Origin of the sequence: Collimonas fungivorans Ter331 (assembly GCF_000221045.1) — a bacterium.
GTDB classification, from domain to species: domain Bacteria; phylum Pseudomonadota; class Gammaproteobacteria; order Burkholderiales; family Burkholderiaceae_D; genus Collimonas; species Collimonas fungivorans_A.
Map to the genome: position 1 here is coordinate 398,999 of NC_015856.1, position 57,671 is coordinate 456,669.

Consider the following 57,671-nt stretch of genomic DNA (forward strand, 5'->3'; position numbering starts at 1 on the left):
GTCTGGCAGTTCGCTGCGATAGGGATAGGGCGAGGGAATGTAATGCTGGGTCGGCAGCGGCAGGTCGAAGTTGAAATGGAAGTTGGGCAGCGCCGTCAGGCCGGCGCCTACCGACGAGGAACCGTGGTAGCCGCGTTGAAGGGAGATGAAATGTTTCTTGGCCGGTTTGCCGATGGAATTGTGGTAGTGCGTGATGTAGCGGATGGCGGCATCGACCGCGTCCGACCCGCCCAGCGTGAAATAGACATGCTGGAGCGAAGCGGGGCTAATGTCCACCAGCTTCTTGGCCAGCAGGATGGCCGGTTCGGAGGCGAAGTGGAAATAGCCGGTGGCATAGGGCAGGCGCTGCATCTGCTCGGTCGCGGCACGGACCACGCTTTCCTGGCCGTAGCCGGTGTTGACACACCACAGGCCCGAGAAGGCGTCCAGCAATTCCTTGTCATGATGGTCGGTCAAATAGGCGCCGCGACCGGACTTGAGGATGATCGGGCCGAGCTCTTCGTGCTCGCGGAAGCTGGCGACGGGATGGATCAGGTGGCTGCGGTCAAGGGCAGCCAGGGTCGATGTTTGCATAGAGGAGGACTCGCTGACGATGGCGTTGAACAAGGTCGCCCGCGCGGGCGGGACAACCGGCATGGACTCAATGCTATCCCTCGTTGATCGCGGCATTTGCGCAAGATGGGGGTCCCAAAAAGCATCTTGATGCGATTTGCGGGCGGCCGTAGCATTTTCTGCGGCGCCCGCGGCGGGATCCGCATGCACCCTCACCCTTAGCCCAGCGCCTGGTTAACGATGGAAAACAGCTGCATGCCTGGATCCTTTTGTGGCGGCGGTCCCTTGCGCATGAGGGTGACGCGGTCCACGCAGGTCATTCCCAGTTTGTCGAACCAGTGCGGCAATCCGGAGGAGGCGAAGACATCGATGCGGATGAAGGAATCCGAATAGGTATTGATCCAGTGTGCGATCAATCCCTTGGCGCGCTCGGCGTCGGGCGCGACCACCGGACCGATCACGCGGCCATGGCCGAAGCGCCTCACCAGCGCAAAACCCAGCATCTCGCCATCGCGATCCAGCGCTACCGCATCGGACATCTCCAGCAGCGCCGCCAGCAACTTGCTGCGATCCATGCCTGTGGCTTGCGCATCCAGCGCCAGGAGGGTCGGCACATCGCTCTTGCCCATCGGCCGCACGCGCTCACCGGGCGGCAGCGCCACCAGCTCCGGTTTCGCCGAGGCCCCCTGGAACTGATACAAAACATCCTCCTGCACAAAGCCCAATTGTTTGTACAAGGGCATGCCGGCCGCGGTGGCGTTGACCATCAGGCTGCGACCGTTGACTTGGCGGGCGACATGTTGCATGAGCCGTCGTCCCAGACCGCGCCGCTGCAATTCGGCCTGCACCAGCAGCATGCCGATGACCGCGTGAGCCTTGCCGAAGCAGGTGCAAACGACCGACCCGACCACCCGCAGCGCTGCATCCGGCTCCGGGTTTTCCAGCAAATAGCCCTGGCCCATCTGCAGCAGGAAGTGCCAATCTTCCGGCCGGTGCGGCCACTTGAACAGCAGCGAGAGCCGGTGGCAAGCGCCCAGGTCATCCTGTTCCATGGGCCTGAGAGTCAGCGCCGGCGTCGGCGTTGGTGCAGATGATGAGGAGGAGGGCGACGGCGCTGGCATGATGGTTCCTGTTCAATTCGTTCCGTGTTGTGTCGGACTGCGTCAGAGCTGGCCCTGGCAGACATACTTGGTGTGCAGATAGTCGTCCAGGCCATGTACCGAGCCTTCGCGGCCATAGCCCGATTCCTTGACGCCGCCGAAGGGAGCGGCCTCGGCCGCCAGCGCGCCTTCGTTGATGCCGACGATGCCGCTTTCCAGCGCGTCGGTGACGCGGTGGACGCGGCGCATATCGGTTGAATAAAAATACGCCGCCAGTCCGAACGGTGTGGCATTTGCCGCCGCGATCGCTTCTTCTTCGGTGGCGAAGCGGGTTACCGCTGCTATCGGTCCGAAGGTTTCCTCGCCGCTGCACAACATGTCCGGGCCGACATTGGACAATACGGTAGGCGCATAGTAATTGTCGCTGGCATAACCCTCGCCCTGCAGGCGCTGGCCGCCGGTGATGATCTTCGCACCGCGCTCGACTGCATCGCGCACGTGCCGGTCAATTTTGGCGATGGCGCGCGCATTGATCATCGGACCAATCTGCGAGGATGGGTCGGTGGCCGGACCGACTTTGAGGGCCGCTACGCGCGCCCCCAGCTTGGCGACGAAGGCGTCATGCACGCCGTCTTGCACATAGACGCGATTGGGACTGACGCAGGTTTGGCCGCCATTGCGGAACTTGGCCGCCATCACGCCCTCGATGGCAGCATCCAGGTCGGCGTCGTCGAAGACGATGAAGGGCGCGTTGCCTCCCAGTTCCAGCGAGAGCTTCTTGAGCGTGTCGGCGGAGCGGCGCGCCAGATGCTTGCCTACGGCGGTCGAGCCGGTGAAGCTGATCTTGCGCACGCGGCTATCCGCGAGCCAGACATCGACCACCTCCGGCGTGCGTTCACGCGAGGCGGTGACTATGTTGATGACGCCCGCCGGCACGCCCGCCTGCTGCGCCAGGAGCACCAGCGCCAGCGAGGTCAGCGGGGTGTCTTCGGCCGGCTTGCACACCACGGTGCAGCCGGCGGCCAGCGCCGGCGCGATCTTGCGCGCGATCATCGCCGCCGGGAAATTCCACGGCGTGATGGCGGCCACCACACCGACCGGTTCCTTTAGCGCCATCATGCGGCGGCCGGTGACCGGGGCCGGGATGATGTCGCCGTTGGCGCGCGTGGCTTCCTCGGCAAACCATTCGACATAGCTGGCGGCATAGGCGACTTCGCCCTTGCCCTCGGCCAGCGGCTTGCCCTGTTCGCGCGAGATCAGCCGCCCCAGGTCATCCTGGTGCGCGATGAGCAGGTCGTTCCAGCGCTTGAGGATGGCGGCGCGCTGCTTGGCTGGCGTCGCGCGCCAGGCCGGGAAGGCGGCGGCAGCGGCGTCGACGGCGGCACGGGCGTCGGCGGCGTTGCCGTCGGGCACCGTGGCGAACACCTGGCCAGTGGCAGGATCGCTGACCTCCAGGCGGCGGAGATCGCTGGCTTCGGTCCATGCGGCGCCGATCAGTTGCGCGCCGGGCATCAGGTGGGGATGTTGCAGTTCCAGGATGGTCATGGCAAAAGTAGATGTCAAAGTGAGAAGTGGTTTGCGCCTTTGGCGACATGGAAGGCAATAGCTTCACCCAGCTCGGTGGTCGAGGCGTCGCCGCCAAGGTCGGGCGTGCGCGGACCGCTCTTGAGAACGTCCTCGATCGCCGCGACGATGGCGTCATGGGCGGCGCGGCCGGCTCCCTGGCCTGCCGTGAGGAAGTCCAGCATGAGAGCGCCGGACCAGATCATGGCGATGGGGTTGGCGATGTTCTTGCCATAGATGTCAGGCGCCGATCCGTGCACCGGTTCGAACAGGGACGGGAAGCGGCGATCCGGGTTGAGGTTGGCCGAGGGCGCCAAGCCGATGGTGCCGGTGGTGGCCGGTCCCAGGTCGGACAGGATGTCGCCGAACAGATTGGAGGCGACCACCACATCGAAGCGCGTCGGTTGCAGCACGAAGCGCGCCGACAGGATGTCGATATGCTGCTTGTCCATCGTCACTTCAGGATAGCCTGCGGACATGGCGTCGGCGCGGCCATCCCACCACGGCATGCTGATGGCAATGCCGTTGGACTTGGTGGCCACCGTCAGGTGCTTGCGCGGCCGGTTGTTGGCCAGCTCGAATGCATATTTCAATACCCGGTCGGCGCCGAAGCGGGAGAACACCGATTCCTGGATCACGATTTCGCGCTCGGTGCCAGCGTACATGGTGCCGCCCAGTGAGGTGTATTCGCCTTCGGTGTTTTCGCGCACCACGTAGTAGTCGATGTCGCCCGGCTTGCGATTGGCCAGCGGACAAGGCACGCCTTCGAACAGGCGCACCGGGCGCAGGTTGATGTACTGGTCGAATTCGCGGCGGAACTTCAACAGCGAGCCCCACAGCGAGACATGGTCAGGTACTGTGGCGGGCCAGCCTACCGCGCCGAAGTAAATGGCGTCGCAGCCGGCGAGCTGATCTTTCCAGTCATCCGGCATCATCTGGCCATGGGCGGCGTAATAGTCGCAGCTGGCCCAGTCGATTACCTTCAATTCCAGCTGGATATCGAAGCGCTTCGCGGCGGCCTGCACTACTCTCAGGCCCTCCGGCATGACTTCCTTACCGATGCCGTCGCCGGCGATCAATGCGATGGAAAAACTGTTTTTCATGGCAGGGTCTCGAATTCAATTAACTAAAAGATAATTTCAGGCCAGCTTGTCCTTGAGCTGGTAGTACATGCCGATCAGGGGCAGGAACCATGGCGGTCCAACGTGGCCTGGGATGGCCGGCCAGTCGCGTTCGCGCCAGGGATTGGCGCTGGCGTCGCCGCTCATCGCCGCTGCCATGCATTGGCCCATGTGCACCGACATCTGGGTGCCGTGTCCGCTATAGCCCATCGAATAATACAGACCGTCGCGCTCGCCGGCTTGCGGCAGGCGGTCGCGCGTCATGTCGACCAGACCGCCCCAGCAGTAGTCCAGGTCCACCTTGCCCAGCTGCGGGAAGGTCTGCATCAGGCCCGCACGCAGGATCTCGCCGCTGGCGGCATCGGACTGCGGGCTGGAAATGGCGAAGCGGGCTCGTCCGCCGAAGATCAGGCGATGGTCGGGCGTCATGCGGAAGTAATGGTGGATATTGGCCACCGTCGTGTAGGTACGCTGCTGCGCAAGCAGTGCGGCGGCGCGCTCGGCGCCCAGCGGTGCCGTGGCGACGATGAAGCTGCCGATGGGCACGATACGGCGGCGCAGCCAGCCGAATGTGCTGTAGCTGCCGTGAAGGCTGGCACCGGTGGCCAGCAGCACCTGCTTGGCCAGAATCGTGCCTCTTGCCGTATGGACGCGATGCGCGCGGGTGTCGCCGATGCGCTCCAGCCGGCGCACTTCGGTGCCGGTGTGGATGACCGCGCCATGCTTCTCGGCAGCCAGCGCCAGGCCGTAAGCGAAGCGGCCCATGTGCATCTGCGCGCTGCGTTTGTAGAGCAGGCCGCCATGGAAACGCTCGCTCTGCACCTCGGCGCGCACCTGCGCGGCGTCCAGGACGGCGACGTCGAGATCCACGCCGTCGGCGATGAGGCGCTCGGCGCTGCGCTGCAGGGCCTCCATCTGGCTCGGCCGGGTGGCCAGTTTGAGTTTGCCGTGGCGCCGGAAGTCGCAGGCGATCTGTTCCTGCTCCACCAGCTGCGCAACCGTGTCGACGGCGTCATCATAAGCGTGATACCAGGCACGGGCGCGCTCCACGCCGACCTTGGCCGCGACTTCGGCATAGTCCACCGCCAGGCCGTTGTTGACGTGGCCGCCGTTGCGCCCGGAGGCTTCGGCCGCCACATGCGGACCGGCTTCCAGCACGACCACGCTGGCGCCGCGCTTGGCCAGGGACAATGCGGCTGACAGGCCGGTAAAGCCGCCGCCGACGATGGCCACGTCAACCTGGGCCGGCAATTCACGTGCCGGGGAGATATATACGGGTGCCGAATCGGTCCAGTAGGATTCCAACTTCATGGTGTGAATAACTCGATAAAGTGGGTTAATGAAACCAGGAGTGCCATCGCCGGCATGCTGAAGGCGCATCGACGCAATGCATCATGGGATCCAGCATAAGCTTACGCCGATATGCGTGTGACGCGAACTGCGATGGCGCGGCGGCATGATGTACCGTTGTCAGGCAGGGAATCGGCAGAATGTTTGCCCACCGGCTCCTTCGTACATCTCAGTAGCCTCGCCGGCGGTCGATCAGTCCCAGAAGCGGCATGCCGGCACGATGGCGCCGCAGGTTTTCCAGCACCGCATCGACCGCACCGTCGGGCTGGGTCATGCTGGCGACATGCGGTGTGATGACGATGTCGGGACGGCGCCAGAACGGGTGGCCGGCCGGCAACGGCTCGGTATTGCAGACGTCCAGCACGGCGGCGCTCAGTTGGCCGTCCTGCAGGGCTGCCAGCAGATCGTCCTCGACCAGGTGGCCACCGCGTCCTACATTGATCAGCGTCGCGCCGCGCGGCAATTGCGCGAACAATGCGCGGCACAGGATGCCGCGCGTGTCATCAGTGAGCGGCAGCAGGCAGATCAGCACATCGCTGCGCGCCAGGAAATGATCCAGGCCATCGCAACCGCTATGGCACTCGACGCCATCGATCTGATGCGGTGATCGGCTCCAGCCGGCGCAGGGGAAGCCAAGGCCATGCAATTGCTGCAGCACGGCCCGCCCCAGCATCCCCAGGCCCAGTACGCCGATCCGGCAGGCGCTGGCAGGGCGTACGCGGCGCGCTTGCCATATCTGCTGCTGTTGCTGGCGGGCATAGTGGCGACTGTCACGGTGCAGCCCCAGCACCGCGTGGGTTACATATTGCACCATGCCGGCGGCGATGCCTGGCTCGGTCATGCGCACCACCGCCAGCTCCGGCGGCAGGCCGGACATATCGAACTGGTCGATGCCGGCGCCCACCGAAAACAGGATCTCCAGATTAGGGAAACGCCGGGCGATGTCTTCGGGCGGCGTCCATGCGGCCAGATAACGCACGCTGGCGGGATCGCCTTCATACGGCCACAGGTGGAAGGGCAGTTCCGGCGCCTTCTGGGCGAAGAGCCGGCCCCATTCGGCGCCGCGTTCCAGGTCGGCCTTGTAGAGAAAAGTCATGATGTCGTTTGCGCCGGCGTCAGCCCAGCGCCTGGTTGATGATGGAATAGATTCGCCATTGCGCATCGCCATGGGGCGCGCTGCCACGGCACATGGTCACGACGTTGTCCACGCAGGCGAGGCCGATGTCCTGCAGCCATGGTTTCAGGCCGCTCTTGCCCGGCACGTCGATGCGCAGGAAGGCGCCAGGGCAGGCGTTGACCCAGTGACTGATCAGCGTTTTCGCATCCTCAAGGTCGGCCGCGATCACCGGCCCGATCACGTGGCCGCGCCCGAATGCGCGCAGCATCGCCACGCCCTTGACGCGACCATCCCGTTCCAGTACCGCTACCTCGGCGAACTTGAGCAGCGCCGTCAGCACGGCGCTACGGTCCATGCCGCTGGCGTGACGGTCGAATGCCAGCAAGGCCGGCGCTTCGTCTGCTTGCAGCGGGCGGATGCGGCTGCCTGGCGGCAATGCCGTGCGCGGCGCCTGCGCCGTGGCGCTCTGGTGTTGACTCAGGGTATCGATGGCCTGGAAGCCCAGCTTTTCATATAGAGGCCGGCCGGCCGCCGTGGCATTGAGGATCACGCTACGCCCACCGGCGTCGGCCAGCAGTTGCTGCATCATGGCGCGCCCCAGGCCGCGGCCTTGCAGGGCATCGCTGATGATGACCAGGCCCAGCGTAGCGTGCTCTGGGCCGCAATAACACAGCATGCCGCTGCCCGATGTCTCGGGGGCGGCCCCGGTACGCGTCAGCGTCACTACCCAGCCACGACTGACCGCATGATGGAATTGCCAGTCGGCCAGGCGGTGCGGCCATTTCAGATGCTGACTCAGGCCGTGGCAGGCCTGCAGGTCGGTCTCACGCATGGCGCGCAGTTTGGCCTGGCCGGCCGGCAGTGTCCTTGCAGCTTGCATTGAACGCTTCCTTATATGTCTGTTTACGGGGCCACGGCGCAGCATGGCCGGTTACTAGCAATGATGATGCCTCTTTGGCGCCGCGCAGCGTTTGTTTTCGATGGCGCGAATTCGCAATTTTATGGCGATCTGCCCCCTGTTCTCGGCACAAAATTGGGCAGCTTCGGCATAGCATGAGGTAGACAGGCGCGCTTCTCTCTTTTGTGTGGCGCTCATTTCATATTTCATCCGTAACCGCCATGCCAGATTTTCTATTAGTCAATGCACCTGTCGAGAGGGAAAAATTAAGCAGGCAACTCTGCGCGCAGGCGGGCTCGACCCGCACCGCCACGGTGAATTCGCCCCAAAGGGGTGCGCCCGGCTCGCATTGCTGCACTGCTCGGCAAGCTATGCTGATTGCGCCATCGAAAACACATATTTCTGTTTCGTGACCCGGTCAAAAAGGAGTAAATCACAAGTTTCGATATGTTGTAATCATTCCCGTGGATTGAACCCGCAAGTAAAAGGATTAGCACCATGTCATTCGCAAGACCATTCCGGTGACGCGAACACTTTTTTGATAGGACGATTTTCAATGAGCACTTTCAAGCCCAAATTCATCACCTTCGATTGCTATGGCACGCTGACCCGTTTCCAGATGGCGGAAACGGCCAAGAAGCTCTACGCCGATCGCGTCGCCGAGGCCGACATGCCATTCTTCCTGCGCCAGTTCGCGGCTTACCGCCTGGATGAAGTGCTGGACCAGTGGAAGCCCTACGAGCAAGTGTGCAAGAACGCGATTCGGCGCACCTGCGAGCGCTGGGGTGTCAAGACCACCGACGAAGAGATGGGCACCTTCTACAAGGCCGTACCGACCTGGGGGCCGCATCCCGACGTGCCGGCCGCGCTGGCCAAGGTGGCAAAGGAAATCCCGCTGGTGATCTTCTCCAATGCCGACGACAGCCAGATCATGCACAACGTCGAACAGCTCGGTGCGCCTTTCCACAAGGTCTTTACCGCCCAGCAGGCACAAGCTTACAAGCCGCGCCTGCGCGCCTTCGAATATATGCTCGACAATCTGAACTGCAATCCGGAAGAGGTGCTGCACGTGTCCTCCAGTCTGCGCTACGACTTGATGCCAGCCTCCGACATGGGTATCAAGAACAAGGTATTCGTCGCCCGCGGCCATGAACCGTCCACTCCATATTACGGTTATACCGAAATCTCCGACCTGTCCGGCCTGCCGGGGGTGGTTGGTCTGTAGCAACCGGCGGCAGCCGGGTCGTCGTTGGCAAAATCCGTGGTCCGGGCGTCGCGGCAGTTAGTATCAAAGTTGCGACAGGTGAGCGGACACATCAGGTGACAGGCCCCCGCGTGGAGTAATCTGCGTGAGCAGGAGGGCGGGGCAGGTCGGTGGTCTTCGTGGTTGAATTTTTATTGTGAGGCTTTTCATGAGCAAGCAGGAAAACGGACGATACCCCACAGAGGGAAACATCATTACCGGCGATTCGCTGGAAAACGAGCGGGGCGGCTTCACCCGCCGCGACATGATGCGCACCCTGCTGGCCGGCAGTCTTATGACGATGGGCTCCGCGGGCCTGCTCAGCGCCAGCGGCAGCGCCATGGCGTTGCCGCCAAAGCGCGGCGGCAAGATGCGCATTGCGACCCAGACCAGCTCCACCGCCGATACCCTCGACCCGGCCAAGACCGCGCACTCCACCGATTACACGCGCGTTCACATGTTCTACAACGGCCTGACCAAGCTGGATGGCAAGCTCGGCCCGCAAATGGTGCTGGCCGAGGAAATGCTGACCACCGACGCCACGCTGTGGACCGTCAAGCTGCGCAAGGGCGTGCTGTTTCACGACGGCAAGCCGTTCGCGCCGGCCGACGTGGTTTATTCGCTGATGCGCCACAAGGACCCGGCCACGGCCTCCAAGGTCAAGGTGCTGGCCGATCAGATCGAATCGGTCAAGACCACCGGCCCAAATGAAGTCCAGATCAAGCTGACCAGCGCCAACGCCGACCTGCCGGTGATCCTGGCCACTGCCCAGTTCCTCATCGTCCGCGACGGCACCACCAGCTTCACCACGCCCAACGGCACCGGCGCCTTCAAGTGCAAGGAATTCACGCCGGGCGTGCGTACCATCGCCGTGCGCAACGAGAATTACTGGAAGTCTGGTCTGCCTTACCTGGACGAGGTCGAGCTCTTTGGCATCCCCGACGAGGCCGCACGCGTCAATGCGCTGCTTTCGGGCGACGTGCATTGGATCAACGACGTCAATGCGCGCTCCACCGGTCGCATCAAGTCCACGGCCGGCTACACGGTAATGGAGACCAAGTCCGGTCTTTACACGGATCTGGTGATCCGCCAGGACGCGGCGCCCGGCAACAGCCAGGATTTCACGCTGGGCATGAAGTACCTGATGGACCGCGAGCAGATCAAGACCGCCGCCTTCCGCGGTTTTGCCGTGACCGCCAACGACCAGCCGATCGATCCGACCAACCGCTTCTACTTCGCCGGCCTGCCGCAGCGTCCCTACGATCCGGACAAGGCCAAATTCCACCTGCAGAAGGCGGGCGTGCTGGGCAGCAGCATCCCGCTGGTAGCCTCGGTGGCCGCGACCGGATCGGTGGACATAGGCGTGCTGATGCAGCAAAGCGCGCAGAAGATTGGCTTGAAGCTGGATCTGAAGCGGGTTCCGGCCGACGGCTACTGGGCCAACCAGTGGATGAAGGTACCGTTGGGCTTTGGCAATATCAATCCGCGTCCCAGCGCCGACATTCTGTTCACACAGTTCTTCAAGTCCGATGCACAGTGGAACGAATCAGGCTGGAAGAACGCGCAGTTCGACCAACTGGTGGTGGCCGCGCGCGGCGAGACCGATTTCAGCAAGCGCAAGCAGATGTACGCCGACCTGCAGATGCTGGTGCACGAGAAGGGCGGCATCGGCATTCCGGTCTTCATCACCAACCTCGAAGGCATTAGCAGCAGGGTCAAGGGCATTGATGCAATCCCTCTGGGTGCGTTCATGAACTACACCTGTGCCGAGTATGTCTGGATGGACGCCTGAGCACAGGCAATAGAAGTAAAGGCCAGGCGGGGCAACCCCGTCGTGGCCCGTGACCTGCTTATCGAGGATAGCTATGAATGGAATGGTCCTGCGTCTGATACTGCGCCGCCTGGCACTGGCGGCGCTGACGCTGTTGCTGGTGTCGGCCGGCGTGTTCTTCATCACCAACCTGTTGCCGGGCGACGCGGCCCAAGCGGCGCTGGGCCAGGCCGCCACGCCCGAGACGGTGGCGGCGCTGCGCCTGCAGTACGGGCTGGACCTGCCGGCGCCATTGCGTTATGCCCGGTGGCTGGGAGACCTGCTCTCGGGCAACCCCGGCCTATCGTTGGTCAATAATGTGCCGGTAGCGCAGATGATCGGTGGCCGCTTGCCTGCATCACTGATGCTGGCGGCAGTCACGGCAGCGGTGTCAGTACCGCTGGCGTTGTTGCTGGGCATCGCCTCGGCCATGTATCGCGGCTCGACCTTCGATCGCGTGGTCAATGTCAGCGCAGTGTCGCTGGTCTCGGTGCCGGAATTCCTGATCGCCACCATCGCGGTGATGATCTTCGCGGTCAAGCTGCGCTGGCTGTCGGCGTTGTCGCATTCGGCCGATGCCGCCACCGTGGGGGCCTTTATCAAGTCCTATGCGATGCCGGTGATGACGCTCTGCTGTGTGATCGTGGCGCAGATGACGCGCATGACGCGCGCGGCGGTGATCGACCAGTTGCGTTCCTCCTATGCCGAGATGGCCTTGCTCAAAGGCGTCAGGCGCACCCGCATCGTGCTGCGCCACGCCTTGCCCAACGCCATCGGTCCGATCGCCAATGCGGTGGCGCTGAGCCTGTCTTACCTGTTGGGGGGCGTGATCATCGTCGAGAGCATCTTCAACTATCCCGGCATCGCCACCCTGATGATCGATGCCGTCACCACCCGCGACATGCCGCTGGTGCAAGCCTGTTCGATGATCTTCTGTGCCGGCTACCTGCTGCTGGTGCTGACCGCCGATGTACTGGCCATTGTTTCCAATCCGAGGTTGAAGACACGATGAAAGCCCTCCACGATTCCGCGCGCGCCGAGGCCTCGACCGCCAGCGCCGCCGCCAAGAAGCCGCACCGCCATTCCGCCATGGCCTGGATCGGCATGGGCATCGTCGGCTTCTGGCTGCTGATGGCCATCATAGGCCCGACCATCTCGCCCTACGACGCCACCGCCATCGTCGATGTCGATGTATTTTCCGGCATGAGCCGCAAGTTCCTGCTGGGCAGTGATTACCTGGGGCGCGACATGCTGAGCCGCATTCTCTTCGGCACCCGGGCCACCATCGGCCTGGCGCTGGCGGCGACACTGCTGGCCAGCAGCATCGGCACGGCCGTTGCGTTGTACGCCGCCTTCACCGGAGGCTGGCGCGACGCCGTCATCAGCCGCGCGCTCGATGCGCTGATCTCGATTCCCAGCAAGATGTTCGCATTGATGATGGTGGCGACCTTCGGTTCCTCCATGTGGCTCCTGGTGACGACCGCCGCCATCACCTACATGCCGGGCGCCTACCGTATCGCCCGCTCGGTGGCGGTCAATGTGCAGGCCATGGAATACGTGCAGGCTGCGCGGGCGCGCGGCGAGGGCGTGTGGTACATCATGACGATGGAGATGCTGCCCAACATGATCCGCCCGGTGCTGGCCGATTTCGGGCTGCGCTTTGTGTACGTGGTGCTGCTGTTGAGCGGGCTGAGTTTTCTGAGCCTGGGTGTGCAGCCGCCAGACGCCGACTGGGGCTCGCTGGTGCGGGAAAACATTTCCGGACTGGGCGAGGGCGCGCTGGCGGTGATCATGCCGGCGCTGGCCATTGCCTCGCTGACCATCGGCGTGAACCTGCTGATCGATAACCTGCGCGGCAAACGCGCTGCCAAGGAGTAAGCCTGTGATGCAGTTCGACCAATTCCTCGGCAAGACGACGGCGCCCGGGACTCCCCCTGGCGAGCCGCTGGTGAGCGTCAGCGGCCTGCGCGTCAACGCCCGCAAGGACGACGGCTCCTCGGTGGAGATCGTCAAGGACGTCGATTTCACCGTGGCGCGCGGCGAAGTGCTGGCGCTGATCGGAGAATCCGGTTCCGGCAAGACTACCATTGCGCTGTCGTTGTTGGGCTATGCGCGCGCCGGCTGCCACATCGCCGGCGGCCGCATCCGCATCGGCCAGCGCCAGATCGACCAGATGGATGAGAAGGCGCTGCTGGCCATGCGCGGTCACCACGTCGCCTACATCGCGCAGAGCGCAGCGGCCGCCTTCAACCCGGCGCGTACTCTCATGGACCAGGTCATCGAAAGCGCCCTGCAACACCGCGTGATGGACAAGGCCAGCGCCATGCGCAAGGCGGTCGAGCTGTTTCGCGCGCTGGCCTTGCCGGACCCCGAGCATATTGGCCGGCGCTATCCGCATCAGGTCTCCGGCGGGCAGTTACAGCGCGTGATGGCGGCCATGGCCCTGATCACCGATCCTGAGCTGGTGATCCTGGATGAACCGACTACCGCGCTGGATGTGACTACCCAGATCGAGGTGCTGCGCGCCTTCAAGAAGGTGGTCAGGGAATTGGGTACCACGGCTGTCTATGTCTCGCACGACCTGGCGGTGGTGGCGCAGATGGCTGATCGCATCGTTGTGCTGCGCGATGGCGCCGTGCGCGAGATGGGCCAGACCGGCCAGGTGCTGCAGGCGCCGGCCGACAGCTATACGCAAAGCCTGATCGCCGCCGCTACGCCAGCCTCGCGCGTGGCGCAGGTGCGGGAGATATTGCCGGATCCGGCGCTGGCTGCACAGGCCAAGGCGCCGCTGCTGCGCATCAGCGGCCTGATCGCCGGCTATGGCAGCCCGGATCGCCTGGGCCTGCCGGGGGTGCGGATCCTGGACGATATCAACCTGACGATACAGCGCGGCAGCACGGTCGGCATCATCGGCGAATCCGGATCGGGCAAGACCACGCTGGCACGTGCGGTGGCCGGCATGATCGCGCCGGCGCGCGGCAGCATCCAGCTCGATGGCGAAAATCTCTCGCCTACGCTGCAGGGACGCAGCCGGGAACAGTTCCGCCGGGTACAGATCGTGTTCCAGAACGCCGATACGGCGCTCAATCCAGCCCATACCATCGGCCGTATCCTGAACCGGCCGCTGAGCTTCTATCACGGTCTGAGCGGCGATGCCATGCGCCGTCGCACGGCCGAGCTGCTGGACCTGGTGCGTCTGCCGTCGAGCGTGATCGACCGCCTGCCGAGCGAGCTCTCAGGCGGCCAGAAGCAGCGCGTGAACCTGGCGCGGGCGCTGGCGGCCAAGCCTGATCTGATCCTGTGCGACGAGGTGACCTCGGCGCTGGATACCGTGGTGGCCGCCGCCATCCTGGAATTGCTGGCCGAGCTGCGGCGCGAGCTGCAGGTGTCCTATATGTTCATCAGCCATGACATCAGCACGGTGCGCGCCATCTGCGATGACATCGTGGTGCTGTATGCCGGGCGCATGGTGGCCAACCGCCCGCGCCAGGCGATGATGGCGCCGCCTTACCACCCGTATTCGCATCTGCTGCTGTCGTCGGTGCCGGCCATGCAGCAGGGTTGGCTGGAGCAGGCATCTGGCGCTGGCCAGCACAAGCTGCCGCCGATCGGGCCGGTGCAGGCATCGCCCGATATCTGCGCCTTCCTGCCGCGTTGCACGATGCGCCTGGACGGCGTGTGCAACATGGTAGCGCCGCGCCGGCGCCACATGGAGCATGGCGGCGAGATCCTTTGCCATCGCTCCGATGCCGAGCTGAAGCAATATCAATCGCCGCTGCTGCCGGTGGATGGCGTGACGGTTTGACGATCGGTTGACGACAGGCCTGCGCAAGAGTGCAGGCGACACATCCGGGCCGTCGCAGGCGAAGCTGTCGAGTCTGCCGCCGGCCCTCATTCAGGAGAAGAAATGACCGCAACGCTGGTGCTGTATCGTGCTTCAGGCGCGCCCGTTTCCACCGTATTCCGCCGCGCAGGACTGGGCGGCAACGATCCCTTTGCGCCCTGGCGCGAAATCGCCTGGGAAGGCAGCGGCGCGATGAGCGCCGGTCGCCTGCGCTTCGATGGCACGCTGGACGTTGCCAGCTTCCCGCATGTGGAAACCTTGGTCGTTGTCGAAGGCGAATTGACCGTGGAAACCACAGGCGCCGCGCCGCTGGTGGTACAGGCCAGCAGTGGTGTGGTGATCGGTGCGGGCACGGCCCTGCGTCTAGCCACCAGCTCGTCGGCGCTGGTGGTGTTCTGCGCGGCCGCATGCCCGCAAGCGGCGCAAACCGGGGTGTTCCCGTTACAGGCCAAGGCCAATTTCAAGCCTTCGGCCAACTCGTTGCCCAAGGAAATCCTGCTGGGACCGGTGCCGCAATGCCGCAGTGACAATGTCTTCAATGAAGAGTCCATCAAGTATCTGGCCGGCACCTGGGATTCCACGCCTTATCACCGTATCGTGCGGGCGCATCCGGTGAATGAGTTCATGCATATCCTGGACGGCGGCGTGCGCTTTGCCGAGCCGGATGGCAGCGTGGTGTCGGTGGCTGCCGGCGACGCGGTTTTCGTGCCGCAGGGCGCGGCGATCGGCTGGGAGAGCAGTGAACGGGTAGCCAAGTTCTACGTGGTGCAAACCGCCTCGGCCGCAATCGAAGGGAAATGACCATGTCGCCTCCGTTAAACCTGGTCCAGACCCCTTCCATCCCTCCGGCCACAGCCGACGTGGTCGTGATCGGCGGCGGCATCATCGGCATCTTCACCGCCTATTACCTGGCCCGGCGCGGCGTGTCCGTGGTCGTGGTGGAAAAGGGGCGGGTCGGCGCTGAGCAATCCAGCCGCAACTGGGGCTGGTGCCGCCAGCAGAACCGCGATGCGCGCGAATTGCCGATGGCCACCAAGAGCATCGACCTGTGGGAACAGTTCAGCGCCGAGTCCGGCGAGGATGCCGGCTTTACGCGCTGTGGCTTGCTGTATCTCAGCAATGACGACGAAGAATTGGCGCGCTGGGCCAGTTGGGGCAAGTTTGCCAAGACCGCCGGCGTGACCACCCATATGCTCGACAGTCGGCAAGCCGCCGAGCGCGGCCATGCAACCGGCCGCGCCTGGAAGGGCGGCGTGTTCTCGCCCACCGATGGCACCGCCGATCCGGTCAAGGCCGCGCCGGCCGTGGCGCGCGCCGTGATGAAGCTGGGCGGCAGCGTGATCCAGCAATGCGCGGCGCGCGGCATCGAGATGGAAGCCGGGCGCGTGGCCGGCGTGGTCACCGAAGCCGGCGTCATCAAGACCAGGACCGTAGTGCTGGCCGGCGGCGCCTGGGCGTCGTCGTTCTGCCGTCAGTTGGACATCCGCTTCCCGCAAGCCTCGGTACGCCAATCGATCATGAGCGTGGCGCCCATCGACCAGCCGCTGCCCGGGGCGCTGTTCACCTCGGGCGTGGCGGCCACGCGGCGCAGCGACGGTTCCTATGCGCTGGCTATCAGCGGTCGCGCCCGGGTGGATCCGACCGGGCAGTTCCTGCGTTTTTCGCCGCAATTCCTGCCGATGTTCGCCAAGCGCTGGCGCAGCCTGTCGCCGGGCGGCCTGGAAGCGCTACGCAGCGGCCATGAGACGATGTCGCGCTGGCGCCTGGATGCGCCTACGCCGATGGAGCGCATGCGCATCCTCGATCCCAAAGCCGATCCGATGGCCATCCGCGCCACCCATCGGCGAGCCATCGAGCTGCTGCCCGAATTGCGCAACGCCAGGGTCACGCACACCTGGGCCGGTTATGTCGACAGCACACCCGATGGGGTGCCTGGCATCGGCGAGACGCCGCAGGTGCCTGGACTGATCCTGGCCGCAGGCTTCTCCGGCCATGGCTTCGGTATCGGCCCCGGGGCGGGCCACCTGATCGCCGACCTGGCGACCGGCGCCGAGCCTCTGGTCGATCCCCGCCCATATCACCCGGGCCGCTTTGCCGGTTCCGCGTGGGGCAAGGTCGCCGATTTCTAGACATCGCCGGCGCTCCCGCCGCGGAGAGCCGGCATCGCCGTAAGGACATACTGAATGACATCACCTTTGCATCACCTGCAACGTGCCGGCCGGCTGGAGCGCCTCTTCATCAACGGCCATTGGATACTGCCGGAGGGCCGGGAACGGGTCTCCGTGATCTGTCCTTCGACCGAACAAAGTCTGTGCGAGATCGCACTGGGCGATGCGCGCGATGCCGAACGTGCGGTGCTGGCTGCGCGCGGGGCTTTCCCGGTCTGGTCGGCAACTCCTCCCCAGCAACGCGCAGCGTTGCTGGGGCGCATCCATGCGCTGCTGCTGGAGCGCAGCGATCTGTTCGCCGCGGCGCTCACGCTGGAGATGGGCGCGCCGATCGGCTATGCACGCAGCGCGCACGTGCCGCTGGCGGCCGAACACCTGCGGGTGGCGCGCGACAACCTGGCGAGTTATCCCTTTATCCGGCCGCGCGGCACGACGGCGATCCTGCGCGAACCCATCGGCGTATGCGCGCTGATCACTCCCTGGAATTGGCCGATTTACCAGATCACCGCCAAGGTCGGGCCGGCGCTGGCGGCAGGCTGCACGGTAGTGTTGAAACCGAGCGAACTGTCGCCGTTGTCGGCCTTGCTGTTCGCCGAGATCGTCGCCGAGGCCGGGGCGCCGCCCGGTGTCTTCAACCTGGTCAGCGGCACCGGCGCCGAAGTCGGTGCGACGCTGGCGGCGCATCCCCAAGTGGACATGGTGTCGATCACCGGCTCCACCCGCGCGGGTGTGCTGGTGGCCCAGGCGGCGGCGCCGGGCGTAAAGCGCGTGGCCCAGGAACTGGGCGGCAAGTCGCCCAACATCGTGCTGCCGGACGCCGATCTGGCGCAGGCCATTCCGCCCGGCGTGGTCGCGGCGTTCCGCAACATGGGCCAGTCGTGCAGTGCGCCCACGCGCCTGATCGTGCCGCGCAACCAGCTTGATCGCGTCCATCAACTGGCCTTGGCGGCGCTGGGACAGATGAAGGTCGGCGATCCCATGGATGCAGCGACCACCCACGGCCCCCTGGCCAATCGCGCGCAGTTCGAGCGGGTGCAGCAGATGATCGAGGCAGGATTGCGGGATGGCGCCCGTCTGCTGGCGGGCGGGCCGGGGCGGCCCGAGGGATTGGCGCGCGGCTTCTATGCGCGGCCGACCATCTTTTCCGACGTGCATGCGAATATGGTGATCGCACAGCAGGAAATCTTCGGCCCGGTGCTGGCGATCCTGCCCTACGACACGGTGGAGGAAGCCATCGCTATTGCCAACGATACGGTCTATGGCCTGGGCGCCCATGTGCAGGGAACGGACAAGGAACAGCTGCGCGCGGTGGCTGCGCGCATCCAGTCAGGCCAAGTCCACTTGAACTACCCGGCCTGGGATCCGCAAGCGCCGTTCGGCGGCTACAAGCAGTCCGGCAACGGGCGCGAGTACGGCATCGAGGGGATGGAGGAGTACATGGAGGTGAAATCCGTCCTCGGGTACTACGGTTGAAAGCTGGCCCGACATGTCAGTCCGGGCGCTGCAACGTGAGCGGCTGCCTGGCAGTCTTTAAAGGTATCGCGCATGGAAATTCCCGTCATTCCCGACCCAATGCTGAGCACCCATCGTTCGCACTGGGCAAGCCTGCGCCGCGATTTGCATGCGCATCCCGAGCTGCGGTTCGAAGAACATCGCACGGCGCAGGTCGTTGCCAGCGAACTCCAGGCGCTGGGTTACCAGGTGCTGCGCGGCCTGGGCGGAACCGGCGTGGTCGCCAGCTTGCCCGGCGCCGACCGGCGGCGCGGCATCGTCCTGCGGGCCGACATGGATGCCTTGCCGATCCAGGAAGCCAACGATTTCGCCCACACCTCCTGCGCGAACGGGATCATGCATGCCTGCGGGCATGACGGCCATACCGTGATGCTGCTGGGCGCCGCGTGCGTGTTGAAGCAGATGCCGCAGCTGCCGGGAACCGTGCATTTCGTGTTCCAGCCGGGAGAGGAGGGCGGCGCGGGCGCGCGTAAGATGATCGATGACGGCTTGTTCGAGCAATGTCCGACCGAGGCGGTGTTCGGCATGCACAATTGGCCCGGCTTGCCGGCCGGGCATTTCGGTTTGCGCAGCGGCCCGATCATGGCGGCAGGTTCACGCTTCAGGATCAAGATCACCGGCAAGGGCGCTCATGCGGCGCAACCGCATCTGGGCCTGGACCCGATACCGCTGGCTTGTTCGATGGTCCTGCAATGCCAGACGATTGCGGCGCGTCACAAGGATCCGGTCGATCCCGCCGTCATTTCGGTGTGCATGTTCCATGCAGGCGATACCGACAATGTCATTCCGGACCGAGCCGAACTGCGCGGGACGATTCGCACGCTATCGTCCACCTTGCAACAGAAGTTGCAGCGCGATATCCAACTGATGTGCGAAGGGCTGTCCTTGGCTTATGGCGCGCAAGCGGAGGTTGAGTATTTTCAATACTATCCTGCGACCGTCAATACGCCGGCCGAGACGACGTTTTGCGCAACCGTCATTCGCGAGACCTTCGGTAATGCACGCATCAAGGCGGACATCCCGGCCAACATGACTTCGGAAGATTTCGGCTTCATGCTGGAAGAGCGGCCCGGCGCTTATGTGCTAATCGGAAATGCGCCGACGGGAACGGCCGCGTCGGCGCTGCATCACCCGCAGTACGATTTCAACGACGACATCATCGAAGATGGCGTGCGGTATTGGGTGGCGTTGGCGCAGCGTTATTTCACAACCAATTAAGCCATCTCACGGCTCGCGCTCTTTAGGCCGTTCATGCGAACGACCAATGCTTGCAGTACAGACGTGCAGTCAATCATGGGAAACCAAATGCAAACCTTATTGCTCAAGAAAGAGGAAGTGCGCAAGTTGATCTCTATGAAGGAGGTTATCGGCACGGTGGAGGAGGCCTATAAGGCATTCAGCAGCAAGCGAGTGATGCAGCCCGGGTACATAGGCATGCATCTGCCTCCGCCTAGGGGAGAGATCGATTTCAAGCTGGGTTACTACATGAACAACGAGGTTATCTCGATGAAAGCCTCCTCCGGAGGGTTTCCCGATAATCCGCGCCTCTATGGCGTTCCTAGCGGCATGGGTACAGTCCTCCTGTTTGACGCGCGGACATGTGCATTGATCTGCGTTATGGATGGAAGCTTGCTCACAGGCCTAAGAACCGGCGCCTCCGGCGCGGTGTCCGTCAAGGTGCTGGCAAGAAAGAATGCGAAGACGATTGCCTCGATCGGGACGGGACAGCAGGCCAGGATGCAGATCCGGGCTATCAGGGAAGTCATGGACATCGGGAGCATCCATGCGTGGAGCAGGACCGCGGACACGCTCGTCAGCTACAAGGCCGATATCGAACGTGAGTTTGGCATTCCTGTGATCCTCGCCAATTCCGCAAAGGAAGCGGTGGAACAGGCCGACATCCTGATCACCACCACACGCGGGAAAGGGCCGGTGGTGCAGTCCGACTGGGTGAGGCCGGGCACGCACATCATCGCCATTGGCACAGACCAGCAGGGCAAACAGGAACTGCAGCCGGACATCTTCAGAAATGCCAAGATCGTCAATGACTCCCTGGAACAGTGCTGCGAAAAAGGCGAGACCTGGCATCCGCTGAATGAGCAAATCATTACCAGGAATGATATCCACGGTGAGATCGGCGAAATCTTGCTGAGCAAGAAACCAGGCAGGGAGAATGATGAGGAAATCACCATTTTCGATTCCACCGGCATGGCAATACAGGACAACACTGCATCCGCGAAGATCTACCAGAATGCGCTGGACAACAAGGTGGGTACCTTCTTTGAATTCATTGAATAAGCATTAGGCATACGCAGCAGTATTGACGCGCTACCCACGCAGGCTCAAAGCCTGTCACTTCTGATAGCACAGTGATCGAAAGGCATCGACTCCATGAAAAACTACCCAACCCTTGACGACATCCACCAGGCTCGCGAACGGCTCCGGCCTCATATCAAACATACTCCCCTGCTGCGAGCCGAAAAGATGGAGAAGCAACTGGGTTGCCAGTTCTACCTGAAACTCGAAACGTTGCAGATCACGGGGGCCTTCAAAATCCGCGGAGCCCTGAACAAGTCTTTATCCTTGCCAAAGGAAGCCATCACCAACGGCATCATTGCGACCTCCTCCGGTAACCATGCTCAGGGACTGGCATATGCGGCCAGGATGCTGGGTGTTAAAGCGATCCTGGTGTTGCCGGTGACGACACCCAAAATCAAGATCGCCAACACGCAGGCACTGGGAGCTGAGGTCATTCTGTTCGACGGTGATACGGCGGCCAGATGGAGTCGGGTGTATGAGATTGCCAGAGAAAATCACTATGCCGTGGTGCATGCGTTCGAAGATCCTTTGGTGATGGCAGGACAGGGCACCATCGGTTGCGAAATCCTGGAAGATCTGGAGGATGTGGATACGGTAATCATTCCGATGGGCGGAGGCGGATTGATTTCGGGAATCGCTACCGCCATCAAGGAAACCAGGCCCTCTGTCCGGATCGTCGGTGCGGAGCCTGCGCTGACGCCAAAGTACTACCATAGCAGGATCAACAAGCAACGTACCTCGCTGCCTCTGAAAAATACCATTGCTGATGGTTTGAGGATCAGTGTCCCAGGGCAGAATCCGTATCCCATCATCGAGAAGTATGTCGACGAGATCGTCCTAGTGGAAGACGAGTACATCGTCGAGGGGATGCGAATGCTGGCTAAGGATGCAAAGCTGATCGTCGAACCGGCGGCATCCATTGGTGTTGGCGCGTTGCTGGCTGGTGTCCTCAAGGTCCGGCCGGGCGAGAAGGTCTGTACCGTCTTGACCGGTGGTAATTGGGACCTCTCCGATCTTGCTGAGGTCTACAAGCCGGCAGCGTAAGCAGGAAAACTACACGGGATTGTTCTTTGCGTCCCCTACGCGCAGGTACGCTCAATCGAACTTAAACTTGCCGACGGGATGGTGCCATCATCGCGATGAGCTTGACTTGTCGGCGTAGTGGCGTTTATTGCCGGGAGCGTCGCCCTAACCACTCTGAGAATGTTAGCGATAACAAACTTTGTCAGTTTTTTTGTTTTCCGGTCAAATTTTGTCGGTATCCGAATGGTGCAACTGCGGACCATTTTTTCGGTTTGAGCGTCTGGATTCGCCCGACTGCGGGTTCGACATTCAATGTGGCACGGATCGTGCCTATGCTGTCGTCTGAAGATAACTACATGCGTACTCGGTCAGTATTGTTTCTGCACATTATCGCGGTCCGAAATCCCCCTGTGAAAAATAATTTTTCCCTTTTTTGCAAGATGGAAAAATTATTCTTGCGGGTACTTTTATTTTTTGAGAAACATGATCAACCCTTTGAAAAAACAATTTATAACGATCTCAGCCTGCCTGGTACTCGGCGCGTGCGGTGGCGGTTCAAGCAATGATGCAGGCACAGGCTCCGCCTCAACCGGCACAGGCTCCACTTCAACCGGCACAGGCTCCACTTCAACCGGCACAGGCTCCACTTCAACCGGCACAGGCTCCACTTCAACCGGCACAGGCTCCACTTCAACGGGTACAGGCTCCACTTCAACGGGTACAGGTTCCACCTCAACGGGCACAGGTTCCACCTCAACCGGAACGGGCTCGACTTCGACCGGCACAGGCACCACCTCAACCAGTGTGGATGCTACGCTTCCCGCCGAGCCGCAGTTGCCCACAACGGTATGCGCTACCTTGACAGCCAATCTTAAACATACGGCGGGATTATTGCCTGATTCGGTTGACGCCAACCTGGTCGATTCGAACCCGGATTCTGTGCGAATCCAGAAACAGATCACCAATTGCCCCGCTGGACAGGCGGTCAAGCTGATAGCCGGCAGCAGCGGCCAGAATGCATTTCTTTCGGGGCCACTGACCTTGGCGAGCGGCGTCACCCTCTGGGTGGACCAGGGCGTGACTTTGTTCGCCTCGCGCAATCCGGCCGATTTCGACACCGGCGCCGGCAATTGCGGCACTGCCGCCGGCGACGGCAAGTCCTGCAATGCCTTGATCACTGCCAGCAAGACGCAAAACAGCGCAGTGGTAGGCGACGGCATCATCGACGGCCGCGGCGGCAGTGTATTAACTTCCGGCGCCAACGCTGGAATAATGACTTGGTGGGACGTCGCCATGCTGAACAAGTCGACCGGCAAGAATCAGAACAATCCGCGCCTGATCCAGGTCTTTGGCGGCAGCAACTTCACGTTGTATCGTATTACCGTCCAGAATGCGCCGGCATTCCATATAGTGCCGAATACGGTAAGCGGTTTTACCGCCTGGGGAGTAAAAATCCTGACGCCGACCCTGGCATACTCCAAGCCGGGTTATTCCTGTCCGACGGGGAGCAGTCCGGATCCGACAACGCCTGCTACGTCGCCAAGCACTTGCTTTACGCCGGAAACCACAAAAAATACAGACGGGATCGATCCGGGCCAATCCAGTAACGTGCTGATCGCCTACTCGTATTTCAGCGGCGGCGATGACAATATCGCGATCAAGGCCAGTGGATCGGCGCCAGCGCTCTCGCACCGGATTGTCCACAGCCATTTCTACTATGGCCATGGCATGTCGATCGGCAGCGAGACGAATTCGGGTGTTGATGGCATCGAGATGCGGGATCTGTCGTTCGATGGCCATGATTCTGCAAACGGCGTCGGCATCCGGATCAAGTCGGACGACGGTCGCGGCGGCGAGGTGAAAAACGTCAGCTATCGGCAGATCTGCATGCGTAACGTCAAGGAACCGATGGTGTTCGATACTTACTACAGTGCGGGAAATCACAGCTCGGCGCCGAATTTCCATGATATTACGGTCAGCGGATTTCATTATCTGGGCAGCGCAAAATACGCCGGCGGTACGCTCACCTTCAATGGTTATGCTCTCAACGGTACGGTCAATCCGCTGAAGATTGCCTTGGACAACGTCATATTCGATTCCGCGCCAAAGATATCGAACAGCCCGCACAACGGTGGTCCTACTCCGCCGTCGAATACCCAGTTCACCATGGGACCAGGTCCGGTCAATTTCACGGTCGCCTCGTCTGCGGCGAACAACGTGACAATCGCCGAGCTTCAGAAAAATGCTCAGGCGCCGCTTGATTGCAGTCAAGCCTTTGTCTCGTTTCCGTCTTCCGCCTCTCCTTTTTAGGGTTGGCAGGGTATACCTCGGCTTTGCCGAGGTATACCTATTCTCGGTCGCCCTTGTTCGCTTATCTGGAGCAGATGCCAATTTTTGGCAGACATGATCCCAGCTCAGGTCCTGCCGTTGACGGCACAACGGGCTTTGTCGCCACGATGTCAGTGGGCAAAGCAATTACCTCATCAACACCATGTCGCACGAATCCCTCCCCACGCCTGCCGTGTCATCCACGTGCTGGGCAATCATATATAGACTTGCCACATGCTGCCAACATCGCTCTAAGGAATCTGGCGGGTCGGGCGGAACAGAATTTCGTTGACATCCATGTCTTCAGGCTGGTCAATGGCGAACGCTACGGCGCGGGCAAACGAATCGGCTGGAATGGCAACCGCCTTGTAGAAGTCGCGCATGCCTTGTGCGATGTCAGGTTCGGTCACGCCGCTTTTCAGTTCACTGTCCACTGCGCCCGGCGACACTATGGTGGTGCGGATATTCCATGGTTTGGTTTCCTGCCGCAGTCCTTCCGACAGCGCTCGCACCGCGTGCTTGGTTGCGCTGTAAACCGCGCCGTTGACCATTACCCTGTGGCCGGCAACCGACGACACATTAACGAACTGGCCGGACATTTGTTTCTGCATGTGCGGCAGTGCGGCCGCGATTCCGTAAAGCACGCCTTTCACGTTCACATCGATCATGCGATCCCACTCGTCGACCTTCAACCGCTCCAGCGGCGACAGCGGCATGAGACCTGCGTTGTTGATCATCACGTCGATGCGCCCAAAGGTCTGCACGGCGCTGTCAACCAGGCGTTTCACCTGTTCGCGGTCGGTGACGTCGGCGGCGACTGCGATGGCCCGCCGTTCGGGGCTATCCAGTTCATTCGCCAATTGCTGCAGGCGATCGACGCGTCGCGCGCCGAGCACGATGTGCGCGCCCTGTGCATTTAAAAGCCGCGCGGCCGCTTCGCCGAGACCGCTGCTGGCGCCTGTAATCACGATGACCTTGCCTTTGGTATTGCTGCCCATGGGATTCTCCGATTGATGGTGTAGGAGGCCAATATAGGCGGTATAGTGTCAATAAAATAGTGGTCTTAATATTGAACCAGTAGCAAGCTAAAATTGATACTCAGTTTACTTTTCCCGTGAGCCGTCCATGTCCATTAGCAATTTTCGCGCGATCGAAACATTCACCAAAGCCATTGAGCTCGGCAGTATCCGGCGTGCTGCAGCGGCGCAAGGCATCAGTCCGCAAGCGGCGAGCCAGGCACTCGCCGCGTTAGAGGCGAGGCTGGGCGTGCGGCTGTTGCATCGCACGACGCGCAGCATCGCACTCACTTCCGAAGGACAGCAATTCCTTGAGTCCACTCAGCCTGCGCTGTTGGCGCTGGAACGCGCCCTGGACCGCGTTCGCAATGCAAAAGATGAAATTACCGGGCCGCTGCGCATCGTCGCGCCCAAATATTCGTTCCTGCCGCTGCTCTGGCCGCTGGTCGATGAATTCTGCCGACGCCACCCGGGGGTACAGCCGGATGTGAAACTCGACGATCGCATCGGCAACTGGGTGCAGGACCGCGCCGACGTCGGCTTTCGCATTGGCTCGGCGCCGGAAGACGGCCTGATCGCACGCCGTCTGTTTGCGATGCAATTGATTGTCTGCGCGTCGCCGTCCTATATCGCCGCGCATGGCGCGCCGGCCTCGATCGAGCAACTGGCCTCGCATCGATGCAGCGTGTTCCGGCATCCCGGCACCGGCCGCATCCTGCCTTGGCTGCTTAAGGTCGGCGGTGAAGTGATCTCCCTCGATTTGCCGCCGATGCTGTCGACAAACGATGCGCAGCTCGAGACCGAGGCGGTGCTTTCGGGCCAGGTAATCGGTTTGTTGTCGGGCTTGTCCGCAGCGCCGTTCATCCGCGCGGGACGTCTCGTGCCGCTGCTGTCCGAACACGCCAGCGACCATATGAATGTCCATATCTATTACGGGAGCCGCAAGGCGCAGCCCTCACGTGTAAGAGCGTTCATCGACCTGGCTGTTGAGCGGCTGGCCGGATCTTCCAGCTATGTGCTGGATGCCAGGGAGCTGGCCGCGGCGGAAGCGAATGGGCGCAAGAAAAAACGGCAACGATAACGCAGGGCATGGGGCAAACGCCCTTAAATGCCGAAGTGCACGCCGGTCAGACTTTCGGCCTTTTGCCACAAGCGCTCACGCACGGCTTGATTGCGTGCTAGCGTTGGCAGCCCAACATCGCGCGGCGAGGCAAATCGCTGGATGAAGAACGATGGCGCGATCAACGTGTCCTCGGTCGGCTTTTCCATCGTCGCCGCGAACAGGACATTTTCCGCTACCCGCGCGATCGGATAGCCGATCAAGTTGGTCAACGCGCTGCCAACCACCGCTGCGGCGCCGGATACATGTCTCTGCAAGCCGGTGTTTGCCGTGCCTGGATCAACGGCAACGCTGGTCACGCCGCTATGTATCATGCCGGCGCGTCGTTGCAGTTCGACGGCAAACATGATGTCGGCGAGTTTGCTGCGCGCATAGGCGCCCATCGGCGTATAGGGTTTCTGCTTTGCTTGAAGGTCGTCAGGATCAAGATCGGCCATCTTGAAACGCGCCACGAGCGCACTGACCGTCACCACCCGCGCACTGCCCGACGTCAACGCCGCAAGAAGCCTGCCAGTCAGCGCGAAATGCCCCAGGAAGTTGGTGCCCATGTGCATTTCGACACCCTCGGCAGTCAGCTCGCGTTGCGGTACCGCCATGACACCGGCCACATTCATCAGTAGTTGAAGCGGACGGGAATCCCAACGCGCCGCAAACGATTCGATCGACGCCAGCGAAGCCAAGTCCATCTGATCAAAATTGTAGTTACCGCCGTTTGAACGCAACTGCGCAATCGCCTGCTCGCCTTTTGCCGCATCGCGGCCGAGGATGGTGACGTGCGCCCCTTTTTTTCCGAGCGCCTGTGCAACTTGAAAGCCGATGCCGCTTGCGCCACCGGTCACTATCACATTGCGCCCATCCTGCCTTGGCAGGTTACTGATATTCCAACGCATGATCGTCCTCGTTTTTGTATTGGCTTCGGCCTTGTCGCAGCAAGAGCAGAACGTGCTTGCGCCGCCGGCAGTGCATGCATCATAATGCACTAAGTGCAACTTTGCAAATGGTGCAATGTGAAAAAAGAAAATCCAGTGGTTATAGTCGAAGGCAGGGTGCAGCGGAAGCGTCGCGAAACACACGATCGAATCGCCAAAGCCGCCATCAAGCTGTTCCGCAAGCTCGGCTATGAGGACACGACGATGGACGCCATCGCCGAGGCTGCAGACGTATCGCGCCGGAGCCTATTTCATTATTTTCCTTCGAAGGAGGACGTCGCCTTCGCCAACCAGGAAAAATTTCTTGCCGTTGTCGTGGAAGAAATGCGCAGGCAGCCAATGGAATCGTCGTGGCCTGCGTTGATAGAATGTGCCATGGTGCACGCCATTGTCGACGCGGCAAGCCCCGAGAATATTGCTATCAACAAACTAGTTCGCTGTACGCCGGCGTTACAGTCGCGATACCAGCGCAAATACGTGCTGATGGAGCAGGCCATTGCCAGCGTGCTTGTGAAAAGAAGCAATGGCGATGCGGCAAGTCGTACGCGTGCGGAATTGCTCGCGGCCGTTTTTACAGCGTGGTTCCGTATTGCAACCGACGACGCGAGCGGGGCGAGCATCAAGGACCATGGAGATGCGCAACAGAAGGTGCCCGAAGCGTTTCGTCAATTCTGGCAATCCTTGCTGGCGTTCGGGGAGGAGGGATTGGCGTATCACGCGCAACAGGATTACCTGAGCGGTAACCCGGATAGTCTGGCAGCAAAAAAAGGAAATAGGAAGAAGTGAGCGAACTCGTGCCGTAATATTTTGATGCCGAATATTGGCGGCGGTATTCATTGCAAATCTGATCGCGGGTTATAGCATATCTCCGTTTGGGGCAGATTGTCCCAGTCCTCATCTATAGGAAATTCGCAGGGCTCGTAGCGACCTAAACTCGAGCCAGGGACCTCCGACTATTGAGTAGAATTGGGCCAAGATCGGGTCATTTCCCAACTCCAATAAGGCCCTTTACAAACCAGCGTTGCATCAGTGCGATAACAATCATGGGTGGAATGAACGCAAATAGAGCGGCGGCCATGAGTAGATTCCATTCAGGCCATTGCCCGGATTCCGTAGGGAGGAAAGTCGCCATGCCGAGTACAACTGTGCGCATGTTCTCCTGGCTCGTGACCACCAGCGGCCACATATAATCTTTCCAGGTTGAGATAAACACTATCGTGCCAAGTGCGGCGAAATTGGTTTTTGACAAGGGCAGCAAGATATCGATGAAAAAACGGATAGGACCGGCGCCATCCATCAACGCAGCCTCTGAGAGTTCTGGCGGTATCGTTTGGTAAAACTGCCTGAAAAGGAAAGTGCCCGTCGCCGAAGCAATCAGGGGTAGCGACAGACCTGAATATGTGTTCAGCAGATTCAGCGAAGGTTCTATCCTGATGCCCGCGACGCTCGCGATGAGGGTATCAAGGCCGGTTGATTGCAAGATGGTTTTGAGCGGCTCGAAGAGGTCGGATGCAACCGCGTAGGTAGGAATGATGCGCACTTCGAGCGGCAACAGCAAGGTAGCAAACAAAGTCCAGAAAATCAGAGGTCTGAAAGGCGAGCGAAAGTAGACGACGGCGAAAGCTGTGATTGATGACAGTGCAAGCTTGCCGATCACTACCAGGCTCGATACCATCAAGCTGTTAAACAGTTGCCGGCCTATATCCGTGCGTCGCGCGACCGCTTGCAAGTTGTCAATTAACTGCGGTCCCGGCAAGAGGGCAATGCCGTTACTCAATAGCTGTTGATTCGACACCGATGCTGAGCATAGTACTAGGTATAGAGGGCCAATCGCAAATATCAGTCCGAGTATCAATATCGCGTAAGCGAAAGCCGTGAGGAGAGGGCGACGTTCAATCATGATTTATCTCTCGTAACCCATGCGGTCTGAAAAGAAATGAAACTGCAACGCGGTCAAGACCACAATGCAAAGCATCATGATCACGGAAAGCGCCGAGGAACCTGACAAATCCAACCCGACAAATCCATCTGAAAAAATCTTGTACACAAGGATGTTGGTGGCGCCGCCGGGGCCGCCTTGTGTCAGCGTATCGACCAGGCCGAAGCTGTGTGTAAACGCTTCGATCACATTGATGACGGCGGCGAAGAATGCAAATGGCGCAATCAGCGGCAGCTGGATATCGAAGAAGCGGCGTACCGGACCGGCACCATCTATCGCCGCTGCTGCGAGATAATCGTCCGGCACCGTTTGCAGGGCGGCGACGAAGACCACGAAATTGAATGGTACCTGGGTCCAGGCAAAGGCAAATATCAGCGCCAGCATCGCTTCCGAGCCATTGAGATGCGGATCCCAGAGACCAGGCCAGAGGCTGTTGACAACAGCCATCGGCCCCAATACCGGGTTGATGAAAAATTTAAGCATGACGCCGAGCGCGGCACCGGCGACTGCATATGGCCAGATGAAAAAATGGCGGAAGATTTTCCGGCCGCGCAAATTCAGTTGGACGCAGCCAGCCAGGAGCAGGGCGATAAAGATGGCAAGCAAGACGCTGCCGGCGGTGAAAATCACGGTCGCCTGCAGGGAGGAATAAAAGCTTTCATCGCCGAGAATTCGAAGATAGTTTTCCGCCCCGACAAAGACAGAACCGTTGCCAAAAGGCCGCACCAGATGAAAGGACCACCAGATTGCTTTCCAGGCCGGCCAGAAGAAAAATAAAAATACGATAAGAAGTTGCGGCGCGGCCAGCGCCAGCGGCATCCAGCGTCGGCGAAACGTTGCACTTGACGTCATCACTTTCTCCGTTCACGTTGCTGCCCAACTATGGCAATTTTGCCCCTGCATAGGTCTCTTCAAATCTCCTTAGCAGACGATCGCCGCGAACCTTTGTTCTGTCGAGTGCTTTATCGATACTCTGCCGGCCGGCGAATGCTTTTTGAATTTCCTCCGTCCAGACATGACGGAACTGCGGCAAGAATCCGAGCCGGATGCCCTGGCTGTATTCGTTGCCGGCGATGCTCATGGATGCCAACCCAACATCGACCGACTCCAGCCCTGGAATGCGTGCATGGTCTGCCGTCAGCAATGCTCTGCCTGCCGTTTTCGTTACGGGGACATAGCCGGTCTTTTTCGCAAACGCAATCTGATTTTGCGGCTGCCGGAGATAATCGAAAAAGGCGGCGACCGCTTGGTAAATCGCGGCGTCATGGCCTTTCATGACCCATAGCGATGCGCCGCCGGTTACCGTGTTATGGCGGACCGTGCCCGCATAGACGGGAATCAGGCTGACGCCGGCGTCGACGATGCCGGCTGCCTTGATTCCACCCCAGGCGCTGGTCGCATCGATCACCATGGCGCATTCGCCATTCGCGAAAGCGAGTGTCTGGTTTCCGGTGCGGGTTGCGGCAGCATCAATCAGAAGTCCGCGCGTGCGCCAACGCATGATATCGTGCATGAAGCGGCGGTGAATGCCGGCATTGAATATGTACTCGGCGCCAAGCCCGGCGCGCCCGTTGCTTCCCGTTGCCAGGGGCTCGCCTTGTACCGCATTGATCTGTTCCAGCATGATCCAGGGATTGAAATCGCTGACTGTCGGACAGGTTTGCCCTGCGGCCTTGAGTTTTCCTGCTGCCGCTTCAAAATCGTCCCAGGTTTGCGGCACGCTCTTCACGCCAGCTGCCGCCAGCTTGGCAGTATTGGTGTACAAGACCACCGTCGAGGTGTTGAAAGGCAGTGAGTAAAGATCGCCGGCCGAGGTCGAATAATAACTGCGCGCAGCGCTGACGTAATCGCGCCAATCGACGTTGCGACCGTTATCTTTCATCAATTGAAACACTGGATAAACAGCGTTGCTCAGCATCAGATCAAGAGTGCCGATATCGTAGATTTCGACTACCGCCGGCTGCTTTCCGGCACGGTATGCGGCAATCGTTTTCTGCATGGTCTGTTCATACGTACCTGGCGAAGTACAGTGGACTCGATGTCGCTCCTGGGAAGCATTGAAGCCATCGCAAAGAGATTGGATGGCATAGGCGATTGGGCCGGTATGGCTGTACCAGAAATCGAAGCTGGCCGCCCTGGCGTCAGGTACGGTCAGTGTCAGGATGCTGACAAATCCTGCGATAAACACAATGCGCTTCACTAGGATGCCTCGATAATGGATGCAGACGTGCGTTCTGAAGTCAGGAACGACTGGTGCCAGACTAAAGGAAATCTCTTGATTCGCAAGGCATTATTTGCGCATGTCGTATCTTACTGCGCGCAAGAATCAGTTTATGCCGGCAAAGCGCCCACTCTATTTATTTTGTTCTCCTGCAGCGGGCAGCTCTGAAATGGAGCCTGACGCCGGATTGACGGCACGGGTGCTGCCGCGCACCACAAGGCTGGTCGGAAAGACGCGTTGCACCAGATCGGATGAACCACGCTTTTCGATGCAATCCAGCAATATTCGTACGGTGCATTCAGACATCTCGAACATCGGCACATCCACGCTCGTCAAGGACGGAATACTGAAGTCGTCGTATCGCATATTGTCGAAGCCGACCACGCTTACATCGTTCGGCACGTGCAGTCCAAGATCGTGCAGCGCCTTCAGTGCGCCCAACGCCATCCTGTCATTGCTCAGGATGATTGCATCGGGCCGGTCGGCCGTGCCACATAATTGCGCGGCGGCCCGATAACCGCTATCGAGCGACCAGTCTCCCGGCACGATCCAATCCTGTCGGACCGGCAAACCGTATTTGTCCATGCCGTCCAGATAGCCAATGTAACGCGCCTCGCTGCCGGTTGTCACTGCTTGCTCGCGCCGTATTACCGGCGCGTGTTCTTTCCTAGCGCCGGTAACAAAGGCGATGCGCCGGCAACCACCTTGCACCAGGTGCTCGACTACCGCCAGCGCCGCCTCGCGGTCGGATTGCACGACATGATTGAATTGCGGATCGGCCATGCCGTAAATCACGCACGGAAATCCCATGCGCTGCAACTCGGTGAGCACGGAATGTCCGGCGGTGGTCACCATGGCGATCATGCCGTCGATCCGGCCTGCCAGAAAGAGGTCGCGGGCATATGCCAGCGAAGCGGCGTCATCGCCCATCCAGTTGCGTTGCAAAAGCGTATAACCTGCACGATCGGCGGCGCGGGTCAGCGTCTGCACAACGCTATTGCCGTGGGTATCCTGGGTTCGCTCCGAACGGTTGTCGTACGAGGCGCCATTAAACATCACGCAAGCGAGTGTCTTGGTGGAGATGTTGCGCAAGGAGCGGGCGGCAACGTTGGGGATGAAATTGAGAGTATCGATCGCGCTCTGCACCAATTCGCGCGTCTTGGGAGCGACTTTTTCCGGGTGATTGAGGACCAGCGACACCGTCTGGAAACTGACTCCAGCCAGCTTGGCGACGTCTTTGATAGTTAGCCGGGTCACGTTGTCATCCAGATGTTATTCAACATGCGTATTGTCTTTCGTTTGATTTTTTCGGTGCGCTTTGCCTCCGATCGCCTGGCGACAAGAACTCCAAATCAACCCGGCGAGGCCGCTCGAGGCTACCAAAAACGCGCGTGAATAATATATCAATTGCGGGTGATTCGAAGGAAATACATTTTTTTGCGACACGCTGTTTTTGTAATCAGCATGTAACAAAGCGACGCCATAATTCCGCTCGATTGGAACGTTCTAATTATATCGCTATCGGTGCCATGATGGCGATGACGACGCATTTCCCCCTGGGTAAAGATTGTCTTCGGGCGACTGTCGTATCGAAAAATTAGAACGTTCCAATTAACTAATTCTGGCTAGTCGCTTCGCCCGCATATCGGTCAAGCGCAGCTGCAAGCAAAGCCTAAATCACACAATGGGGAAAGCATGTTCTACCAACAGGGGTGCAAAAATTATCTACGGCAATCGGTGATGGCGCTGGCAATCGGCGCAGTCTTGCCGGTGCTGGCCCATGCGGCGGACGGCACGAGCGCCACGCAAGATCAGGCATCGCAAAAGCCGGCAGCGCAGGCGGGCGATGGCAACAATGGGGTTGAACGGTTGCAAAGCGTCGAAGTGACCCGCAAGCGTTCGCAAACCAGCGCTGCGGTCGCCACCAAGCAGACACAAGACCGCGTCATGGACGTGGTGACGAAAGAACAGATCGAAACCTTGCCCGATGCCAGCGTGACTGATGTCGTCAAGCGTATCGCCGGCGTCTCCGTGAGTTTTAATGGCGACACCATCAATGGCCGCGACGAAGCGCAATTCATTGCCATCCGCGGACTCGACGGCAGCTATAACAACGTGGTGATCGATGGCGCGCCGATGGCGTCGGTCGACCAGACCAGCCGCAGCGCCCGCACCAATATGCTGCCGGCATCGATGGTCAAGGAAGTGCAGGTATTCAAGACCTGGCAACCGGACATGGATCCGAACGCAGTGGGCGGATCGGTCAATATCGTTACTCGTAGTGCTTTCGACAATGGCGGTAAGCCATATCTAAACGCCAGCGTAGCGCTGGGCCATGCAGGCGGCACCAGCAAAGTGCTGTCCGGGGCCGAGGGGCTGGGCAAAAAAACCGATGTCACCATCAGCAACACTTTCGGCCCGGACAAGGCGCTGGGTTATGTGATTTCGGCAAACTACGAAAAGGAAAATACCACCTCCATCGGTCACATGACGACCGATAATATTTTCTACAACTATTACAATGCCGACGGCACGATCGCCAATCCGGCGGGCAGCGGCGGCCCGAATACCGGTAACGGAATTGCGGTTCCACAGCAGTTCAAGTATTGGCAATATCAGAAAAACCTGGAACGCCAGGGCATCAATGCCAAGCTTGAAGCAAAATTCAATCCCGATGTTTATGGCTTCCTGTCGCTGGGCTATAACAGCGAGAGCATGCATGAACGACGTAATGAAACCTTCATCGACGATAGCCGCAGCACGGGCGCCAATCCAGTGTCGAACCAGACCCAGACGTCCGGCCAGTTCGCGCGCGGAGAAGCTGAAACAGGCTATTCGGCATCGACCATCAAACGCACGGTCGAATCGATCCAGAGCGGGATCGACTGGAAACTGGACGACAACAAAGTTCTGTCCTTGCGCTCCTCGCTGTCGGAAGCCAGTCATCGCGAGCCGCGCGAGCTGGCTAAATACATTTATGCCAATTTCAAGTATCCAGGCGCCGGCTTGGCCCCGGTGCTTAGCGGCACACCGGGACTGGCCATGGGCTACGACACCTCCGGATTCGAACCTGCGGTCAGTCTCAACAATCCTTCCAACTTCACTAATCTGAATAATTGGCAGGCGTATTACTGGCGGACCGAGGCAGTCAAGATCGATGACCGGGTAGGCAATCTCAAGCTCGACTATCGCTGGAATCAGGACAGCGATTCGCGCGGACTGGGCGCTGCTGCGGGGATAGACTACCGCCGCCTGAACCATAGCTACAACTATACAAACACCCAGTATTATCCGACTGCAGGCGGCATGACGATGGCCGGCAACGGCTACGTGTCGAGCACTATCATGCCAAACAGTGGCGGTCTACCGTTCTTGATCGTCAATTCGGGAGCGGCCTGGCAGCAATTGGCCGCCAATGGCAATATCATCGCGCCCAACAGCGCCAATCTGATCAATAGCACCCAAAGCAATTACTCGCATAGCGAGCAGACAGCGGCCGCTTATGCCATGGCGTCCTACAGAACGGATCGCCTGAGCGCCATGTTCGGCTTACGGCAAGACAACACCACGCTGTCGACCACCGGCAATGTGCGCAATAACGTCAGCGGCGCCACCACCTGGTTGTCGCAGACCAATGACTCGAAATACAATTTCCTGTTGCCGGCGGCTTCGTTGGTGTTCGATGCGACCAGTACGGTGAAGCTCAAGGTCGCCGCCAGCCAAACCATCGGCCGGCCAAACTACGATGCCTATGCGCCGAATACCACGATTTCGCAAAACACCGACGGCACGGTCTCGGTAACACAGGGCAATCCGAACATCAAGCCGCGCGAATCGAATAATCTCGACTTCTCCGCCGAATGGTATTTACCTAACTCCAGCCTGGCGTCGCTCACCGTGTTCGACAAGCGGATCAAGAACGAAATCTATACCCTGTCAAGCCAAGGAACGCTGTTTTACAACGGCGCTACCCGCACAGCGGCAATCACCCAGCCGCTGAACGCCTCCAGCTCGACATTGAACGGCGTCGAATTGAACTACGTGCAAGGCTCGCTGGGCTGGTTGTCGCCTTATCTGCAAGGACTCGGCTTTAGCGGCAACCTGACCTTCCTGAACGGCGAATTGAACGCGATTACCTCATCCGGCGCGACGCGCAAGATCAATCACCTGGTCAATCAGCCAGACCAGATTCGCAACCTGACGGTGTTCTACAACTACCAGAAGTTCGGCGTCAACGCCGCTTACAACTGGACCGGCACCAGTTTGCGCCTGGTCGACGCCAACTTGCCAAGTCAGGACGTGTACTGGCAACCGCGCAAGCAAATCGACCTGCAGGCACGTTACGACCTCGGTGCCGGATGGAAGGCGGTTGCAGAAATCGGCAATCTGACGAATTCACCGGTCACCAGCGTAACCGGGCAAAACCGGAACCTGTTGAAGGATACCTTTTCGTTAGGCAGAACCCTCTGGATCGGCCTCAACTACGCTCCGAAAGATCTATAAATCCTGGCTCCTGCCGGCGCGCCGCGGGCAGGAAGTTTCCCCATTTATCAAAGGAATGGAATATGAACGCATTTCAACAATTCATCGACCTGAGCATGCAGTCGATGGGCATTATTCCGCTGCTGGCGCTGATATTATTGATAGTGCTGGCGGTGGCCATCGAGCGCATTGCTTTTTTCGGACGCACCGTGCCATCGGGCGCCAGGATCGACCGCGAATTGTCCGCCATCGATCATCGTCAGGAACAGGCGTTGCGTGAAATCGCTGTCCGCTATCGCGCCACGGTGTTCGGCGGTACTTTGCAGGCGGTGGTCGATGCGCGACATCTGGATACTCCTGACGCGATGGATCGTTATGTAGACGAAGCTATCGTGCGCACGATGCCGCAACTCGACAAGCATCTGTGGCTGGTGAATGCGGCCGTGACGCTGGGACCGCTGATCGGCTTGCTCGGCACCATCATCGGCATTACCGAATCGTTCAATGTGCTGGGAGCAGCTGGGCCAAGTGCGGGGGCGGTGACGGGCGGGATTGGCCATGCGCTGATCGCTACAGGTTGCGGCCTGATCGTTGCGGTCGTAGGCGTAGCCGCCAACAGCTATTTCGACAAACGCGCCCGGCTGACCATCTTGCAACTCGATCTGTTGAAACTGATGTGCATCAACCGTTTGCACCTGACCGACTACAGCGTTGGCAAAGTGCGTTCGGTCCACGGGTCGCACGCCGCTGTACAGTCGGCGTTTGTACGTCCTGTCGGCGCTGAACTGGCAGGGGCATAAAATGAGCCGCACCCGCTATATGGAGTCGCACGAGCCGCATATCGAGATCATCCCGATGATCGACATCATGATGTTCCTGCTGATTTTTTTCATGGTGACGATGCTGAAGATGATCGATGCCAGCGGCATCAAGATCAATGTGCCGCAAGCATCAACCGCGGCGCCTCTGCCAAAAACCTCTTTGACCATCACGGTGAAGAAGGACGGCGATCTGTTTCTCGATGGACAAGCTGTTTCAGCAGCGTTGCTGACGGAGAAAATCAGGAAGCAATCCCTTGGCGCCAAGCTGGAGGTACTGATCGCCGGCGACAAGGAAGTGTCGCTGGAGAATTTGCTGCGTGTGATGGACGTAGCCCGTGCCGCCGGCGTCGATGATATCGGCATCGCCGCTAAACGTTGAGGTGAGCAGATGAGCTACGCAATGTCAGGCGCAAGCCTGCTGCCGGAACCAGAAACGAGCCTGCGCTGGCCATTGGCACTGTTGATCGCTGGCGCCGTCGAGTTGACTTTGATCTTTCTGGTATTGGGTACTCATGCCAAGCCGGTTGTGGCATCGCTGCCGGCGCCGGTAAAAATTGCGCGCCTGGTGACGATTGCCGATGTACCTGGAGAGCCGGATCCGGCACCAACTGCGCCGCCGCAAAAACGTGAATCCCCGAAACCTGCCGTCAAACCTTTGCCGCAGCCATCGCCGAAACCGCAGGCTGATGCGGCCCCAGTGGAATCCAAACCGGAATTACAGGCAGATAGTACGCAGCAAGAGGCGCCTCCGGCAGCATTGCCTGTCGTGCAGAGGACGCAAGCGTCGACCTCCGCAAAAGCGGACAAGCCAGGCGCCGTGCGGCGCGGCATCGTACCCCTGGTCAGGGTTGAGCCAGATTATCCGGCGCGTGCGCTTGCCGCCAACACCGAAGGCGTCGTGGTAGCCCATGTGACGATAGAAAAGGATGGCAGCGTTAGTAATGTAAATATCGTGCGCGCGCAGCCGCCGAAGATTTTTGATCAGGAAGCCATCCGCGCATTGATGCGCTGGAAATTTTCTCAGAACGACGGCGGCACGGTCGGAGAGGTGGAACTACATTTCACTTTGAACTGACTGCTGCAAATGACAGCAGGTATAAAAACTGGGCAACGGTGGCGCAGGCGATGACCGTCGCCGCCTAATGCGGCGGTCGGCGACTTATCGTGGTTAAAAAATATCGCCTAACTTTTTACACTAAAGACAATTTTCATTTATGACATCTTCTTCGCAAAGCAGACGCCGATTCCTGAAACTGGCCGCCGGTTCAACCGGCGCGGCGTTATCCCTTGGCGGCTTGCCTCTGTCGATTCAAAAAGCACTGGCCATTCCCGCATCGTCTCCGACCGGCACCATCAAAGACGTGAAACGTGTGGTGATATTGATGCAGGAGAATCGTTCCTTCGATCATTATTTTGGCACGATGAAAGGAGTACGCGGATTCGGCGACCGGATACCCAGGCCGCAGCCGAACGGCAAATCGGTGTTTCACCAGCAGGGCAAGAACGGCAAACTTATCCTGCCGTTCAGGATGGAAATGCAGACTACGAGTGCGGGTTGCGCCGGTGGCGATTTGCCGCATGCGTGGTCTGACCAGCATGCAGCCTGGAATCATGGCAAGTACGATAGCTGGATCGAGGCCAAGAAAAATCCAGTGACAATGGGTTATTTCACAAGGGACGATATTCCCTTTCATTTTGCGTTGGCGGAAGCTTTCACCATTTGCGATGCTTATCATTGTTCTGTACCGGGATCCACCAATCCCAACCGCTTCCATCTGATGACCGGCACTATCGATCCATCCGGCGCTGACGGCGGCCCGGTCACGTACCAGCCTAGGCCCGGTGTCTGGTCTGGCGTCGCTGGCGAAATCCCGCATGCTGCCGACAGTTATAGCTGGACGACGTATCCAGAACGCCTTCAAGAGCACAACGTTTCCTGGCGCGTTTATCAAGGCACGAACGACATGAGTGCCTCCAGCGGTGACTATCCGAGCGACTTCAATGTGCTGCAGCACTTCTTCCGACAATACCAATCCGCTCCGGCAACGTCGCCGTTATGGATCAACGGTTGCAGTAAATACACATTGGAAAATTTTGCGGCCGACGTGACGAATGGCACTTTGCCTCAGGTGTCGTGGTTGATGCCGCCGTTGGTTAATTCAGAACATCCGATCCGGACGCCGGCATATGGCGCCAGTTACATCAGTCAGGTGCTAAATATTCTGACGTCCAATCCGGCCTTGTGGAGCAGTACCGTGTTCCTGGTTACCTATGACGAGAACGACGGATTTTTTGATCACATGGTGCCGCCTATGCCGCCGATGTCCCGCTTGAACGGACTCTCGACGGTCGACGTTTCGCAGGAACTTCATACTGTCGGTGACTACGTCAATCGGGCAGATAAGCTGCCATATGGCTTGGGAGCTCGAGTTCCGATGTTCGTCATATCGCCATGGTCGAAGGGCGGGGCGGTATGCTCCCAGGTATTTGACCACACCTCGATACTCCAATTCCTGGAACAGGTTTTTGATGTTCAAGAACCGAATATCAGTCCTTGGCGCAGAGCTGTGTGCGGCGATCTGACCTCGGCCTTTGATTTCTCCAAGGCGGATGCGAGTAAGCCACGTTTGCCAGACACGTCCCGATATCAAGACACATCGGATGCCCAATGCAAGCTGCCGCCGCCAGCTCCACCGGCATTGGCTGTGCTGCCACGGCAGGAAGCCGGTATACGCCGGGCCAAAGCATTGCCTTACGCATTAGCTGTCGAGGAACGGCACGATATTGACGATAACCTGGTCTGGCTGGATTTCACGAATACCGGAAACGCCGGCGCAGTTTTTCAAATCTATGCGGGCGGCACTTCTGATGGCCCCAGGACTTACACGGTCGAAGCCGGCAAGAAATTGTCGGATGCATGGCCGGTGGCTGCCAAAACCGAAATCTACGATCTTTGCGTCTACGGTCCGAATGGTTTCTTGCGTCAATTCAAGGGAACAATCTCGGCTGCGGCGATGAAGCGAGAACCTGTCGTAAGAGCGCATTACGATGCTATAAAGGGCAATGTCTTTTTGACTATCAAGAACAGTGGGAAGACCGCGATAAAGGTGACGGTAATCGATAATGCTTATGGCAATGCATCACGTACTCTGACGATCGCCGGCGATACCAGCGTGAAGGAACGATGGCTGCTCACATCCAGCAATCAGTGGTATGACCTTAGCGTTAGCGCGGATGACGAAGGTCATTTTGTGCGTCGTTTAGCCGGCCATGTCGAAACTGGAAAGGACTCAACTTCCGATCCGGCGCCTCATTTTTCTCAGTAGAAAATGAATCAGAAATACGTCTGAACCATGTGGCGAGAGTACCTGGGCTCAAGGGTGAGCCAAAACTCGGCGGTCATCACGGCTATCTTTCAGCCGGCGCACCGTTTCCATCTTCTGCAGGCGGCCAGCGGCTATTAAATTCGTAAATCATATTTCTATGTACGGTTTTCCCTACGGTTATTTCGGGATTATCCGATGGACGGGACAGATTGTTTTCTGTAATTATTAATCTCGTAATTGATCAATTCTGTTTCAAACAGGGCTCAATCAAGCCTGATACCGGTGGTAATCGATTATTTATAAATAATTGATGCGGAACGACAATCTGAGATTTGTAATCTGGTTCTCGATAAACCCTTGCTATGAAGAACTTTCAAAATGGACGAATTGACTAGTGTCGAGTTCCAAGACAACGTTGAAGCGGCATTCACGATCACGATTTCGCACGCAACCGGGCATACCACGCTGATGAAAGATGAGGCCTTGGCGATAGTCCATTTTATGACGCGAATCGGATGGCCGGATTTGCTCAAACATTCAAAAAATAACGACGAAGCATATGTAATGATGAGAGCAATTGATAAAGCTCAAATAGCGTTTTGTAATGCGCAACGTCGGCCCATATAACAGATTCATGTTCGCTAGATTCTGTCTATCTGATTATTTTGGTAGTTCCGCCATCTGAAATGGACCCGCGCAGTTATTACGTTCCTCGCATTGGAATTATTTGATTGCAGAACTAAAATATGGACAAGTGATTGAAAATAATGACTTTGTCATTGGACTTGCAGTCATGAGCCGTAAAGGCAATTGTTGGGATACTCTCTGCCCGAAGTGGACCGCCCATATCTCCAGGCGTTGCTAAGGATAGTCGATCGACCTCGGGGATTCAATTTCTCAATAGCGATGGCCTGGTCAAGGTTGCTGATCCCCACAATGCGGGATGACGGGAAAAGAAGAACCGATCACCTACGCACGGTATCAGTGGTAATCGTTAGACGTTCGCTGCAGTGTAGGTGGTAAACGGCAGAATACTCTGCACCGAATCTTTTGTGCCCTTGGCACAAATGGCGTCAGACATCACCTCGACCAGGCGGCGGGCCATCCATTCCTGCGGATGCGAAATGACCATGTCGACCCGGCCATCGATCAGCGCCTGCCGGGTGATCTCGGTCAGGTCGGGGCAGACCGTGACGAGTCCGGGTGGCCCGTCGCCTTCTTGCAGAGCCTGAATCACTCCCTCGATCCCGCCGCCAGCCACATAGATACCGACCAAGTCCGGGTGGCGCTTCAACAAATCCAGTGTGGCTACTTGAGCCAGATGGATGTCCTCCAGGCTGATCAAGGTTTCCAGCACCTGAAATTCCGGTGCGTATTCGCGAAAATAGGAGCGGAAGCTGATTTCGGCCTGCTCTTGGCACAGGTAGCGGTGGCTGCCCACCATGAGGCCGACCTTCCCCGGAACGCTGCTGAGGCGAGAGATGGCCCATGCCGCCGTGCGGCCGACTTTGCGTTGATCGAGTCCGACATAGCCGGCGCATGCCTCGGCGGTCAGATCCGAAATCAGTGCGAACACAGGCGTGCCCTGGGCGCTGAGCTGGCCGATCGCCTGACTGATCTGCGGATGGTCAGCGGCTACGATGGCGATAGCATCCACCTTGCTGCTGAGTTCATGCAGCTTTGCGACCATGTGCTGCGGCGTCAGTTCATCGAGAAATTCGACAATGGCTTTCCCGTGCGGGGCGGTTTGCATCTGTGCGGCGACGATCAGCGCTTCGCCCAGTGCGCGGTAGAAGTGGGTGCTGCGTTTTTGCAGGATGAATCCGAGCCGGTAGCCGGCCATTCTCTCGTCGATGCGATGGCGAATCAGCCCGGCGCGGCGAAAGCCGAGGTTTTCCGCCGCCTCCAATACTCGCTGTGCGGTTTCCGGCCGTACGCTTGCCCTCTTGTTGATCACCCGATCGACGGTCGCTACGCCGACGCCGGCTTCCTTTGCTACATCCGTCATCGTTGGGTTCATGATATTTCCTCATATTTGATAGAAACCATCATTCTGCATTTTGAATCATTGATAGTTACTGATGCGGAATGCGTCTTCCTTATTGTAGATCATTTCCAACTAACTATACTTACAACAGCTGAATGCTGTCACTGCAGCGGGTCCGATATCTTGATATTAGGAATGAGATACTTTCGATACAAGGATGATAGAAAATGATAGATGATGTGATGGATAGAGACTACAGCCTTGAGGGGCCGTGCGGTAAACAGGCTGCCACCAAAGGGCTGGTGTCGGCGCAATGGTTTGCCTGCACGGTCGATCGCAAGCAGATGAAGCAGCTGATGCAGCGCGACGACCGGCAAGGGCTCAAATATCTGGGCAGCTGGCTGCTGCTGTTGATCGGCAGCGGGACGCTGGCTTACTTCTCGTGGGGCAGCGTCTGGGCGGTGCCGGCATTTCTACTGTACGGCCTGTTTTACTCGATGTCGGACCACACCTCGCACGAGCTTTCGCACGGCACGCCGTTCAAGAGCGGCTGGTTGAATACATTCTTTTCTCAGCTGTCCGCCTTTATGGCGCTGCACGAACCGGTGTACTGGCGCTGGAGCCATGCGCGCCACCATACGGACACGATCATCGTCGGCAACGATAGGGAAATCGCTTTTCCGCGCCCAATCCGGTTGCTGGGTTTGTTCGCCGACTTTTTCTTTCTCAAGTCCGGTACCATCGAACTGTTGCGCATCATCCGTCATGCGTTCGGTAGCGTGAGCCAAGCCACTCGCTCGTTCGTGCCTCCTTCCGAGATCAAACGAATGATTCGTATGAGCCAGCTTTACACGTTGATCTTCGGCGGTACAGTGGCTTGGTGCTTCGCAATCGGCAGTATCCTCCCTGCGTTGTTTATCGTCCTGCCACACTTCTACGGCGCGCCGCTGAGCCAGGTGTTCAACATCACCCAGCATGCCGGCCTGGCCGAAGACGTGCTCGACCACCGTGAAAACACGCGCACCGTACAGCTCAATCCTTTGCTCGCCTTCCTCTATATGAATATGAACTACCACGTCGAACACCATATGTTCCCGATGGTGCCGTTCTATAACTTGCCCAAGCTGCACGCGTTTATCAAGGACCAATGCCCGCCTGCGCATCCGGGATTGCTCGATGCTTACCGTGAAATCATCCCCACGTTGTGGCGTCAACGCAAAGACGCGAGTTTTTACGTCAAGCGCCAGATCCCGAGGCAGATCGATGAACAGTCTGCTTCTGGCAGTACCCGACAGAAACAGACCACCTACGCATAAGCAAGAAAGCGCGGCACAGCCCTCCCCAAAAAAACCAGCCATGCCGGTAAAGCGAGCCGACGGCGACCAACAGGACAACAGCAATGAGCCAATGGATAGCAGCCTGCGCAGTAGACGACATCGAGCAGGAAGACGTCGCGCGCTTCGACCACGAAGGACGCACCTTCGCCATCTACCGGTCCCCGGATGACGCGTTTTTCGCGACCGACGGCGTCTGCACTCACGAAAAGGTACATCTGGCCGACGGTCTGGTGATGGACCACATTATCGAGTGTCCCAAGCATAACGGCCGCTTCGATTATCGAACCGGCAAGGCGCAGGGAGCGCCTGTCTGCGTCAGTTTGACGACTTACACCGTCAAGGTCGAAGGCGATCAAGTGTGGATCAACCTGGACTGATGCCTGATACAAGGCTGTTATCGCGGGGAACGCAAAATCGTGGGATATGCAAATGATTCGACCGTCCGAACCTATCATCATCGTCGGTGCCGGCCAGGCCGGCGTGCGGGCCGCGCTTGCGCTGCGGGAGCAGGGTTACGACGGTTCGTTGCTGCTGATCGGCGATGAGCCGCAACTGCCCTATGAACGTCCACCGTTGTCCAAGCAAGTGCTGCTTGGCAGTCGTGAACCAGACCAATGCACCATCGGTGGCGCTGATCTTTTCCTGGAACAAGACATTCGGTTGTTGACCGGCGTCAGGGTCGAGCGCATCCGAAGAGAGATTTCCAGCATCGCACTCGATGATGGAGCGACGCTGGCTTACAGCAAGCTGTTGCTGGCAACCGGAGGCAGGGTGAGAACCGTGACTGTGCAGGGGGCAGGGCTCGCTGGCGTTCACTACTTGCGTACCATAGAGGATGCGCTGCAACTGAAAGCACAACTGTTACCGGGACAGCGCGTGGTGGTGGTTGGCGGTGGGTTCATTGGGCTTGAGGTCGCCGCATCTGCCCGTGCCCTCGGCTGCAGCGTGACGGTACTGGAGGCTGGAGAGCGCTTGGCGGCGCGGGCGTTACCGCCGCAGCTTTCCGAAAAGCTGCTCCAACTCCATCGCGCGCGCGGAGTGGATGTCCAGTTGCAAAGCCGCATCGAGGCTTTTGCCGGCACGACAGCAGTGCAAGCGGTCGCATTGGAGGATGGCCGCAATGTGCCCTGCGATATGATCGTGGTTGGCATCGGCATCGCGCCCAATGTTGAACTGGCGGTCGAGGCAGGATTGGCTGTCGTCAACGGCATCCAGGTCAATCATCGATTGCAAACCAGCGATGAACATATCTATGCCGTGGGCGATGTGTGCGAATTCCCTAGCGCGTTGACCGGGCGCACGATGCGCTTGGAAACTTGGCGCAATGCCGAGGAACAAGGTAAGCATGTGGCACGCACCCTGCTGGGTTACGACGAGCATTTTGCCGCGCTGCCCTGGTTTTGGTCAGATCAATTCGATTACAGCCTGCAGATTGCCGGGGAGCCTCACATGGCAGTCCATTGCATCGAACGCCCACTAGCGGACGACGGGCTGCTGATTTTCTTCCTGAATGAACAGCTTCAGCTTGTGGCTGCCTGCGGCTGGGGGCGGGGCAATAGCATTGCGAAGGATATCAAGATAGCCGAAATACTGATCAAGGCGCGCCGAACCATTGCTCATGAAGCCCTGGCAGATCCAGCCGTCGGTCTCAAATCGTTATTGAAGGGCACATCAGATGCATAAGCGCCTTCTGGTTTTCCAATCCATGTGGGCCATGGAGCGTCGCCACAGTGACGGCTATGAGCGCAGCCTGGAGGAAAATATTCACAAGCTGGCCGTCGCCGGTTTCGACGGATTTACCGACCATTATTACAATCGAGAGCATGTCAAACGCCTGGTGGCGACCTGCAAGCCGTTGGGACTTCAGGTGGAAGGGCAAGTATTCCCCACTGATATTGACGGCCTCAAGCCGGCGCTCGAGCTGGGGGTAGAATTCGGCTGCCACCACCTCACTATCCAGGCCGATCTGCGGCCACGCTCAGTGCTCGAAGCCATCGCAATCCTGGAGGGTTGGCAACGGCTGGCCGAACAGGTGGAGTTTCCGGTGCTGGTGGAAACCCATCGTTATCGGCTGACCAACGACCTGCTGTTTACGCTGAACGTACTCGATCAATATCCCAATCTGAAACTGGTAGCCGATTTATCGCACTATGTGGTGGCGCGAGAGTTTCCCGAACAACCTTCCGTTGAAGACCACGCTCAGATCCGCAGAATTCTCGATCATAGCTGGGGATTCCATGGCCGCGTCTCCAACGGCCACCAGGTGCAGGTGCCATTGAGCTTTCGCCAGCATCGATCTTGGGTGGCCCTATTCAACGATTGGTGGCGTTACGGGATGGAGAGCTGGTTGAAGCGGGCAGGAGAAGATGACACCCTGTCCTTTACCTGCGAGTTGGGACCACCTCCTTATGCCATTACAGACGCTGACGGCAACGATATAGTCGACCGTTGGGAGGAGTCGTTGATGCTCAAGGGTATCATCGAAAATACTTGGTGTGAGGCGGTCAGGGCAAACTGATCGGGCTATCTCGGAAGCGAATAAATGTAGCTATCTGACTGTCCGCACACTCTCGCTCCATGTCCTGTTATGTTTAGTTCAATTACATCGTTGACGTCGGCCGAATTCTGCGATTTCCAGGCGCAGATTACTGAACGTTGTTCAACGCGCGCCTTTTGCAATATCGGATTTCAAATTTTCCGTGCAAACGACTTCCTTTGCCTTTGCAGCTCTGGTAAGGCAATTCAGCAATTCATCGGCAGCGATATTCGCGGCAGGGGTGACATGTTGCAGTACGCCAATTTCCCGAAAAAATCCTGCATTCCCTAACGGTAAAATACGCAATTTCTTGCTCGACGCGCCTGCAGCGAGATCGTAAGGAATAATGGCGACGCCGAGCCCTTTTCTGACCATTTCCATGATCACCATTGGTTCGTCCAATTCCATCGTATCGTTCACATGCAGGCGAGTGCGCTTAAGGTAGCGATCAACCAGCTGGCCGCCGTAAGATCGCCGGCTGTAGCGCAAAAACGGATGCGCTGCCAGCAAGTCCTTGACCGTCTTCTCGCGCGCTGACAGTGGTGCGATTGCCACGTAGGTTTCGCGCAGCATGGTTGTCCATTTCAAACTCTTCGTCATTTTCAGATTGGGACGAATCATGACTGCAAGCGACAAATCGTTGCTGTCGATTTGCGACATCAGTTGAACCGAGGTTCCCGGCACCACGTTGACTTCAACTAATGGAAAGCACGTCCGGAAATCCGCCAGCGCTGCCGGCAGCAAGTTCAACTGAACAGTGGAGATGGCTCCGATGTCGATTTTCCCGCGCGTAGCGGTGACTTCTGTCTGTCCTTTCATGGATTCAAAAAGCCTGATGATCTCTTCTGCGGTGCGCAGCAGCTGCTTGCCGTGATCGCTGACCGTGACAGACTTTCCCACGCGCGTAAACAGCTCGCAATTCAATTCATCTTCCAGACGCCTGATCTGCATGCTCACCGCAGATTGGGTCAAGCCAAGCCTGGCGCCCGCGGTCGAGAACGATCCCAGTTGTGCTGCGGCGATAAAGGTTTTCAGGTAGCGGATCATGGTTATGAAAAAATTGAATTAACTGGATCAAAAAACATAATTTTACATCACAAAATCATATATATAAAATTCCCTAAACCCCTGACGCACAAAGGGTTTTTTTGATAACAAGCAATTCTAATCCGCGGCCTTCGCGCCTAGTTCGTAGCCGACTTGCCGTCACCGGTCGACAGGTAGGAAAGAGGATGAATGATGAGGTCGACATCACTATTCGATTTGGCATTCTCCGTGAAGACATTACCCAGGAACGCGCTTTTTACGGCGGCCTGCTGGGCTGCCCTGAAGGTCGTAGCGACGAGAAGTTGGTGGATTTTAATTTCCATGAACGTTAACTGGAGGCGTGTTTTGCTCCAGATGAAACCGGTCTTAATTCGGTGAATTAAGGTGTGTCACAAGCATTATAAATTTACATAGGGGGGTGGTGAAATGAAGAATATTCAAAATAGGATGTCGAAGACAATTCTTGTTGCGACGTTAGCAGTTTCGAGTTTCTTGGCCGGTTGTGGGGGCTCGACCGGCGGCATTGAAAGTGCCACGGCATTGTCGGCCGGCGCTGCCGCAACGGGGGACAACTTCAGCGCGCAGGTGGCGCAGCAAATTCTGAATGTTGGCGGCAATGCTGTCGACGCTGCAGTCGCGACTGCTTTCGCGCTCACGGTCACTTATCCGGAGGCAGGCAATATCGGCGGCGGCGGTTTCATGACCATTTACATGAATGGACAGCCGTATTTCCTGGATTACCGAGAAATGGCGCCCGCTGCAACGTCTACGAATTTTTACACGCAGTTCACGACCGCGGACGGAAAGGAGGATCCCCAGAGTAGCATCCAGGGCGCGCAGGCCGTTGGCGTACCGGGTACTGTCATGGGGCTCTGGACGGCTTGCCAGAAGTTCTGCAAGTTACCGTGGCAACAGTTGCTTGCGCCGGCCATAGCGCTTGCTCGCGACGGTTATCTTCCTGCGCAAGCCGAAATCGACAGCTACAAAAGCACAGTGGCAGGTTATCAGGTTTATCCTTATCCGTTCAATCTGTCTGAGTACTTTGGTGGAATGACTGCGGGTCAATTGTTCCGGCAACCAGACCTTGCAGCGACGCTTGAACGGATTTCCGCGACAGGCGCCGACGAGTTCTATAAAGGTAAGACGGCTGATCTGCTTGTCGCGTCGATGACGCAAGACGGTGGGAAAGGCGTGATCACAAAAGGCGATCTGGCATCGTACAAAGCAGTTTGGCGCGAGCCGATTTCCTTTAATTGGAAAGGAATGACGGTACTAACCGCACCGCCCCCGAGTTCCGGCGGCATTGCCCTGGCGCAGTTGCTCGGCATGAAGGCCGATCTCAATGGCTCGCTTTTCTCTGGAGTGTCCGTGAACACTGCCCAGTACATTCATTTGAGCGCAGAAATAATGAAGCGTGTGTTTGCGGATCGAGCACAATTTCTTGGTGATCCTGACTTTGTCACCGTACCTGTTTCGGGCTTGCTTGACCCAACTTATATCGCGCAGCGTGCGGCCGAAGTGAATCCGACATCCATATCGCCTACGGCGAGTGTCCAGCCGGGTAAGCCTAAGTTCCACACGACGCATTTCTCGATCATCGATAAATGGGGTAACGCAGTGTCAAATACCTACACGTTGAATAATCCATATGGAAGCGGTGTGGTCGTGCGAGGAGCGGGATTTGTGCTAAACGACGAGATGGATGACTTTGCAACGGTGCCGGGTCAACCAAATTCTCTTGGTGTGATTGGAGGGGACGCTAACGCTGTTGCACCCGGGAAGCGGCCACTTTCATCGATGTCGCCGAGCATCTTGCTGAAGAATGGACAGGTGGCGATGGTGATTGGTACGCCTGGCGGATCGCACATCTTCACATCGTTGTATCAGGTGCTGTCCGATGTGTATGACTACAACATGAGCCTTGCAGATTCCGTGAAGAACATGCGCTTCCATCATCAATTGCCGCAAGGAACCGTCGTCTATTACGAACCGTATGCACCTTTCCCGCCGTCTCTCGTCTCGGAACTGGCGACTCGAGGCTACACAGTGCAGAACGGGGGATTCAACACCGACGTGCAGGCCATTCAAGTTGTGAACGGCAGTCCGCTTCCTGTTTCCGATCCTCGCGGCAGGGGAGCTTCAGTGATCGCTAGGTAAGGTTGCCAGCACATATATATTTTCGGAAGGAGGGGCTCGGCTCCCTTCTTTTTTATGTGCCGAATGATTAAGCCTGTTCTTATGAAAAATTTGAATTACGATGATAAAAAATGATAATTTCACATCATAAATTAATATATGTAGACTGTCTTAAATCCCTGACACATAAAGGGTTTGCAATGGTGAGCGAACCCGGCTAACGGACTTCGTTCCTTGTTCTTAGCCGGCCAACCGATTATCAATTTATTTTTAGAAAAGAGAACTCAAGATGACATCGACACCACTGTTTCATTTGGCATTCCCTGTGAACGACATTGCTCAGGCACGTGCCTTTTACGGCGATCTGCTGGGCTGCCCTGAAGGACGCAGCGACGAAAAATGGGTGGATTTCAATTTCTACGGACATCAACTGGTGGCGCACCTGGCTCCGGACGAAACCGGTCTTAGCGCAACTAATCCGGTGGATGATCATGATGTGCCGTCACGCCATTTCGGAGCAATCTTGTCCTTGCCAGAATGGGAAGCGCTGGCAGCCAAATTGAAAGCCGCCAACATCAAATTCATCATCGAGCCATATATTCGTTTCAAGGGAGAGGTTGGTGAGCAGGCCACGATGTTTTTCCTGGATCCGTCCGGTAATGCGCTGGAATTCAAATCGTTTGCGAATATGGATTACATCTTCGCAAAATAATTACTGAAATCATCGGGAGAAAAGAAATGAAAAAACTCATACTGGCGCTTTGCATCATCGGCAGCCAAACCATGCAATCGAGTCATGCGGCACAAGGTGAAGAGCTGAGCGGAACCTTGAAGAAAATCAAGGAGAAAGGCACTATCGTCCTTGGCGTTCGAGACTCGACCAAACCATTCTCTTTTCTGACCGATAAACAGGATTATGAAGGCTATTCGATTGACTTGTGCCTTTCTATCGTCAAGGGCATACAGCGTAAGCTAGGTATGTCGCAACTGAATATCTCGATGCTGCCGGTGACAGCGTCAAGCCGTATTCCGTTAATTCAAAACGGCACAGTCGATATCGAATGCGGCAATACGACCAATACGGCAGAACGTCAGAATATCGTGGAATTCTCGCCCACATTTTACGTCAGCGGTTCCCGCATTCTGAGCAAGCGCAGCAGCAACGTGCAGACGCTCGCCGATCTTCGTGGCAAGAAGCTTGCTATCAATAGCGGCACTACTCATATCAAGATGATCTCCATACTCAATAGTGAGCAGAAGCTTGGTATTGATATTGTTACGTCACGCGATACTGCAGAGGGAGTTCTTCTGGTCGAGACCGGTAGAGTTGCCGCTTTCGTGAATGACGATATTGTGCTCGCTTCGCTGGCAGGCGGCAGCAAAATGAAGGATGAGCTAGTCGTCAGTAAAGATGCGCTTTCCGTCGAGCCGTTCGGGCTAATTTATGGCAAGGACGACCCGGCTTTCAAGCAGGTGGTCGATAGCAGCGTCACGAACATCTTCAAGTCCGGAGACATCAAGAAGATCTACGCAAAATGGTTTCAATCGCCGGCGTTGCCGCATGGCCAGAATCTGAACTGGCCGATGAGTCCTGAAACGCAGGCCGCCATCGCGAAGGTCACTAACTCTTCCAATCCAACAGACTATGCGCCATTACCAAAGGAACAGTTGGCGGTGGCTAAAAAGAAGTAAGGCGCATTGCCATGTCGAAGAAATGATTGAATGACCGTGAATTCTCCTCTGGCATGGCCAAAAATTGCATCTATCAACGTGATAGATCAGCCATCCGGTTAGGAGAAACGGAATGTAGTTGCGAATAGCTTAATGTATTGTTTGTACCCCGTGGCACATTCCCTGTCTTATCCACATAAATCCTCTGAAGGAACATTTGATGTCAAATCAACCTCACGGGCAACCGGTAGCTCTGATCGAAAACAGCGCAGGCAATTACAAAATTCTTCCGAGCGGTGCAGCCTATTGCTCCGGTATTATTCCCGACCCTGGCTTCGAGGTCATCCGCGTGGAGTTACAGTCCTGGCTTCCCCTCGAGCGAGCCTATGCCTTTATCGAAACGTATCTCAAAGGCGTAGGACGCCCCGTTCAGGCGTTCTGTGGAATCGAGTTGCGGGTCCCCGAGCCGTTGACTTTCGACAAATGGTCGACCTTCAACGTTCCGTATCTTGAGCAACTGCGTAAGTGGGCGCTGATGTCTGGAGACTACAGCCTGGTTTGTCGTTCCAACATTGCACTGGACCTTTATCCACCCACGGCCACTTCAATGTGTGCGTTCAGCTTTACCGCGCCCGCGACTTCGAATGGCCTCACCTTCCTGCTCTCGGGACAGGCAGATATCGGACCCGACAACAAGATCATTGCTGAAGGCGAAATTGGTTCCCAAGCCATGCAACAGCGCGCCCGCTTTACCATCGACACGGTTGCTGAAACACTGAAAAAGCTCGGGTTTTCTTGGGAAGACACCACCCGGGTAGCTTTGTTCCACGCCCACGACATTCCGGAGCTTTGGGGCCCTGCGTTGCTTGGAACGATAGGTGAACCAATCCGCCGTGGAGTTCTCGTCTATCGCGCGCGTCCGCCGATTGCTGGTGGCGAGGTGGAACTCGAAGCACGCGCCATACGACGCGATCTTGTCGCGACGATACTATAGGGGCAGACATGACTCTGCGCGGAAGTCTTGGAGCGGTCTCGATGGATTGAAGTGGGAAATAGGCTCGAAGCCGAGATTAGGCACGAATTTATATTTGCAGCATCACGTGTGCCGATTGCTCAATGCTTCCGTCATGCTACATGGGGAAAATTAAATCAAGACGTTTCCGTCCTATTGGCGCTGCGCATGAAATCAACAAACGCACGCAGCTTTCCGGGCATGTGCTTGCGATGCGGATAGTAAAGATGGAATGCGTCATCTAATGCACTGTGGCGCTTTAATACCTGACGAAGCATGCCACTTGCCAACTCTTGCTCCGCAAAATCCTCGAAAACGAAACCAATACCTTGACCTTGTATTGCCGCATCAAGGACGGATCGCATTTCGTCAAAAATAAAACGCCCTTGAACATCGACTTGAACCATTTGACCTCGATCTTCGAACTTCCATTCAAAGAATCTTCCGCCAACGGAATACCGCTGGCGAATGCAGTTGTGCTTTAGCAGTTGCTCCAGAGTCTGCGGCTCAGCGCGCTTGCTGAAGTAATCCGGCGCAGCCACCACAATTCTTTTTTGCACTGCTCCCAACTGCACGGCGACCATGTCGTTTTGCACTCTTTTCCCCATGCGTATCCCGATATCGAAACCGGCATTGACGATATCGCTAAGTTGGTTATCCAGTGATATCTCGACATTAATCAGCGGAAATTTCTCCAGGAACGCCTGAAGATGCGGTTCGATCAAGATACGGTATGCAACGTATGAAGAGTTGACGCGCACGGTGCCGGACGGTTGATCCGTTGCTGTTAAGACCCGTGACAAGGAGCTTTTGATCAGCGCCAGGGCAGGCGCTAATTCAGCATTCAGGAACGCTCCAGCCTCGGTCAAACTGACACTGCGTGTTGTGCGGTTAAACAGTCGTATATCCAGTTGCGCTTCCACGCTTTTGATAGTCCTTGATACCGCTGTTGGCGTAACGCCCAATTCTGCCGCAGCCCGCGCGAAGTTCAAATGCCTGGCAGCTGCCTCGAAGGTCAACAGGCCAGGAAGATGTACCGATGGCAAAGGGAGTGCGCCCTCGATGCCCTCGGTGCGAGTTAATTGTTGGATTATGATCTTATTGTTCATACTCTATGTCCACTTATGCCTATTTACGTCATTATCACCGATCTCCATACTTAGTACAGCAAGGAATTTCATCCGGCAGAACAGTTATCACAAGGAATCAAAATGACACGCAACATCCCATCGACAGATCTTTTCTCTCCCATGACGTTGGGAGCCTTATCTCTGGCTAACCGAATTGTCATGGCCCCGTTAACGCGCAGTCGCATGGGGGCAGATGGCGTGCCAAATGAGATGCACGCTCGCTACTACGCGCAACGCGCCAGCGCAGGTCTGATCATTAGCGAAGCAACCAATATTTCCGCGCAGGCGCGCGGGTATGCATTGACGCCAGGCATCTGGACTGAAGAGCAAGTCGCGGGTTGGAAACTGGTAACAGATGCAGTACATGCAGCCGGTGGCCTTATTGTTTGCCAGTTGTGGCATGTGGGGCGCTTCTCGCACGTGGATCTGCAGCCGGATGGCGCGGTGCCGGTAGCGCCTTCCGCGATTCGCGCAGAAGGACAAACCTATACCGAAAATGGAATGATGGATGTCTCCATGCCGCGCGCGCTGGAAACATCCGAGATCCCAGGCATCCTCGAGCAATACCGACACGCAGCCGTATGCGCAAAACGTGCCGGCTTTGATGGTGTTGAAGTGCACTCTGCCAATAGCTATTTACTCGATCAGTTCCTGCGTGACTCTACAAATCAGCGTACAGACCAATATGGTGGTTCGATCGAGAATCGCACGCGACTCACGTTGGAAGTAACCGCTGCGGTGGTCGACGTCTGGGGTCATGAGCGCGTCGGCATTCGCCTCTCTCCCGTGACCCCAGATGCGGGTAATACGCCCTTGGACAGCCAGGTAATGCAGACGTATGGCTACTTGATCGAGCAACTGAATCGCTTCCAACTCGCTTACATGCATTTTGTCGAAGGAGCTACGGCCACGTCGCGTGTCGTGCCTGAGAACGTGAATCTCGATGCGTTACGCGCACTGTTCAAAGGGCCATACATAGGCAACAACAATTACGACCTTGAACTGGCTGTTAGTCGTCGGGCTGAAGGCAAGGTCGATGCCGTGGCTTTTGGTCGTCCGTTCATTGCCAATCCAGATTTGGTGCGTCGTTTGCGAGACGGCGCCGAGCTTGCCATAGCGCTACGCGAAACCTATTACGGCAACGGCGAAAAGGGTTATACCGATTGGCCTGCGCTAGCTGGGTAAGCCGCCTGGTGAGCAAATAAAGGCACCATATAAACAGCAAAAAATAACGAGATGATCTCTTCGATTTGACTATTCAATCTATTTTTCAATAACAGAACAATGAGCAAACTTTTTGAGCCTCTGCGCCTGCGCGGCGTCACCTTGCGCAACCGCTTCGCCCTCAGTCCAATGTGCCAGTACACGGCAATAGAAGGTCATGTCAGCCATTACCACACCATTCACTACGGCCGTTTTGCGCTTGGCGGCTTCGGCCTGTTGATGGTCGAAGCTACAGCGGTCTCGCCCGAAGGACGCATTACTCATGGGGACCTGGGGTTATGGGATGACGCTCATGTACAAGGCTTGTCGCACATTGCCGCTTTTGCCAAGGCCTACGGTGCAACACCTGGAATCCAGCTTGCTCATGCTGGGCCCAAAGCCAGCATCCAGCGAGCCTTTGAAGGTAACGGCCCGCTGAATGAACGCGATGCAGCACGCGGCGAACATCCTTGGTCAGTCGTCTCACCGAGCGCCCGGCCAGTGGCCGATGGCTGGCTGGTGCCCACCGCTTTGGATGCAAACGGCATCGCCAAGGTACGTTCAGATTTTGTCGCTTCGGCACATCGCGCCCTTCGGGCAGGTTTCGATGTGCTGGAACTGCACTACGCACATGGCTTTCTCCTCAACGCATTCCTGTCACCGCTGACCAATGACCGCACCGATGAATACGGCGGCAGCTTTGAGAACCGAATCCGTCTGCCACTGGAGATCGCTCGCGAGGTACGAGCGATCTGGCCACAGGACAAACCGTTGTTTGTGAGGCTGTCGGCTGTCGATGGTAGCAGTAACGGTTGGACCATCGACGACAGCGTTGCTTTCGCCAAAGTCTTGAAGACAGTGGGCGTAGACGTCATTGATTGCTCGTCTGGTGGTTTCGGCGTCTACGACTACCCGAGTGGCTATGGCTTTCAGGTGCCGTTCTCTGCGCAGATTCGTCGCGAGGCTGAAATCGGCACCATGGCCGTGGGACTGATCATCGATCCGTGGCAGGCCGAAGCAGTAATCGGCTCTGGCCAGGCCGACATCGTGGCGCTTGGCCATGCGGCTCTTCGCGATCCGCACTTTCCGTTGCATGCACAACAAACGTTGGGGAGCGCCAGCCCAAATGCAGCGCATGCAGACTGGAACATTCAGGCCGGCTGGTGGCTCGACAATCGCGAAACCAAACTTCACCAGTTGGGACCTTGGGCACCAACAGTGGACGCCGCTGCGGATGGCCGCAGGGGGTGATTCCCAGGCCAGCCAAGAGTGGCCGTTTTTTTACAATGAATCGCACTAATAACCAGGAGTGAAAAATGAACAAACCTACTTACGTGCCGGATTATCAAGCCATCGTCGAGGTACTGAACAAATACAACGAGGGTTGCAAACAGGCCAAAAGCAGCATCATGAAGACAGCTTTCAGTGAGCAAGCAACGATGTTTAGCGTTAATGGCGATGGTAAGCTGACCGGCGGCCCGATCCAGGCATTGTTCGATGGCATTGACAGCGCATTCCGCCCGTCTCCGGAAGCTCAAGGGGCAATCGTCAAAGTCGACATCGTGGGCACAGCAGCCAGCGCGCGCATCGATACCAATGACGTCTCGGGCTTTTGCTTTACAGATTTCTTCAATCTGCTGAAAGTCGATGGCAAGTGGACGGTAGTCAGCAAGATCTTCCACACCCACATCGCGCCTTGAGCCTCTGGTCTCCCATGAACACGTGGCAGATGAGGCTCTCGCCATGTCTGCTGCGTTTTTCTTTGCAGCCGAGCGGTGCTGGAACTGAGCGTCCGGCACACCGCCTTGAAGAAGCTGCCTTCGACCGCCTGATCGACGACGCAGCAAAATAATAAAACAGCTCACTATTTAATCATACATACACTCAGTCACTAAAAAGAAAAACATCATGAAAACCCTCACCTCCGCTCTCGCCCTTTCCGTCCTGACCCTGGCGGTCGGTAACGCTTCCGCAGCCGACCTGCCCGGCGTCGAACACAACGTAGCAAAATTCTTGCAATCCCTTGAAGGCGGAAAGACGCTAGACACCATGACGCCGGCCGAGGCCCGCGCCGTGCTGGTGAGCGCACAGGCTGGCCCCAAGGTGGCCTTGCCGGCGGCTGACGTCAGCGAGAAGACGATCCGCGTCAACGGCGGCGACCTGAAGCTGACCATCGTGCGTCCGGCAGGCAGCAAACAGAAGACCCTGCCAGCGTTCATGTACTTCCACGGCGGCGGCTGGATGCTAGGCGACTTCGCGACCCACGAACGGTTGGTGCGTGACCTTGTGGCAGGTTCGGGCGCGGTGGCGGTCTTCGTCAATTACACCCTGTCGCCTGAGGCGGAATACGGCGTCGCCATCGAGCAAGCCTATGCCGCGACCCAATGGGTGGCCGAACATGGCAAGGAGATCAACGTCGACGGCAAGCGCCTCGCCGTAGCTGGCAATAGTGCGGGCGGCAACATAGCCGCCGCGGTTGCCCTGATGGCGAATGAGAAGGGCGCACCTGCACTGCGCTCGCAAGTATTGCTGAGTCCGGTGACGGATGCAAATTTCGACACGCCGTCGTACAAGCAATTTGCCAACGGCTACTTCCTGACGAAGGACTTGATGGTGTGGTTCTGGGACAATTACACGACCGATGCCAAGGCACGCAAGCAGATCTACGCTTCGCCGCTGCAGGCGACGACCGAGCAGCTCAAGGGCTTGCCGCCGACGCTGATCTTGACCGCCGAATTCGATGTCCTGCGCGATGAAGCCGAAGCTTATGGCCGCAAGCTCGACGCTGCGGGCGTGCCTGTGAAGTCGGTGCGCTACAACGGCATGATTCACGATTTTGGACTGTTGAATGCATTCAGCCATCTGCCGGCGTCCCGCAGTGCGATGGCGCAGGCGTCGCAAGAGCTCAAGGCCAACCTGGACAAGTAATTTCAAAGGCAAGGAATCCACAGGTCACGGCAAAGCTGCGGAATTCATGACAGAAAACACGTCGTTCATCTCATGCCAGGCCACAGCAGCAGCGAATTTTTTCGCAAAGTCTGCTGTGTTTTTTTGCCGCCGAGCATCAATCAGTAACTGCAACCCTTATTAGGAGTAACTAAATGAAAATGACTTTTATAAAGACTTTGTTTTTCGTGGCAATCATTACGGGCTTGGGCGCGACTGCTCAAGCAGAAGATATCTCGCGCGACCAACAAGCCATCATTAGTAAAACCATAAGCAAACCTACTTACGTGCAGGAATATCAAGCCATCGTTGAGGTACTGAACAAGTACATTGAGGGCTGCAAGCAAGCCAAGAGCAGCATCATGAAGCCCGCGTTCAGTCAACATGCGACGATGTACAGCGTCGGCGCCGATGGCAAGCTGACTGGCGGCGCGATTCCAATCCTGTTCGACGCAGTCGACAAGAATTTCCGCCCATCTCCTGACGCACAGGCCGCTATAGTCCGCATCGAGATCGTCGGTACGGCGGCCAGCGCTCGTATCGACGCCAACGATATGTCAGGTATCTCCTTCACCGACTTCTTCCATCTGCTGAAGGTCGAAGGCAAGTGGACTGTGGTCAGCAAGATTTTCCAAGAGCATCCAAACCACTAAATCCTCAATTGGTAAACGTATATGCGCGCCCAAGTGGTGGGAACGGGGTCGTACACCTGCGTTAATGTGTTGCTACACTAGCTTTTTCTCGGAAAAATCAGTATTCGAAGAGAATAAATGTCTCAGACATTATTTGAATGTCTGAGACTTTATTTGCACGAAACATAATGATAATGACTAATAAAGTCTGTCGCGACCGGTGGCTGAGAAG

General features: G+C 58.0%; 49 protein-coding genes and 1 pseudogene (1 of these 50 cut by a window edge). 34 read left to right on the top strand and 16 right to left on the bottom strand.

Annotation, left to right across the window (positions count from 1 at the left end; all coding sequences use genetic code 11):
* The 7 genes from CFU_RS01625 to CFU_RS01655 form a co-directional block, all read right to left on the bottom strand.
* Positions 1-573: the beginning of an aspartate aminotransferase family protein gene (locus tag CFU_RS01625; RefSeq protein WP_041742913.1), read on the bottom strand. Its footprint begins 804 nt before the window's first position; only the first 573 of its 1,377 coding nucleotides appear in the window; its start codon is at positions 571-573; its stop codon lies off the left edge, out of view.
* Positions 574-770: 197 nt separating this feature from the next.
* Positions 771-1,673, bottom strand: a complete 903-nt coding sequence (locus CFU_RS01630; RefSeq protein ID WP_014004305.1) for a GNAT family N-acetyltransferase — start codon at positions 1,671-1,673, stop codon at positions 771-773.
* A 42-nt stretch (positions 1,674-1,715) separates the two neighbouring features.
* A complete protein-coding gene (locus tag CFU_RS01635) occupies positions 1,716-3,197 on the bottom strand; it encodes an NAD-dependent succinate-semialdehyde dehydrogenase (RefSeq protein ID WP_041741074.1) in 1,482 nt (493 codons plus the stop codon).
* Positions 3,198-3,211: 14 nt separating this feature from the next.
* The gene (locus CFU_RS01640; RefSeq protein WP_014004307.1) at positions 3,212-4,318 is read right to left on the bottom strand and encodes a tartrate dehydrogenase; all 1,107 of its coding nucleotides are present in this window, start codon (positions 4,316-4,318) and stop codon (positions 3,212-3,214) included.
* Between the two features lie 36 nt (positions 4,319-4,354).
* Positions 4,355-5,647: an NAD(P)/FAD-dependent oxidoreductase gene (locus CFU_RS01645; protein WP_041741075.1), complete on the bottom strand. Its 1,293-nt coding sequence runs from the start codon at positions 5,645-5,647 to the stop codon at positions 4,355-4,357.
* 208 nt (positions 5,648-5,855) lie between these two features.
* On the bottom strand, positions 5,856-6,782 hold the full coding sequence (locus tag CFU_RS01650; RefSeq protein WP_041741076.1) for a 2-hydroxyacid dehydrogenase: 927 nt from the start codon (positions 6,780-6,782) through the stop codon (positions 5,856-5,858).
* Between the two features lie 19 nt (positions 6,783-6,801).
* Complete coding sequence (locus tag CFU_RS01655; RefSeq protein WP_041741077.1) at positions 6,802-7,683, bottom strand: GNAT family N-acetyltransferase; 882 nt, start codon at positions 7,681-7,683, stop codon at positions 6,802-6,804.
* 637 nt (positions 7,684-8,320) lie between these two features.
* On the opposite strand from CFU_RS01655, the gene CFU_RS01660 reads away from it, so the two are divergent.
* The 12 genes from CFU_RS01660 to CFU_RS01720 all read left to right on the top strand — a co-directional run bounded on the left by CFU_RS01660 (position 8,321) and on the right by CFU_RS01720 (position 23,930).
* Positions 8,321-8,926, top strand: a complete 606-nt coding sequence (locus CFU_RS01660) for a haloacid dehalogenase type II (protein WP_425304681.1) — start codon at positions 8,321-8,323, stop codon at positions 8,924-8,926.
* Positions 8,927-9,113: 187 nt separating this feature from the next.
* Positions 9,114-10,736 (top strand): ABC transporter substrate-binding protein, encoded by a 1,623-nt coding sequence (locus tag CFU_RS01665; protein ID WP_050808448.1) that lies wholly within the window; start codon positions 9,114-9,116, stop codon positions 10,734-10,736.
* A 73-nt stretch (positions 10,737-10,809) separates the two neighbouring features.
* On the top strand, positions 10,810-11,766 hold the full coding sequence (locus CFU_RS01670) for an ABC transporter permease (RefSeq protein ID WP_041741079.1): 957 nt from the start codon (positions 10,810-10,812) through the stop codon (positions 11,764-11,766).
* A complete protein-coding gene (locus CFU_RS01675) occupies positions 11,763-12,632 on the top strand; it encodes an ABC transporter permease (protein ID WP_014004314.1) in 870 nt (289 codons plus the stop codon). The genes CFU_RS01670 and CFU_RS01675 overlap by 4 nt, the downstream gene beginning before the upstream one ends.
* A 7-nt stretch (positions 12,633-12,639) precedes the next feature.
* Complete coding sequence (locus tag CFU_RS01680; protein WP_425304682.1) at positions 12,640-14,559, top strand: ABC transporter ATP-binding protein; 1,920 nt, start codon at positions 12,640-12,642, stop codon at positions 14,557-14,559.
* A 102-nt stretch (positions 14,560-14,661) separates the two neighbouring features.
* Positions 14,662-15,399, top strand: a complete 738-nt coding sequence (locus CFU_RS01685; RefSeq protein WP_014004316.1) for a cupin domain-containing protein — start codon at positions 14,662-14,664, stop codon at positions 15,397-15,399.
* 2 nt (positions 15,400-15,401) lie between these two features.
* The gene (locus CFU_RS01690) at positions 15,402-16,727 is read left to right on the top strand and encodes an NAD(P)/FAD-dependent oxidoreductase (RefSeq protein ID WP_041742915.1); all 1,326 of its coding nucleotides are present in this window, start codon (positions 15,402-15,404) and stop codon (positions 16,725-16,727) included.
* Between the two features lie 54 nt (positions 16,728-16,781).
* Positions 16,782-18,239 carry an aldehyde dehydrogenase family protein gene (locus CFU_RS01695; protein ID WP_014004318.1) on the top strand — a complete coding sequence of 486 codons (1,458 nt, stop codon included), beginning with the start codon at positions 16,782-16,784 and terminating at the stop codon, positions 18,237-18,239.
* A gap of 72 nt (positions 18,240-18,311) precedes the next feature.
* Positions 18,312-19,496, top strand: a complete 1,185-nt coding sequence (locus tag CFU_RS01700) for a M20 aminoacylase family protein (RefSeq protein ID WP_014004319.1) — start codon at positions 18,312-18,314, stop codon at positions 19,494-19,496.
* Positions 19,497-19,583: 87 nt separating this feature from the next.
* Positions 19,584-20,576 carry an ornithine cyclodeaminase family protein gene (locus CFU_RS01705; RefSeq protein WP_041741080.1) on the top strand — a complete coding sequence of 331 codons (993 nt, stop codon included), beginning with the start codon at positions 19,584-19,586 and terminating at the stop codon, positions 20,574-20,576.
* A 93-nt stretch (positions 20,577-20,669) separates the two neighbouring features.
* Positions 20,670-21,641, top strand: coding sequence for a threonine ammonia-lyase (locus CFU_RS01710; RefSeq protein WP_014004321.1), 972 nt, complete (start codon positions 20,670-20,672; stop codon positions 21,639-21,641).
* Positions 21,642-22,103: 462 nt separating this feature from the next.
* On the top strand, positions 22,104-23,930 hold the full coding sequence (locus CFU_RS01720; RefSeq protein WP_081466387.1) for a glycoside hydrolase family 28 protein: 1,827 nt from the start codon (positions 22,104-22,106) through the stop codon (positions 23,928-23,930).
* Positions 23,931-24,199: 269 nt separating this feature from the next.
* Here the strand turns inward: CFU_RS01720 and CFU_RS01725 are convergent, their stop codons facing one another.
* On the bottom strand, positions 24,200-24,946 hold the full coding sequence (locus tag CFU_RS01725) for an SDR family oxidoreductase (RefSeq protein WP_014004323.1): 747 nt from the start codon (positions 24,944-24,946) through the stop codon (positions 24,200-24,202).
* Between the two features lie 127 nt (positions 24,947-25,073).
* Between CFU_RS01725 and CFU_RS01730 the strand changes: the two genes are divergently transcribed.
* Complete coding sequence (locus CFU_RS01730) at positions 25,074-26,045, top strand: LysR substrate-binding domain-containing protein (protein ID WP_014004324.1); 972 nt, start codon at positions 25,074-25,076, stop codon at positions 26,043-26,045.
* Positions 26,046-26,068: 23 nt separating this feature from the next.
* Here the strand turns inward: CFU_RS01730 and CFU_RS01735 are convergent, their stop codons facing one another.
* On the bottom strand, positions 26,069-26,974 hold the full coding sequence (locus CFU_RS01735; protein WP_041741081.1) for an SDR family NAD(P)-dependent oxidoreductase: 906 nt from the start codon (positions 26,972-26,974) through the stop codon (positions 26,069-26,071).
* 117 nt (positions 26,975-27,091) lie between these two features.
* Here CFU_RS01735 and CFU_RS01740 point away from each other — a divergent pair, with 117 nt between their 5' ends.
* The gene (locus CFU_RS01740; RefSeq protein ID WP_190275215.1) at positions 27,092-27,799 is read left to right on the top strand and encodes a TetR/AcrR family transcriptional regulator; all 708 of its coding nucleotides are present in this window, start codon (positions 27,092-27,094) and stop codon (positions 27,797-27,799) included.
* A 196-nt stretch (positions 27,800-27,995) separates the two neighbouring features.
* On the opposite strand, the gene CFU_RS01745 is transcribed toward CFU_RS01740, so the two are convergent.
* From CFU_RS01745 to CFU_RS01760, 4 genes are all read right to left on the bottom strand, one after another.
* Positions 27,996-28,913, bottom strand: coding sequence for an ABC transporter permease subunit (locus CFU_RS01745; RefSeq protein ID WP_014004326.1), 918 nt, complete (start codon positions 28,911-28,913; stop codon positions 27,996-27,998).
* Positions 28,914-28,916: 3 nt separating this feature from the next.
* Positions 28,917-29,771, bottom strand: coding sequence for an ABC transporter permease subunit (locus tag CFU_RS01750; RefSeq protein WP_238531386.1), 855 nt, complete (start codon positions 29,769-29,771; stop codon positions 28,917-28,919).
* A gap of 61 nt (positions 29,772-29,832) precedes the next feature.
* A complete protein-coding gene (locus tag CFU_RS01755; protein WP_014004328.1) occupies positions 29,833-31,152 on the bottom strand; it encodes an extracellular solute-binding protein in 1,320 nt (439 codons plus the stop codon).
* A 153-nt stretch (positions 31,153-31,305) separates the two neighbouring features.
* Entirely contained in the window at positions 31,306-32,430 is a 1,125-nt protein-coding gene (locus tag CFU_RS01760; protein ID WP_014004329.1) for a LacI family DNA-binding transcriptional regulator, read from the bottom strand.
* A gap of 483 nt (positions 32,431-32,913) precedes the next feature.
* Between CFU_RS01760 and CFU_RS01765 the strand changes: the two genes are divergently transcribed.
* From CFU_RS01765 to CFU_RS01790, 6 genes are all read left to right on the top strand, one after another.
* Entirely contained in the window at positions 32,914-35,676 is a 2,763-nt protein-coding gene (locus CFU_RS01765) for a TonB-dependent receptor (RefSeq protein WP_238531387.1), read from the top strand.
* A gap of 62 nt (positions 35,677-35,738) precedes the next feature.
* Positions 35,739-36,455 carry a MotA/TolQ/ExbB proton channel family protein gene (locus tag CFU_RS01770; protein ID WP_014004331.1) on the top strand — a complete coding sequence of 239 codons (717 nt, stop codon included), beginning with the start codon at positions 35,739-35,741 and terminating at the stop codon, positions 36,453-36,455.
* A gap of 1 nt (position 36,456) precedes the next feature.
* On the top strand, positions 36,457-36,855 hold the full coding sequence (locus CFU_RS01775) for an ExbD/TolR family protein (RefSeq protein WP_041741083.1): 399 nt from the start codon (positions 36,457-36,459) through the stop codon (positions 36,853-36,855).
* A 9-nt stretch (positions 36,856-36,864) separates the two neighbouring features.
* Complete coding sequence (locus tag CFU_RS01780) at positions 36,865-37,551, top strand: TonB family protein (RefSeq protein WP_014004333.1); 687 nt, start codon at positions 36,865-36,867, stop codon at positions 37,549-37,551.
* Positions 37,552-37,690: 139 nt separating this feature from the next.
* The gene (locus CFU_RS01785; RefSeq protein WP_014004334.1) at positions 37,691-39,802 is read left to right on the top strand and encodes a phosphocholine-specific phospholipase C; all 2,112 of its coding nucleotides are present in this window, start codon (positions 37,691-37,693) and stop codon (positions 39,800-39,802) included.
* A 378-nt stretch (positions 39,803-40,180) separates the two neighbouring features.
* On the top strand, positions 40,181-40,429 hold the full coding sequence (locus CFU_RS01790) for a DUF7706 family protein (protein ID WP_041741084.1): 249 nt from the start codon (positions 40,181-40,183) through the stop codon (positions 40,427-40,429).
* 367 nt (positions 40,430-40,796) lie between these two features.
* On the opposite strand, the gene CFU_RS01795 is transcribed toward CFU_RS01790, so the two are convergent.
* Positions 40,797-41,822 (bottom strand): LacI family DNA-binding transcriptional regulator, encoded by a 1,026-nt coding sequence (locus tag CFU_RS01795; RefSeq protein ID WP_014004335.1) that lies wholly within the window; start codon positions 41,820-41,822, stop codon positions 40,797-40,799.
* A gap of 194 nt (positions 41,823-42,016) precedes the next feature.
* Here CFU_RS01795 and CFU_RS01800 point away from each other — a divergent pair, with 194 nt between their 5' ends.
* From CFU_RS01800 to CFU_RS01815, 4 genes are all read left to right on the top strand, one after another.
* Complete coding sequence (locus CFU_RS01800; protein WP_014004336.1) at positions 42,017-43,105, top strand: fatty acid desaturase; 1,089 nt, start codon at positions 42,017-42,019, stop codon at positions 43,103-43,105.
* 83 nt (positions 43,106-43,188) lie between these two features.
* The gene (locus CFU_RS01805) at positions 43,189-43,503 is read left to right on the top strand and encodes a MocE family 2Fe-2S type ferredoxin (protein WP_014004337.1); all 315 of its coding nucleotides are present in this window, start codon (positions 43,189-43,191) and stop codon (positions 43,501-43,503) included.
* A 52-nt stretch (positions 43,504-43,555) separates the two neighbouring features.
* Entirely contained in the window at positions 43,556-44,809 is a 1,254-nt protein-coding gene (locus CFU_RS01810; RefSeq protein WP_041742921.1) for an NAD(P)/FAD-dependent oxidoreductase, read from the top strand.
* Positions 44,802-45,644 carry a sugar phosphate isomerase/epimerase family protein gene (locus tag CFU_RS01815; protein ID WP_014004339.1) on the top strand — a complete coding sequence of 281 codons (843 nt, stop codon included), beginning with the start codon at positions 44,802-44,804 and terminating at the stop codon, positions 45,642-45,644. Before CFU_RS01810 ends, CFU_RS01815 begins: the two co-directional genes overlap by 8 nt.
* A 141-nt stretch (positions 45,645-45,785) precedes the next feature.
* Here the strand turns inward: CFU_RS01815 and CFU_RS01820 are convergent, their stop codons facing one another.
* On the bottom strand, positions 45,786-46,709 hold the full coding sequence (locus tag CFU_RS01820; RefSeq protein ID WP_014004340.1) for a LysR family transcriptional regulator: 924 nt from the start codon (positions 46,707-46,709) through the stop codon (positions 45,786-45,788).
* A 192-nt stretch (positions 46,710-46,901) separates the two neighbouring features.
* Between CFU_RS01820 and CFU_RS24310 the strand changes: the two are divergent.
* From CFU_RS24310 to cnbZ, 5 genes and pseudogenes are all read left to right on the top strand, one after another.
* A pseudogene (locus CFU_RS24310) lies at positions 46,902-47,032 on the top strand (VOC family protein); the annotation flags it as partial.
* Positions 47,033-47,135: 103 nt separating this feature from the next.
* Positions 47,136-48,866, top strand: coding sequence for a gamma-glutamyltransferase (gene ggt, locus CFU_RS01830; RefSeq protein WP_014004341.1), 1,731 nt, complete (start codon positions 47,136-47,138; stop codon positions 48,864-48,866).
* A gap of 268 nt (positions 48,867-49,134) precedes the next feature.
* Complete coding sequence (locus tag CFU_RS01835; protein WP_014004342.1) at positions 49,135-49,557, top strand: VOC family protein; 423 nt, start codon at positions 49,135-49,137, stop codon at positions 49,555-49,557.
* 26 nt (positions 49,558-49,583) lie between these two features.
* A complete protein-coding gene (locus CFU_RS01840; RefSeq protein ID WP_041741086.1) occupies positions 49,584-50,537 on the top strand; it encodes an amino acid ABC transporter substrate-binding protein in 954 nt (317 codons plus the stop codon).
* Positions 50,538-50,736: 199 nt separating this feature from the next.
* A complete protein-coding gene (gene cnbZ / locus CFU_RS01845; RefSeq protein ID WP_041741087.1) occupies positions 50,737-51,510 on the top strand; it encodes a 2-amino-5-chloromuconate deaminase CnbZ in 774 nt (257 codons plus the stop codon).
* A 155-nt stretch (positions 51,511-51,665) separates the two neighbouring features.
* Here cnbZ and CFU_RS01850 read toward each other — a convergent pair whose 3' ends face one another.
* Positions 51,666-52,637, bottom strand: coding sequence for a LysR family transcriptional regulator (locus CFU_RS01850; RefSeq protein WP_014004346.1), 972 nt, complete (start codon positions 52,635-52,637; stop codon positions 51,666-51,668).
* 102 nt (positions 52,638-52,739) lie between these two features.
* On the opposite strand from CFU_RS01850, the gene CFU_RS01855 reads away from it, so the two are divergent.
* The 5 genes from CFU_RS01855 (at position 52,740) to CFU_RS01875 (ending at position 57,460) form a co-directional block, all read left to right on the top strand.
* Positions 52,740-53,843 carry an alkene reductase gene (locus tag CFU_RS01855; RefSeq protein ID WP_014004347.1) on the top strand — a complete coding sequence of 368 codons (1,104 nt, stop codon included), beginning with the start codon at positions 52,740-52,742 and terminating at the stop codon, positions 53,841-53,843.
* Positions 53,844-53,942: 99 nt separating this feature from the next.
* Positions 53,943-55,112 carry an NADH:flavin oxidoreductase/NADH oxidase gene (locus tag CFU_RS01860; RefSeq protein WP_014004348.1) on the top strand — a complete coding sequence of 390 codons (1,170 nt, stop codon included), beginning with the start codon at positions 53,943-53,945 and terminating at the stop codon, positions 55,110-55,112.
* A gap of 65 nt (positions 55,113-55,177) precedes the next feature.
* Entirely contained in the window at positions 55,178-55,561 is a 384-nt protein-coding gene (locus tag CFU_RS01865) for a nuclear transport factor 2 family protein (RefSeq protein ID WP_014004349.1), read from the top strand.
* A gap of 208 nt (positions 55,562-55,769) precedes the next feature.
* Positions 55,770-56,789, top strand: a complete 1,020-nt coding sequence (locus CFU_RS01870; RefSeq protein WP_014004350.1) for an alpha/beta hydrolase — start codon at positions 55,770-55,772, stop codon at positions 56,787-56,789.
* 173 nt (positions 56,790-56,962) lie between these two features.
* Complete coding sequence (locus CFU_RS01875) at positions 56,963-57,460, top strand: nuclear transport factor 2 family protein (protein WP_014004351.1); 498 nt, start codon at positions 56,963-56,965, stop codon at positions 57,458-57,460.
* Positions 57,461-57,671 lie beyond the last annotated feature (211 nt).

Coding starts and splice junctions, on each gene's coding strand:
- CFU_RS01695 (WP_014004318.1), top strand. CDS start 16,782: ATGACATCACCTTTGCATCACCTGCAACGTGCCGGCCGGCTGGAGCGC.
- CFU_RS01745 (WP_014004326.1), bottom strand. CDS start 28,913: ATGATTGAACGTCGCCCTCTCCTCACGGCTTTCGCTTACGCGATATTG.
- CFU_RS01670 (WP_041741079.1), top strand. CDS start 10,810: ATGAATGGAATGGTCCTGCGTCTGATACTGCGCCGCCTGGCACTGGCG.
- CFU_RS01865 (WP_014004349.1), top strand. CDS start 55,178: ATGAACAAACCTACTTACGTGCCGGATTATCAAGCCATCGTCGAGGTA.
- ggt (WP_014004341.1), top strand. CDS start 47,136: ATGAAGAATATTCAAAATAGGATGTCGAAGACAATTCTTGTTGCGACG.
- CFU_RS01820 (WP_014004340.1), bottom strand. CDS start 46,709: ATGATCCGCTACCTGAAAACCTTTATCGCCGCAGCACAACTGGGATCG.
- CFU_RS01730 (WP_014004324.1), top strand. CDS start 25,074: ATGTCCATTAGCAATTTTCGCGCGATCGAAACATTCACCAAAGCCATT.
- CFU_RS01725 (WP_014004323.1), bottom strand. CDS start 24,946: ATGGGCAGCAATACCAAAGGCAAGGTCATCGTGATTACAGGCGCCAGC.
- CFU_RS01635 (WP_041741074.1), bottom strand. CDS start 3,197: ATGACCATCCTGGAACTGCAACATCCCCACCTGATGCCCGGCGCGCAA.
- CFU_RS01785 (WP_014004334.1), top strand. CDS start 37,691: ATGACATCTTCTTCGCAAAGCAGACGCCGATTCCTGAAACTGGCCGCC.
- CFU_RS01710 (WP_014004321.1), top strand. CDS start 20,670: ATGAAAAACTACCCAACCCTTGACGACATCCACCAGGCTCGCGAACGG.
- CFU_RS01875 (WP_014004351.1), top strand. CDS start 56,963: ATGAAAATGACTTTTATAAAGACTTTGTTTTTCGTGGCAATCATTACG.
- CFU_RS01855 (WP_014004347.1), top strand. CDS start 52,740: ATGACACGCAACATCCCATCGACAGATCTTTTCTCTCCCATGACGTTG.
- CFU_RS01800 (WP_014004336.1), top strand. CDS start 42,017: ATGATAGATGATGTGATGGATAGAGACTACAGCCTTGAGGGGCCGTGC.
- CFU_RS01685 (WP_014004316.1), top strand. CDS start 14,662: ATGACCGCAACGCTGGTGCTGTATCGTGCTTCAGGCGCGCCCGTTTCC.
- CFU_RS01860 (WP_014004348.1), top strand. CDS start 53,943: ATGAGCAAACTTTTTGAGCCTCTGCGCCTGCGCGGCGTCACCTTGCGC.
- CFU_RS01775 (WP_041741083.1), top strand. CDS start 36,457: ATGAGCCGCACCCGCTATATGGAGTCGCACGAGCCGCATATCGAGATC.
- CFU_RS01700 (WP_014004319.1), top strand. CDS start 18,312: ATGGAAATTCCCGTCATTCCCGACCCAATGCTGAGCACCCATCGTTCG.
- CFU_RS01815 (WP_014004339.1), top strand. CDS start 44,802: ATGCATAAGCGCCTTCTGGTTTTCCAATCCATGTGGGCCATGGAGCGT.
- CFU_RS01680 (WP_425304682.1), top strand. CDS start 12,640: ATGCAGTTCGACCAATTCCTCGGCAAGACGACGGCGCCCGGGACTCCC.
- CFU_RS01795 (WP_014004335.1), bottom strand. CDS start 41,822: ATGAACCCAACGATGACGGATGTAGCAAAGGAAGCCGGCGTCGGCGTA.
- CFU_RS01810 (WP_041742921.1), top strand. CDS start 43,556: ATGATTCGACCGTCCGAACCTATCATCATCGTCGGTGCCGGCCAGGCC.
- CFU_RS01835 (WP_014004342.1), top strand. CDS start 49,135: ATGACATCGACACCACTGTTTCATTTGGCATTCCCTGTGAACGACATT.
- CFU_RS01630 (WP_014004305.1), bottom strand. CDS start 1,673: ATGCCAGCGCCGTCGCCCTCCTCCTCATCATCTGCACCAACGCCGACG.
- CFU_RS01660 (WP_425304681.1), top strand. CDS start 8,321: ATGGCGGAAACGGCCAAGAAGCTCTACGCCGATCGCGTCGCCGAGGCC.
- CFU_RS01720 (WP_081466387.1), top strand. CDS start 22,104: ATGATCAACCCTTTGAAAAAACAATTTATAACGATCTCAGCCTGCCTG.
- CFU_RS01665 (WP_050808448.1), top strand. CDS start 9,114: ATGAGCAAGCAGGAAAACGGACGATACCCCACAGAGGGAAACATCATT.
- CFU_RS01645 (WP_041741075.1), bottom strand. CDS start 5,647: ATGAAGTTGGAATCCTACTGGACCGATTCGGCACCCGTATATATCTCC.
- CFU_RS01790 (WP_041741084.1), top strand. CDS start 40,181: ATGGACGAATTGACTAGTGTCGAGTTCCAAGACAACGTTGAAGCGGCA.
- CFU_RS01650 (WP_041741076.1), bottom strand. CDS start 6,782: ATGACTTTTCTCTACAAGGCCGACCTGGAACGCGGCGCCGAATGGGGC.
- CFU_RS01765 (WP_238531387.1), top strand. CDS start 32,914: ATGGCGCTGGCAATCGGCGCAGTCTTGCCGGTGCTGGCCCATGCGGCG.
- CFU_RS01640 (WP_014004307.1), bottom strand. CDS start 4,318: ATGAAAAACAGTTTTTCCATCGCATTGATCGCCGGCGACGGCATCGGT.
- cnbZ (WP_041741087.1), top strand. CDS start 50,737: ATGTCAAATCAACCTCACGGGCAACCGGTAGCTCTGATCGAAAACAGC.
- CFU_RS01780 (WP_014004333.1), top strand. CDS start 36,865: ATGAGCTACGCAATGTCAGGCGCAAGCCTGCTGCCGGAACCAGAAACG.
- CFU_RS01850 (WP_014004346.1), bottom strand. CDS start 52,637: ATGAACAATAAGATCATAATCCAACAATTAACTCGCACCGAGGGCATC.
- CFU_RS01690 (WP_041742915.1), top strand. CDS start 15,402: ATGTCGCCTCCGTTAAACCTGGTCCAGACCCCTTCCATCCCTCCGGCC.
- CFU_RS01870 (WP_014004350.1), top strand. CDS start 55,770: ATGAAAACCCTCACCTCCGCTCTCGCCCTTTCCGTCCTGACCCTGGCG.
- CFU_RS01840 (WP_041741086.1), top strand. CDS start 49,584: ATGAAAAAACTCATACTGGCGCTTTGCATCATCGGCAGCCAAACCATG.
- CFU_RS01805 (WP_014004337.1), top strand. CDS start 43,189: ATGAGCCAATGGATAGCAGCCTGCGCAGTAGACGACATCGAGCAGGAA.
- CFU_RS01675 (WP_014004314.1), top strand. CDS start 11,763: ATGAAAGCCCTCCACGATTCCGCGCGCGCCGAGGCCTCGACCGCCAGC.
- CFU_RS01770 (WP_014004331.1), top strand. CDS start 35,739: ATGAACGCATTTCAACAATTCATCGACCTGAGCATGCAGTCGATGGGC.
- CFU_RS01735 (WP_041741081.1), bottom strand. CDS start 26,974: ATGCGTTGGAATATCAGTAACCTGCCAAGGCAGGATGGGCGCAATGTG.
- CFU_RS01705 (WP_041741080.1), top strand. CDS start 19,584: ATGCAAACCTTATTGCTCAAGAAAGAGGAAGTGCGCAAGTTGATCTCT.
- CFU_RS01750 (WP_238531386.1), bottom strand. CDS start 29,771: ATGCCGCTGGCGCTGGCCGCGCCGCAACTTCTTATCGTATTTTTATTT.
- CFU_RS01655 (WP_041741077.1), bottom strand. CDS start 7,683: ATGCAAGCTGCAAGGACACTGCCGGCCGGCCAGGCCAAACTGCGCGCC.